We start from the raw sequence: 54,582 nt of genomic DNA on the forward strand, positions 1-54,582 counted from the left end.
CTTCCAGTCCTACTTTTACTTTTGTTGCATCTTCCGTAACAGATTCAATTTTTTGATAAAGTTCATTGAAACCATCTAGGTTGTTAGTAATGGTAAATGGTTTAAACAACACTTCTCCATCAGAGTTGGTGATAAAGCAATCATGCTTATCCTTAGCGACATCAATTCCTACATAAATCATAATAATCTCCTTTGAAATGTATTAATGCTGTTTTAGAACCACAGGGTGCTCCTTGCGATTGTATCCTCGTTCTAAATAAACCGTCATGCGGTATCTAACTGATTAACAAATGAACAAAGAGACTGTGGTTGGAGCCTTCCTAAAACCATCAAGTGGTAGGTGATTGAAACCAATCCACAGCATCTTATATATCATAGTCGAACCTGCAGAAGAGGTAAAGAATAGACTATGACCTTAATAGTTATGAAGACCTTGGAGAGGGTCTATAAAAACTACTACTTTATAATACGAGGTTGTTGTGAATGGTGGAAAAAGAAGTACCAGTATTATATAAAAGAAAGGAAGAATGCTGTGGATGTACTGCCTGTTATGCAATTTGTCCGAAAGAAGCCATTTCTATGGTTGAGGATGAAGAAGGCTTTGAGTACCCACAGGTCGATGAGAGTAAATGTGTGCGTTGCTATCAGTGTATTAAGGTGTGCCCAATAAAAGCAGCAAAAGCGCAATAATAGGAGAAAGAGATGAAAACAACATTACTGATCATGGCAGCCGGAATCGGCAGCCGATTTGGAACAGGAATAAAACAGTTGGAGCCGGTTGATGATGCAAACCATATTATCATGGACTACTCAATTCACGATGCGATTGAGGCTGGTTTCAATCATGTGGTATTTATTATCCGTAAGGATATTGAGAAGGAGTTCAAAGAGGCCATCGGTAATCGCATTGCCGCTATTTGCTCTTCTCACAATGTAACTGTGGACTATGCTTTCCAGGATATCAACGATATTCCGGGAGAACTTCCAGCAGGCCGTACAAAACCTTGGGGAACCGGTCAGGCCGTGCTTGCAGCGAAGGACGTAATTAAAACTCCGTTCATCGTCATTAACGCAGACGATTACTATGGCAAGGAAGGATTCAAGGCTGTCCATGAGTATCTGGTGAATGGCGGAAAATCCTGTATGGCAGGCTTTGTGCTGAAGAATACCCTGTCTGATAATGGCGGTGTGACTCGTGGTATCTGCAAGATGGACGAGGATAACAACTTGACTGAGGTTGTGGAGACCAAGAACATCGTGAAGACTGCAGATGGAGCAGAGGCAGACGGCATAGTTGTGGATGTGAACTCTCTGGTATCCATGAATATGTGGGGATTAACGCCAGAATTTTTGGATGTGCTGGAAAATGGCTTCAAGGAGTTTTTCGAGAAAGAGGTATCGAGCAATCCTCAGAAAGCCGAGTATCTGATCCCAATCTTCATCGGTGAGCTGCTGGAGCAGGGAAAGATGTCCGTAAAGGTCCTGAAGACCAACGACACCTGGTATGGCATGACCTACCATGAAGATGTCGCAGCAGTAAAGGGCAGTTTCAAGGAGATGCTGGAGAATGGCGTGTATAAGGCTGACCTGTTCAGTGATCTGTAAAACGTGATGAATGGAATAGTTAGTTTACTCGGAAAGATCCTCACAAACATCCTGACTGCTCTGTATGAGCCGTTTGGATTTTCACTTCTGCTTTCATTCTTTACCATGTTCTTCTATCTATATGCTTATGAACCTTCCGCAGCAGGCAAAGGCTGGAAGAATGCCATAGTGACATGGTATCAGAAGTTCAAAGAGAGCGTGTTCTTTCGGAAGTTGTTCTTACTGGCCTTTGTGACATCAATGATTTTGTTTCGAACATTACTGAATCGGAATCTGTGGCTGAATCCTTTATCTGATGTCATGGGTGGCTGGGGCATCTGGGATACCGTGAACGGCGAACAGAAGTTGACCACCGAATGCATCGAGAACGTGATCATGATGGTGCCGTTTAGTAGTGTGGTTATGTGGACATTCCAAGAGAAGATGGAGAAAGGCTGGAAGAAGATACTGTGGTATAGCGGAAAGATAGCATTTATCTTTTCGATAAGCATAGAAATGCTGCAATTATTGCTTCGCTTAGGAACGTTCCAGCTATCAGACATCTTCTATAACACAGTCGGTGGAATGATCGGTGGATTGATGTATTGTGCGGCGATGAAGGCAAGAAAGCATCTGTAAAACTGGATGAAATTGTGATATACTGGGAGCGGATGCTCCCTACGCTGCTCTAATAATATCACACACCTCTCCGTGGTGAGCAGCAGGCAACGATCTTATGATCGGCTGAGATGTGAGAAAAGAAATCTGTTAGATTGGAGGGATTTCGTAATGACAAGTCTTGAAATGAGAAATTTGATATTTGAAGCTCTTGCAGAAAAAAATCCAGAAAAGACTCCTTGGAAAAAGACATTTGAAATGTACGGTTATAGGGGAACTGTTTCAGCTCTGCGAGCGTTAGTCGAGTATATCGGCATTGAACATGGCGTGATAGAAAAAGTGGTAGAAATCCCGACAATGGCATGGGGAGTTCCGGGTGAATATCCATATTATCTGAGCAATACAAATTTAGATAATGATAATCTGGATTTGTTTAATGAAGAAGTTCATTTGATGACATATCATAATATTTTATCTCCTGGTGCAATTGGTGGTTACGGAGATAGCCTTCCATATTTTCATGTTACGAAATATGGATTGAAATGTATAGAAGAACGCGATATTTTTCCATACGACCCAGATGCCTATATGCAGAAGATTTCTTCGATTTCATCTATTGATGAATGGGAAAAATTCTATATTGAACAAAGTTTAAAATGCTATAATGCAGATGCGTTTGAATCAGCACTTATTATGCTTGGATTGGCTGGTGAGTATTTGGCAACGCAACTTATAGAAAAAATGGAAAGCTTTCTTGCTAATAAAGAACCGACATTACAAGCAACTTATGTAAATGCTTTACAGGGGAAGAATGTGGTTTCGCAGCGGTATGCGGAATATGAAAACATATTGTTAGAAGTTCTTAAGTTGAAAGATGCGACTACAAATCAGATTAAATATCCGACAGTGAAGGGTTTGTCGCCTTCGCTTGATAATGCGGCAAAGGCAATATATGCTACATATTTAAGATTAACTCGCAATGAACTGGCACACCCGTCTGGATTAAAAGTAGACAGAGTGCAATGCCTTTCTTTGATGACAAGCTATATCAAATACTGTGAGACACAGCATAAATATTTGGATTTTTATACTGCGAATTCATGATATTGCCCGTCCCCCAACACAGTGCTATACTTAAACAACTAATAAAGGAAAGAGGTTATCACCTATGCCCAGAACAAAAGGCAGCAAAAACCGTCCCAAAACTACCCGTACCGACTACGCATCTCAGATCGCGGAGAAGCAGGAATCTATCACTTCCCTGACTGCTGAGATTTCATCCATCACCGCAAACATTGACACTTTGAAGGCTGATCTGAAAGAGAAGAAGACTGCTTTGAAGAAGGCCGAAAAAGAAGTGGCTTCCCTGGAAGCGAAGAAGGCAAAGGCAGATGCTAAGGCCGCTGAAGAAGCTAAGAAGGCTGAAGCCGAGAGTGTGGTTAAGAGATTATTAGCCAGCGGCATGAGCGCGGACGAGATCCTTGAAAAACTGAAATAATATTTGCCGTGTGGACAAACTGAACTCCAGGAGTTCACACGGTATTATTTGAAGGTTGATATATAGTTTATAACGAAAATAAAAGAAATGGAGTGTGACACAAAATGAACTTATCAAAAATACATCATATTGCAATCATCGTATCTGACTACGAAGCTGCAAAGAATTTTTATGTGAATAAGCTGGGATTCTCTGTCATCAGAGAAAACTATCGCCCGGAACGCGAGGATTGGAAGCTGGATCTGCGTGTCAATGAGCACACAGAATTGGAGATTTTCGCTGAGAAAAAACCGCCGAAGCGTGTGAACCGCCCAGAGGCCTGTGGCCTACGTCACCTTGCGTTCTGCGTTGATAGCGTGGAGCAGACGGTCAGAGAACTGGCGGAAGTTGGCATTGAATGTGAGCCAATCCGCGTGGATGATTACACCGGCAAGAAGATGACTTTCTTCCACGACCCGGATGGACTGCCGCTGGAGCTGCATGAGTAAAATGAAGAAAACAAGAAAACCCGGCGGTGGCCGGAAGAAGTTGAAGCCGGAGCATGATGCCGGGAAGAATCTGAAAGAGCAGATGGAAAGTGCGGTGGAGCTTTATGAGGAGGAATGCTCCCTCCAATCCATCGCAGATGCTCTAGCTCTAAATCCCATCAAAGTAAGAAAGCTGCTCATCACGGCCGGTGTCTATGAATCAGAAGTGGCGGAGAAAGTAAAAAACACTTTTGAAGAATACCGTGAAACACAAGACTACAAAAACTCCCTACTCTCAACCGCAAATGATCTTCAACTCTCCAAAGCTTCCGTTACCTCGTACCTACCATATCAGAAAGGCGTGTACTTCCCAAGTACAGAGAAAGAGAAGATCAGTGTTGGAGCAGAGCGGCAGCGGAGATACAGAGCGATGAAGCGATGGAGAGCTGATCCGACAGAAGAAAACTTCTGGGGTGTGGTTCTGGTCTATGCTGGGGTAAAATTTAAAACCTACTCCGGATTGCCATTCTCTTACGAAATTAAAAAAGGCAGAAATGGCGAGTACACCAAGGAGCTGTGGATCGACAGACGGGAGAAGAGCAAGAGTTTGGCATGGAGCTCTATAGTTTTGGCACTGGGAAATATAAAAGGTGAAGTAGTAGAGAGACCCAAAGCTCTGGGTGATATCCGGGGAGTGACTTACATCTACGGAATGTTCTATCGGTTCGGACTGATTAATGTGCCGGATGAAGTGAAGGAGAAGATGGGGCATCCGAAAGACCGCAAAAAATAGGTTGCTATGTACAGAAGTGTGCGGTAATGTGTGCCGTAACTGAGGAGGTGAATCTCAGTTGGGAAGGACGGTAGCATTATAGAAAAATTGAAGGAAATGCTAGAGGAGTATTTGAAGAAAACAGAGCCGGAGTATTATCCACCGGTGGAGAACCTGCTTGATCTGATCTACGAGCATTACACGGAGAACAACCCAGTAGAGAAAAACACAGTTGCCGGGAAAGCAGCAAAGGCCAAAGAAAAGGAACTGGAAGAGTGGCTGCGCGGCTTGGAAGGAATGGATAGGCTCGTAGATGACTATGTCGGAGATAAGATTCCGCTCTGGGAAAAGATCATGGACCGGCAGGGGACGGTGTGCTGCGCATGGGAGAAGACCGCTTTTGAGGAAGGTCTGAAAGTCGGGATAAGGCTTATGAGTGAAGTATATAGTTTGTGACGGAAAACCGTCTCACTACGAGATGTTGCACACAGTGGAGGTGTACTCATAATTATTGCTTGACATCATACATCTTTGGATGTACCATCAAAGCAATAGGAGGTATGAGTATGAAGCAGGTCAAAGGTTTTACAAAAGAGTACTATATCGAAAAATGCAAGGACGATGGCGGTGTGCCGATCCTGTATTCTAATATGCAGGAAGCAGTGAAAGCATTATGCGAGTATTCAAGAACCAGGGAATATGATGACTTTAAGTTATCAGAGGAAAAAGCAGAAGCAGGAATCAAGAGGAGCTCTAACGGTGATTGGATTTTGATGGATGATGGTTCTGTTCTATGGCGTAGCTATCCGAAGATTGAGGAAGAACACGCCAAGAGTGGAAATGTGAAGCTGAGGGTTTGTAGAAAGAAAGCGGGATTGTCTCAGTCGCAGCTTGCAGAAAAAGCCGGAATCAGTGTCCGGGTTTACCAGAATTACGAACAGGGTGTGCGCGATATTGAAAAAGCGCAGCTTTCAGTTCTTCTCAAAATCTGTATTGCACTGGACTGTAGAATGTCAGATATCTTTATGGACGAAGAAATGGTAAAACTGGTCAAGAAATACCACAAATAAAAAAATGCCTCGCTGTGAGATATTGCACACAGTGGGGCAGTCAATCAGTCGTTATCCTCTGCTCGTATTCTGAGCAGTTCCTCTATTTCATATTTTGTTGCCAGCCGTACAGCTGGCTTTTCATCGTGTTCCACTGCACCACAGTCCGGGCAGCGGTCAGGAAGTGACTCGCTTTCAAAGCAGTAATGGCAGGCATCACAATAATAAAAGTTCAATCCATTGTCACCTCGCCTTCGTTGCAGTTCTTCATGGAATTCTTCAAAAAATCATTGTGGAGTTCAGGAAGAAACGGAAGCTGGTATCCCTTGTCTGCGAGGATGTTCAGCTTGAAATCCACGAAATGTTTCTCAATAGAGTTCATCCGGGCAATTTCATCCAGCGTGACCAACCCAGAGTGTGCGTACTGGAACTCCTGCAAAAGCTCCTGATATTTCATGGCGCGGTAAGCAGAGGAGCAACGGGAAGGCAGATTTGCCTCCAGCTGTTTCTGGTCGGCAGCATATTCGTAGTAGCCAATCGGTTCCAGAACAGCATCGTCTGCCAGCAGCAGTTCGGCAGCAAAAGTATTGGCGCGCCGTTCTGCCTTTGAATTATCCAGACTATAAAAATAGGTGTCTTGAAATGCCTGACCGGAGCTGGCGTGTTTCCGGTCAAAGAGGGCGTGTCCCAGTTCATGAGCCATTGCGGATACACGCTGGGCATTCGTACAATTTGAATTGATGCCGATGTACTCACAGTTCAGCAGAACTGTGTAGTAACCGAGCAGGTCGTGGCAATAGCGTATCTCTTTGAGGTTTATGGCTCTCCGGGAAATGATCTCTTCCGGGTCGCGGGTCTTGTAGCGGCGAACTACGGCATCGGCCATATCAATAGCGCATGTGTTCAAGGTAGACTCCTTTCCTCTGGAGTAATATCAGTTCTTACCGCAGATATTTTTTCGGAGTAAATTTCTTCGCATCAGCTTTGGCATCGAGGAAAAGTTCTTCCATTTCTTTAATAAAAGCAGCCTGATCTTCTTCGGACAGTTCACCGCCGGCAAACAGGGCAGTGGTCTGTTCTTTTATTTTCTTTGCCTGTGCAACACCGCGGGAACCATACTTCTTGCGGACATCTGCATAGAAGAGGTCATCGTTCAGCTCTTGCTGGAAGGTTGCCTCATCCATAAAATAATCCGTAGTGACTCCAAGAGCAGCGGCGATCTTCTGAATCGCATCAACGCTCGGTTCACGTTGGTTGGATTCAATATAGCGGATTGCACGATCCGACATCGAAGCCCGCCGTGCCAGTTCAGCCATACTCATGTGCTGAGCGGTGCGGAGGGCTTTTATTTTATCTCCGTTGGTTGCGTCAGGAGTCAGGGTGGCAGCGGCATCCGCTTTGGTCTCCTGCGTGTTGAGTAGACTTGTTTCAAGGTTCGTTTCGTTTTTCATGTCATGCCTCCATGTGGGATTCTGCTGTGTGCTGGAGGGAAAGTACCAGCAATTACAACATAATTTTGTAAAGCTACTTGACAAGGAACAACTGTTCCATTATACTAAGAACAAAAGTTCGGGAACTCTTGTTCCTATAATACAATAGAAGGTTGTAGAAGTCAAGAGGGAAACTGGCCGAAAACAAACATAAAATTATTAAGCAAAAAAAGCAATAAATATTGCGTATATGTTGACAATGGAATTATGAAGTGATACAATATACGCAATACAAGCAATATAAACAACGCGCCTGATTTACGGGAGGCAAAGCATGAGCGATAGAAAAATTGATATGACGGAGCTTGCGAATTATATTCGCATTCGCCCGCCGGAGAAAGAGAAATTAGCAGAGTTGCTCATTAGAGCAAAAGGAGCAAGCCGCAGTATGCGGCAGTTTGCTCTTGATTGCGGAGTGAATCCATCAACGCTTTCAAGAATAGTTAACATGAAAACTTCTGGGGCCTGCACGGATGAGCTGATTCAGAAAGTGGCACAGAACTCGGACCCGGAAAGTGGAATAACTTTTGAAATGCTGATGGATGCAAACGGCAAAGTACCACGCCGGATGACAGGAAAGTATACGAGCAAAGAATTTGAAGCTGCAGAAAAAAACATTACGGATATAATATTTAAGGAGTTGGAAGATAGGGGTTACAGGACTTCAATATTAGAGGGTGAAAATAAACACAATGCTCTTAATTACCGTTATCGGACAGATTGGGTTATATCAACGGATGCTAATTCCGATAGTGGCGAGATGGAGATTTGGGAATTCGAAATCTGGCACACAATGTTGGAAAAAAACAGTGTGGCGCATACCGTGATGAAGCTACGCCAGAAGTTTCTGATGGTCTTAGGTCTTTACTATGCTGGGACTATGAATCCGAAAAAGATGAGCTTCGTTCTCACCAACCGGGAAGTATATAACCGAATGGTTGAAACACTTGAGAATATAAAGTTCAAGGATGTGTTTTCACTTATTTTGGTAAATCTTGATGAAAACAAGGTGGAAGAAGAATATGTTTTCCCATTGGTGGGGCGTCCAAATGTCGGGACTGTTTTTACACCGTTAGAAGATGATGAGTCGAAGGCTGAAGAAGACACTGTGGAAGAAACAGAAAGCGATTGGGAGCAGAAACTCTTTGACATCTGATCCGGAAAGGGGTGCAGTTGGTAATGAAAGAACTTGAACAGAGCAGGTGTGGTTATTCCTCACATAACAGCCGTGTACATGACGTATCTGCTAGCACAATGAATGATGATGTATTCATTATGAAAACCATACGGGAGATTACGAGCCGGGGTAATAATGCCGAGGTAAAACGGCGCAGCGATGGAAGGCTGGCTGTTTATGAAGTGAAAAAGAGTATAACCATCGGGTAATTGGATTCGATGAAGGGCTAATAGGAGCCGAGGATTGTGGTTGAAAAACCATGTTCTTCGGCTCCTTTTGTCGTTTACAGAGGAAAAGTACCAATGATAGTTGCTGTAGCCAGTGTGAGAAGAAAAGATGGCTGTCAGAGATTTTACTGGCAAAATGCACAAAATAACGACTTGTTTCTGAACCATATGACAAAATTTTCCAGAGCCTATTTACGGACGGGATTATATCTGATATAATCAAAGTTACCACAAATTGTGGGAAAATTTGATTGTATAAATATATCGAAATCATAGTCATATAGGAGGTGTACTCAGAAAGATAGTTGATTGATGCCACATCACTCATCAGATAATTGGGTGAGCGAACGGCGTACAAAGATTACATATATTTAGTAAAATTAATTATTTATTTACTGTTGAATTGGCGGCATAGCGCCGCAGGAAAATCTATTAATATTATAGTAGGGATTAATTTTTACTAATTTGTTGGGTCGAAGTGCGCTTGTTTGAGGTTGAAAAGTAACTATCAATCTGGTACATGCCGGTACATATAGATAAAAGAATCTGTAGACCGGAGTAAATAAAGAAACAAGTATTGTAGCATTCGATGCACTTGAATCTTTATTTGCTCCGGTCTTTTTGTCGTTTATGGACAGAAGGCGGATGGGTACCATATTTGGATAAGTACAAACGAAATGGAGGTTGTCTATCCGGAGAAATTAAAAAAGTTATCTACAAAAATGAATGCGAGCGGGAAGAAACTTGAATCGGATATAATCAAGTAAAAGTACGAAAGAGGAAGGAGGTGAGCAGCATGGTCGATATTCACAGCGAAGAATATATATTGGGTCAGAATATAAGAAAGTATCGATTGCGACTGGGATGGTCGCAGGCAGATTTGAGCAATGCGGTGGATATTGACCGAGCTGACATCTCCAAGTACGAAAACGGAGCGAAAGGTATAATGAGCAGCTCACTGCTGCGTAAATTTGCAAAAGCCCTTGGCGTTTCAATGGACGCACTGATGGACGAAGAAGAGTCAGAAAATACAGCGCCCCCAGCGCCCCCAATTCAAGAAAAATATGAGAAGTTGAGTCCCAGGCATCAAGAGATGGTAAAAGAAACCATTGATGCGTTCTTGTTCCAAGAAGGTCATGTGGCTATGGCTGGTTAAGTACCGTACAGATCAAAAGTGTCTGTGCGGTATTTTTTTGCCTTTTTTACTGCCGATATAGGGCTTTCACAGAGTCGATATGAAAATGTGGCGAATTCGCCACAGAAGTGTGGCTTATCTGCCATCTGCAAGCGCCTTTCAAACTGGTAGACTATAAACAGTTCAAGGGACAAGCCCACAGAGCCGAAACGAAAGCACCTGTCGGCAGTACCTCGGACAAATAAAAAAATATCGTAAGCCCGATTCTAGAGCAGGCGAAGGATACCATAAGCGATCTGACAGCACAGCAGAGTTATTTGCTGGAGCTGGAGGACTGAACATGGGATCATTCTAACCTTCTTTAGAACCGGGCTTTTTGCGCCTTTTTGACCGCAGAGTCTGTCCGTTTCATGAGGATGCGGCGAATCTGCCATGCATGTTCTTCAAAGCCAGAGCTTTCAGTATCCTTCCCTCCCAGAAGTCCGGGGGAAAGGACAAAACAATGATGAACATGATGACTGGAGCAGTAGCAATCAACGGTGGAGTAGGTGTGATGGAGATTCATCAGCCGCAGGTGGCAGTCAGCCAGATGGCAGCAAGCGCGGCACAGGCTGCAGAGCAGGTGGCTCTGAATGCACACATCACTCTGCGTGAGCTGAAAGGAATGATCGACACTGTAGTGGAGAAGAAGCTCCCGACTTTCAAGACTCTCATGGAGATGAACCCGGTGGCAGTAGCCCGCACGAGCGTGAATGGTGCAAAGCTGACGGCCTATGAAAACGGCTATGCAGTCTATGAGGTGGACAGTGCCCACACTGTCATGGCCGTGGAACGCTGCGGAGATTACCGCTACGACTTCACCGATGGCACACATCAGATCGTGCCGGCAGAGACTTTCGAGGATGCCGAGTGGAGTCTGCGCCTTCTGATGGAAGGGGAAAAGCGTATGGAACACAACCTCAGTAAAACTGCTGCAAAGTTTGAGCCGGTGCCGCTGGAGTGCGATGGCTCTGACTGGTCCGCTTCTATTATGGTGGACTTTTTGGATGAAGACAATGCCGAGATGCTGGCAGACAAGGAACTGCGCCGTCTGTATGCTGCCATGAGCAAGCTGACCGAGCGTCAGATGGAAGTGGTCCAGCTCTACTTCTATAAAGGTATGACCCAGCAGGAGATTGCAGAGGAAATTGGTATCGGTCGCCGTTCTGTTGGAAACTGCCTGGAAGGTGCTCTGAAAAAAATCAGAAAAAACTTTTAAGAAAAGTACCTCCCAAACAGCTCCAAACGGTGTGCTTTATGTAAGGATACAAAATCCTCAATACATCAAGGAGGTAAGAACCTATGAAAGCAGTAAGCGATAAGGTCATCCAGCAGACCCTCGATCTCATCGAGCGTCCACCCGGCGGGGGAGATACGGTCACCGAACCGGACGCCGCAGCTGTGGATGCGGATACAGTAAACAAAGCGGCTGCAACGGCGCCGAAGAAAATTTTCGTCTGCTCGCCATACCGACCGACCTCAAAAACAGAGGAATGCAGGAAAGATGAGCTGATGGCGAATATCAACCGCGCCAAGACCGCCTGCCGGATTCTCACCACACTGGGGTTTCTACCGCTGGCACCGCACCTGTACTTCACCCAGTTCTTAAAGGATGAGGATGCACAGGAGCGTAACACCGGCACGAAGCTGGGAATGCGCTGGCTGGAGGAGGCGGACGAGCTCTGGGTGTTCGGTAACACGATATCCGAAGGGATGGCGGCAGAGATCGAGAAAGCGCATGAGCTGAACAAGCCGGTACGCAATCTGCCGGAGCCGGGGCGAGTGGTCGAACTGCTCTTAAAGAGCATCTCGGAACAGTACCATGTTCCGCTGGATGGTAGGAAAGCTGAAAACAGCAATGGGCAGCAGGAAGCTGCAGAAAGTGAGGAAAACAATGGCTAACGAAAAGAAGAACGGGACTCTGGAGGAGATCATCATGGAAATGCTCAAGGAAGGAAAGGCTGTCCGCATTCCTATCAGGGATGTAGTGGACAAGCTGCAGGAGAATGTTAAGGCTGCGGAAGATGCGCTGGAGACGGTTCAGCCGGAAACCGAGAAGTTGGAAGCGGTGCCGCAGGGCGGACAGGTCAAGACCGTGCCGATCAACATCCACATCGACAACCTGCATATCCACATGGATGAGCGCATGACTTCCTACAACAACTTCGATGGCGACTCCGATGAAACCGATGAGCCTGATGAGGACGAGCCGGAGGATATTGATGTGGATGCAATGATCGGTCTCATCAAGGCAAAGACCGGTCTGTGCGAGAAGGTCATTCTGGCAGTGCTGGCCGCCCAGGAGGAGTACCTCGATTCCATTTGGGGCGAGAACATGGATGAGGAGGACAAGGCATGATGGATGAGATGAATGTTTTGAATGCTCCAAAGAAGGTCGTGGACGGGCTGACCGAGGTTTTTGAAGGACTTGCCCAGATGTTTGAAGGCGTGTCTGATCAGCTTGAACTTCTGGGCGCAGATGCTGCCCCGGAGGATAAGCGTATCTTCCCGATCGTGGATCAGGAAGCTCCTGCTGTGTTTGAGAAGAAAGGTGCACCAGCATCGCATCCACGCAAGAAGCCGATCAAGAAGACCCGAAAGGTCGAGGAGGCTTCAGACAAGCTGGAGGAACCTGTCACTGACAGCAATAGCGATGCCGATGCAGACACACAGCCGGATGCCGAGAACAGTGCCGAGGAAGCAGAGGAAGAAGAAAACTTCCCGGCGGATGATGCCGATGATCTTCCGTGGAGCGAGGATACCGGTCAGGAGAAAGAGACCGGCCGGAAGGACGAGCCGACCGATAAGACCAGACAGCCTGATAAGGCGCAACAGGCCAAGCAGGAATCACCTGCTGCCACTACGACATCGTCTGCGGTGACAATCACCAAGGATGATATCACAGCGGTCATTGTGGCGAAGATCAAGAAGAAGCGTGATAACAACGAGAAGATTGGTCAGCTTCTGAAGACCTATGGTGTCGGTCAGCTTTCTGACCTTCCTTCGGAAAAGTACGAAGCGTTTCTGGCTGATGTCTCCCAGATTTAAGGGAGGTCATTATGCCAGAAGTACACGCAATCCTGTCTGCTTCCAGCTCGAAACGGTGGCTGAACTGTACGCCATCGGCAAGGCTGGAGCAGAACTTTCCAAATGAATCCTCGGTGTATGCCGAGGAAGGAACAGCCGCCCATGCCTTGGGTGAGTATAAACTCCGCAAGTACCTGCATGAGAGAGTGCAGCGTCCGACCTCCGAGTACGAGAACGAGGAGATGGAAGCGAACACTGACATTTACGCAGAGTTCATCATTTCAACGGTGGAGCGCATCAAGGAAACCTGCCCGCATCCACTGGTCATGGTGGAGGAGCGGCTCGATTACAGCTATCTGGTTCCATCTGGCTTCGGTACCGGCGACTGCGTGATCATCGCAGACGGGACACTGTATGTCATGGATTACAAGAACGGCAAAGGCGTATTCGTCAGCTGTGACCACAATCCGCAGATGATGCTGTACGCCTTGGGCGCTTATCACGCCTACGGATACCTGTACAACATCAAGCGGGTGTCCATGACCATTATCCAGCCGCGACTGGAAAATATCTCAACGTATGAATGCAGTGTGGAGGAACTGCTGGACTGGGCGGAGACCTATGTCAGACCGAGGGCGAAGCTGGCCTTTGAAGGAAAAGGTGAGCAGGTTCCCGGTGACTGGTGCCGGTTCTGCAGGGCGAGGACTTCCTGCAAAGCCTGTGCCGAAGAAGCTCTGGCACTGGTGAAGGAAGAATTTCTGGATCTGGACGAAGGTGTTCTTACCGATGAGGCGGAGGAGACCGATGCCACAGCAGCTTACAATCCGGACACCTCCGCACCGACCTTCAAGTCCCCGGCACTCCTTTCCAAGACGGACATCGAAAAGATGCTTCCGACCCTGAACCGTATCGAGTCTTGGATCGAAGCGATTTTTGCCTATGTCAGTTCCGAAGCCATTAACCACGGCGTTGCGTGGGATGGCTATAAGGTGGTCGAGGGCAGGAGCAAGCGGCAGTTCCTTGACACAAAGTCAGTGGTGGCCGCAGCAGAAAAAGCCGGATACACCGACATCTATAAGACCGAGCTGATCTCCCTTACTGAGTTTGAAAAGCTCATGGGAAAGAAAAAGTTCAAAGAGATTCTGGGAGAGTATGTGGTCAAGCCACCCGGTAAGTTGGCGCTTGTACCAAACTCCGATCCCAGAGAGGCAGTCGATCTGGAGACTGCCGAGGATGAGTTCACGCCCCTTGACTGAGGCTGGACATAGAAAACCGCATTACACAACAGGATGCCGCAGTCAGATAAGAGGCGCGGCATCACAAAAGAATTTGGAGGATTTTTATTATGGCTAAGAAAATTATCAGTGCAACGAAGCTCGTTATCCCGTGCCGTATCTCTTTTGCCAATATCTTCGAGCCGAAGAGCATCAATGGCAGTGAGGCGAAGTATTCCGTTTCCTGTTTGATCCCGAAGGACGATAAGAAGACCCTGCTGGCGATCCACAAGGCGATCGAAGCAGCGAAGGAAGATGGCAAGGTCCGCAAGTGGGGCGGTAAGCTCCCCCCAAACCTGAAACTTCCGCTGCGTGATGGTGACATTGACCGTCCGGATGATGAGAATTATCAGGAGCACTTCTTCCTGAATGCCACCAGCAAGGACGCACCGCAGGTCGTTGACCGTCATGTCCAGCCTGTAGTTGACCCGATGATGGTCTACTCCGGCTGCTTCTGCAATGTCAGCGTCAATTTCTATCCGTTCAATGCCAATGGTAACCGTGGTGTAGCGGTAGGTCTGGGCAACATCCAGTTCGTCAAGGACGGCGACCGTCTGTCCGGACGTGCATCTGCAGACGCTGACTTTGATGCGCTGGAAGATGATGAGGATGTTCTGGGCGGAGACGCCGGTGAGGAACTGCCGGATTACCTGCGTTAAGCACGGACAATTTGTACACAGCTAAGTAAGCAGGCCGGGGGATGTGTCAGAACATCTCCCGGTTTTTACATGAAAAATTGATTCACATGACGGATTGATTCAAACGAAGGGGTGAGATTTTTGAAAGAAATATTGGTCGATATTGAGACTTACAGCGAGGTGGACATCGGAAAATGTGGTCTGTACCGCTATGCTACGGACCCCAGCTTTGAGATCCTGCTGATTGCCTGGGCAACCGATGAGGGAGCCGGCTTTGGTGAAACCAAGTGCGCTGACCTTGCATCAGGAGAAACCATTCCAATGGAACTGCTGGAGGCATTTCAGTCCGGAAGTGTGCGGCTGATCGCACACAATGCTGCCTTTGAACGTGTCTGTTTCTCTGTTCATCTGAACCGGTACTGTCCCGGACAGTATCTGAAACCGGGAGATTTTCTTTCGCCGGATAGCTGGATCTGCACGATGGTCATGGCGGCATCGCTGACTTTGCCGCTGGCACTGAAGGATGTCGGTACGGTACTGAAGACCAGCCAGCAGAAAGACAAAGAAGGTGAGAGGCTCATCAAGCTGTTTTCTGTACCGTGCAAGCCGACCAAGTCAAATGGGATGCGCACCCGGAATCTCCCGGAGCATTACCCGGCGGACTGGGCGAAGTTTAAGTATTACTGCATTCAGGATGTCAACACCGAGGTGGACATCTACAAACGGCTGAAGAAGTTTCCGATGCCGGAACTGGAATGGCAGCACTACCGCACCAATGAGCGCATCAATGACCGTGGCGTGCGGATCGACACGGAACTGGTACAGGAAGCAATCACCTGTGACCTGATGCTCTCGGACGCCATGAGTAAGAAAGCCTACGAACTGACCGGGCTGGAAAATCCGAATTCCGTATCCCAGCTGAAGACATGGCTGGAGGAGCGTGGCATCCCGATGGATACACTCGGTAAGAAGGATGTGGCGCAGATGATCACCGAGCTCGATAAGAACGGTGTGGATGCGGAAGCACTGGATATGCTGAAGCTCCGACTTCAGATGGCGAAAAGCTCTGTGAAGAAATACCAGGCAGCGGAACGTTGTGTCTGCGCGGATGGCAGGGCAAGGGGACTGTTCCAGTTCTACGGAGCAAGCCGTACCGGTCGATATTCCGGCCGGAATATCCAGTTACAAAACCTCCCACAGAACCACATTTCCACACTGGACGAAGCGAGAACACTCGTGAAGATGGGGTGCTTCGATATGGTGGAGAGCATCTACGGCAATACACCAGATGTCCTCTCGCAGCTGATCCGCACCATGCTGATTCCAAAAGACGGCTGCGAGTTCATCGTGGCAGACTTTTCAGCCATTGAAGCCCGTGTGCTTGCGTGGGAGGCAGAGGAGCAGTGGGTGCTGGATGCATTTCAGAACGGCGAAGATCTCTACTGTGCTACCGCTTCCCAGATGTTCCATGTGCCTGTCGTCAAGCACGGTGTCAACGGCGACTTGCGTCAGAAAGGAAAGATCGCAACGCTGGCTTGTGGCTACGGCGGTTCCTCCGGCGCACTTATCAGTATGGGCGCATTGCAGATGGGACTGCACGAAGAAGAACTACCGGAGATCATTGATTCCTGGCGGGAAGCCAACCCGAAGATCGTGCAGTATTGGTGGGACACCGAAAAGGCTGCGATGACTGCCTATAAGACCGGGGAGCGGCAGGAGGTCGGAAAGATTGCCTTTGAGTTCTATTCCGGCACCCTCTGGATGGTGCTTCCATCCGGCAGACGGCTGGCATATCTGAAGCCGAGACAGCAGCCGAACCGCTTCGGTCGTATGAGCCTGACCTATGAGGGTGTGGGGCAGAACCACAAGTGGAGCAGACAGGAAACCTACTCTGGCCGACTAGTCGAGAATGCGACACAGGCGATTGCCCGTGACATTCTGGCTGAGGCAATGGACCGTATCTCGGCTGAGGGGTTGAATATTGTGGCTCATGTTCACGATGAAGTCATCATCGAGGCACCAAAGGATCAGTACACAGTGGATGAAGTCTGCAAGCTGATGTCGGAGAATCCGGCATGGTGTAAAGGTCTGCCACTGGCTGCTGCCGGGTACAAGGGCGACTACTATTTCAAGGACTAAGGGGGGGAGCCTTATGCCTCATGTATTGAAAATGAAGGACGGAAAACTTCTGACACCCTTTGGCATTCGCGACCTGCTGGATGCAGTTGAGGACTATGCTGGCGAGGAGCTTTGCCGGGAGATCGAGGAGTACATCGATACCAATGTACAGGATATCGATGATTACGAAAAGGAGTATGACCGCATGGAGCAGGACAATGAACGCCTTGCTGACCATCAGCGGTCGGTACTTTGTAACATCCGGGATGAGGTCGATGCCCTAGACACCTTGCTGCACGATACCCGGCTGAACCGGAGCCGGATGCAGGGAGCCGTCAAGGTCATCCAGCAGATGATCAACCGGGAACTGTAATGGAACACGGCGTTTGTGCAGGAAAGACATGGACGCATAAACCGGCGTATAAATATGCGCCGCAGGATAGAAAGGGAAAAACTTATGAAAACAGGCAGAAATTTGCAGGAAGTCCTTGTGGAACTGGATCGCCAGAACAAGGCAAAGCAGGACTTTATCAGTCCGGCACAGGGGATGCGCCTCCGGGAAGATGGCCGCACCTTTGAAATCAACCATCTGACTACGAACCAGCAGGAGGTGTTCGGAACGACTTCGCTGTTCCACCGTCAGGTGGCATCAGCACTGGGCATCCCGGCGAAATACTATGATCTCATGCAGGCACAGAAGCCGGAGCTCCTGGCTGAGAACGTGAACAGCTGGTTTGCGGACAAGCCCAGTTCTTACATGGTCCGTTCAATGGATTACGGTGCCGGACAGGTGGCCCGTGCGCTGCTGTCGGAACGGTATCGTCGCATCGATAACATGGAAATTGCCACATCTGTCCTGCCTCTGTTCGCCGGAAACGATCAGTACGAGGTGATGTCCTGCGAGGTGACGGAAAACCGTCTGTACCTCAAGGTGGTCAATCACCGTCTGGAGATGGAAGTCCGCAAGGGCGATATCGTCCAGGCTGGTGTGATGATCTCCAACTCCGAGGTTGGTCTGGGTGCTGTGTCCATTCAGCCTCTGGTATATCGTCTTGTTTGCACCAATGGCATGGTGGTCAATGACATGGGCGAACGCCGCCATCATGTGGGCCGGCAGGCAAAAGCAGTGGAGGACAGTTTTGCACTGTATTCGGATGAAACGATGGAAGCGGAAGACAAGGCATTTCTGCTGAAACTCCGCGATACCACGATGGCGGCTATTGATGAGAGCAGATTCTCGCAGGTGGTCGGCCGCTTGCAGGAATCTATGGCAGTACTGATCACCGGCAAGGTGCAGGACGTGGTGCAGCTGACCGCGCAGAGCTATGGCATCAACGCTGAAGAACAGGAAGGCATCCTCAAGTACCTCATCGAGGGCGGCGACCTTTCTCTGTATGGCCTGTCCAATGCGGTGACCCGCGCATCGCAGGACATTGTTTCTTACGACCGTGCCACCACACTGGAGGGCATTGGCTGGCAGGTCGCCACGATGGAGCCGCAACAGTGGAAGCAGATCAATCAGTGAGGTGGCGGCTATGGAAAATGTCATTCACTGGATTACAGAACACAAAGAGGAGAACCCTCCGAACAGGAAAGTCAGCCACAGCCACCCGGACCCGACTGCCGATGAAGCCATCAGTAATGTGATCCGGGAAGAACGCAAGAAAAAACACAAGAAAAGAAAACGCCCGCGGATCGGTGTTTGGAGAGCAAAGGAGGCAAAGCCGGATGAGAGAAAGTGAAGTAGAAAAGCAGTTTGTAGCTGCGGTGAGGGCCGTCGGAGGACAGGCCCTTAAATTTACCAGTCAGAGCATGAACGGTGTGCCGGATCGCCTGGTCCTACTGATCGGCGGCAAGTGTGCGTTTGTGGAGCTGAAAGCCCCTGGAAAGCAGATGCGCATCCTTCAGCGGAAGCGCAGACTGCAGCTGGAGACACTGGGCTTTCCGGTGTTCTGTGTTGACCGTTTGGAGCAGATCCGGCCTGCGGTGGACGCACTTCTGCACTGGACGCCGGGTGAGCCTATCCCACAGGGGATCGGGGCGAAAATCCCGGAGATGCCGGAAGTTACGCTGCCGCAGGGAGATACACAAAGCGAGGAGCCGGAAACACAGGCACAGGATGCCGGGGAGGAGGTGATGCCGCTATGAAGTTCATTCCACACGATTATCAGAGTTACTGCACCGAGTATATTAAAACGCACCCGATTGCAGCCCTTTTTCTGGATATGGGCTTGGGTTAAGGAAAGACCGTCATAACCCTTTCTGCAATCAAAGACCTCATGCTTGAGACCTTTGAGGTCAATAAGGTCCTCATTATTGCGCCGTTGCGTGTCGCCCGTGACACATGGCCGGCAGAAATCGAAAAGTGGGACCACTTAAAAGGGCTGGACATTTCCGTCATCGTTGGAGATGTCAAGACCCGGATCGCAGCAGTCCACCACCCGGCGATGATCTACATCGTCAACCGGGAGAACATCAAGTGGCTGGTGGAGTATTACGAGAAAAATGGAATGCGCTGGGATTTTGGCATGGTTGTGATCGATGAGCTGTCATCGTTCAAGAACTACCAGTCCCAGCGTTTTAAGTTCCTGCGAAAAGTCCGCCCGTTTGTGAAGCGATGGGTCGGTCTGACCGGTACCCCTTCTTCTAATGGTCTCATGGACCTTTGGGCGGAGATTGGAATTCTGGATGGCGGTGAGAGGCTCGGCAAATTTATCGGCCGGTACCGGGAAGCATATTTCAAGGCTGGGTCGATGAATCCGGCAACAGGCATCGTATTCCAGTATGTTCCCAGACAGGGAGCAGAGGAGATGATCTACCAGCGGATCTCGGATATCACAATTTCCATGAAGGCTCTGGATTATCTCAATATGCCGGATTGTGTACCTACAAGGTATGAAGTTGAGATGAACACGCAGGAAAGGGAACTCTACGATATGCTCCGGCAGGATCTTTTGATTCCGCTGAAAGACGGTGACATAGACGCTGCCAATGCTGCATCACTGACAGGGAAGCTGTTGCAGATGAGCAATGGCGCGGTCTATGACGAGAATGGCAAGGCGAGAGTCATTCACGACCACAAGCTGGAAGCCCTCGAAGACCTGATCGAAGCCGCCAATGGACAGCCGGTGCTGGTAGCTTACTGGTTTAAGCATGACCGGGAGCGTATCATCAACCATCTGTCGAAGCTGAAGATCAAAGTCCGGGATATCAAGAGCAGTACCGACATCAAGGATTGGAATGCTGGAAACATCCCGGTCGCCCTGATCCATCCTGCATCGGCCGGACATGGCCTGAACATCCAGCAGGGCGGACACATCCTGATCTGGTTTGGGCTGACCTGGTCTTTGGAGTTGTATCAGCAGACCAATGCCCGGCTTTGGCGGCAGGGACAGACCCATGTGGTGACCATTCACCACATCATCACGAAAAACACAGTAGACGAGGATGTCATGGCTGCGCTGGAGCAGAAGGACATGACACAGGAAAAGCTGATATCTGCCGTCAGAGCACGGCTGGAGGAGTAGGAGAAGATTATGGAAAAGAATACGAGCAATTACAAATTTCTGAATGCAAAGGACCGTGCCGCAGAGAGAAAGCGCAGCTCCAGTGTTATGGACACGGACCGATATCACTACAAGACTGCACCACATGTGCAGACCGGCAAGCGGAAGCGCGACAGTGATGGATTTTTCACACCGTATGCGATGTTCCGTCCGTACAGTGGCACCGGCCTGCTGTGTGCGATCTTCGGGGAAACACCTGCCCGTAAGACCTCTGACCTGCGAGTTACACAGGATATGCTGGCGAAGGAAGCCTATGAGCATGAGATCGAACTGCTCATGTGTCAGGCAAAAGCCTACGAGCTTCAGTTTCACAAGCGTTTCTGTGCGGAAGACCGTGCGGAGGAATGCTATGCGAAAGCAGTGGCGGCAGGCAAACACCCGGATGCACCGAAGCTGACGGCGGAGGATACCAGACAGACGATTCTGGATGCGGTTACCTGGCGTTTCGATTGGATTCAGCAGAACAAGAGAAAGTGCTATCGCTTTGCTGAGATCCTGATCGACGCGAAGGAGCATCATCTGGTGACAGACAGGGAAGAAAAAGAAAACTTTGTTGACCTGTTTGTGCGGAATGCAGCCCTGATGCCGGAGCCGAACCGCAAGCTGATCGACTGCATGTACGAGGCGGCATGGTATTCCATCTATATGTTCAAGTATGGACTGGATGGACAGAAGGTGCCAGCTCCGTGGTACGACACAAAAGAGAATGATTCAGGAAAGGGCAGGGTGAATGACTGATGGGAATGGCAGCGGACAATCTGGAATGCTACGAGAATCTGGCGAATGCGATCATCCTGCAGGCTGTCAAGGATTACAAAACCGTACTGTTCCGTTTGGAGGATCATCCGAACAACCGGGATGCGCAGTTTGAGAAAAAAAGGCTGGAAGGTTTCTTTCACTCCAACTGGTACAACACGCTGACGGATCTGGATGCCGGCACACTCATTTCAGGTGTGCAGGCAAGAGTGAAGGTTGAAGCCGTGGAGCGTAGAAAGAGGAGGGCAGAAAACCTGCGCCGGAAAGCGGAGCGCGAGATGAAGAAGCTCGTGAAGCTGCTCACGGAAGCCGGTGCGGTTCTGACTCCGGAGAACATCCAGGTGTTAGGTGATATTGCGTGATAAGAATAAACAGACCAGAACAGGAGGTGCAGTATGGAAGACGAGATGGATTATATGGAACAGGCAAAGGAACTGGCTGATTCCTACAGGCTGCTGGTACACAGACGGGATATGCTCCGGCAGCAGTACGAGGATTCCCGGTCCTGGTTTTACACTAAGGACGAGATTATCTACAAGCTGTCGCAGGGCGCACATGAGGAATCCGAGCGTGTTCAGACCAGCGGTACATCAAATCCGGTGGAGCGCACCGTGCTGAACTGTGACAAGGTGCTGGCATCCATGAACCGGGAAGTGCAGACCCAGCGCACCGAGCAGTTTCTGGAACCCTATTACAAGGTCTGTGAAGATATCGAGCTGTTCGAGGTTGGACTGCGCAGTCTTCGTGGGTGTACGCGGATCGTGGCAGAGCAGCTCTTTGTGGACGGCAGAAAGCAGTCGGAGATCACTGGTTTGGATGGGAGAACTTTAAGCCGCCGGGTGGTGGAGCGAGAGAAAGAAACTGCATTGCAGGGGATTGCGGATGTGATCCGTTTGCATGACAGACACAGGAGGGGAGAATGTGGGAAGACCGATTAAGTGGAGTTTTCAGCCGGATAAACGGCATGAAGCCATAGCAAAAGATGCCTGCGGCGGTTATGAAAAACTCAAGGCAGACATTGCAGAAAAGGAGAAAATGCTGGCCGAGATCAAACAGGAACAGGCAGCGGCTATCTCCGATTTGGAGCGCGTCATCAAGGAAGAGATGTATACGGAGTGCAAAAGGGAATACGATAAGCAGAGCACACGGCTTCGTATTATGGAACTGGCTCTGAGCCGGGTGTCTGATTCTGATGCGAGGGCAGCAGTCAGACAGTTCTATTTTGAGCGTATTCCGTTGAAGTCGATGAAGGATTCCAACGGCTGTTCTTTTGGAAAAAGCAGGGCAGATTATTACAAGGGAAAGGGCTTCAAAGAATTTGTAGTAAATTTGGAAAAAGAGGGCTTTTTCAGGAAAAACAGCAGTTAATTAGGAAAACTGCTTCTTATGCGTACATCGGCTTTTTGCTATACTTTATACTAGGAAAATAAGATAAAACCGGGAGCGGATAAGAGTGCTGGGAGCGAAAGCTGCCCGGTATTTTTATCCGCTTTTTACATGTTATGCCGTCACGGATTCGGATTCCGGACGGCTGTTTTTGTATCAGGAGAGAAGAGGTGAAACCCAGAATGGGGAGAAAGAAAAGCAACGCACGGATTCTGCCGCGTGGCAGGAAGATCCATGTGAACAAGTACATCAACAAGCGTGGCTGCACCAAGCATAAAAGTGCCGCCACGCATAACCACAGCACCGAAAAGCAGCAGGAAAGCAGCCACACAACTTATGACAGCCTCCCGGCTTACAACTGGCCGACGACCAGAATCCCGAAGCAGTATGAGATCTGGTTTGCAGAGCTTGGTAACCATTATGGCACCTGTGTGCAGAGTGGTAACCGTCCGGTGCTGATCCTGACAAACGATATTGCGAACCGTTATTCGCAGACCTTCACAGTTATTCCGCTTACGAGCAAGATGAAAAAGCTCGACCTGCCAACACATATCGTGCTGACAGAAGCACATTGTGAGATGCTCAGAGCGGAACGACTGGAGGATTCCATTTTGCTGGTCGAGCAGATCACAACGATCGACCAGTCGGCACTGTTTGGACGCCTTTGCAGGGTAATCTCTGCTGAGAAAAAGCAGGAGATTGAACAGGCTGTGGCAAGGCAGTTTGATATGCACAGTACTAAGAAAAACAAACAAAATACAGACGAAAATGCTGTGCGCGGCAGCAATGCCAATTACGGCAGCAACGCTGTACACAGCAGGAAGGAGGTCTAACCGCTATGGTGGATATCAAAAATATCCCGGCGGAGCTGAAGACCTCCTGCCGGTTTTGTGTCTGGAAATTTGAAAAGCGAAACGGTCAGAAGACCAAGATGCCGTATAACCCGGCGAATGGTGATAGAGCCAGGATCAATGATCTCCGCACCTTTGCAGATTTCAAGACTACGCTTGTCACTTATGCAATGGGCGGTTATGACGGCATCGGCATTGCTGTGGGCAGTGGTATCGGAGCTTTTGACATTGACCACTGTATCCGTGAGGACGGGACGCTGAATGACACAGCGGACACCGTACTTTCAATCTTTCCTACAGCGTATGTAGAGAAGTCACCGTCCGGCAAAGGTCTGCGTGGATTCTTCCATGTGCCAGAAGACTACGTCTACGACAAGACGGTCTACTACATCAACAACCGCAGCAAAGGTCTGGAAGTGTATATGCCCGGTGCGACAAACCGCTTCGTCACCGTAACGGGAGATGTTTACCGCACAGGTGAAATTCCCAACGATGAAACGGCGATGACCGCACTGCTCGATACGCTCATGAAGCGGAACAAACAGGTACAGCAGACTCATTTTCAGCACCATTCGTATCTGGATGATGAGGCTGTCATCACACACGCTAATGAGGCCAGTAACTCTGAAAAGTTCAAAAAGCTCTTTGCCGGTGAGTGGGAAGACCTCTACGGCAGCCAGTCGGATGCAGATATGGCACTCTTGTCTATCCTGGCATTCTGGTGCGGCTGTGATGAGGAGCAGATGGACCGTATCTTCCGCACATCTGGTCTGATGCGCCCCAAGTGGGACCGAAAACAGGCTGGTTCGACCTACGGTGCCATCTCTATCCGCAACACAGTCAATACCTGCGCTTCCGTTTACATTCCTGTCAACGCGCAGGACATTGTGGATGAGGAGTTTGCAAATCTTGACTCTGATGATAAAGAGGCGGAGCGGCCACCGGACATCAGCAAGCTCACGCTGTCGCTGGAAGAAATGGCTCCGCACACGAATCCGCGCTACGGCAGGGATGAGATCGGTTTGGGCAACATGTTCGCCGATTTTTTCAAGCCTATCGCACGGTACAACAGTGAACGCGGCATCTGGTTTGTCTATGATGGAGTTGTCTGGCAGCCGGATATGGAGAACCTTAAGGTGGCAGAGCTTGCGAAATATCTGGCAGATAAGCTGTATCTGTTTGCATTGAAGATTACAGAAGAGGATGTCAGAAAGCGGTTCATCGACCGCGTCCGGAAACTCCAGCAACGCAAGCACCGTGACACGATGCTGAAAGATGCGAAGTCCGTATTCCCACTGTCCATGAAGCAGTACGATCAGGATATCTATCTGTTCAACTGCAAAAATGGAACACTGGATCTGCGGACGATGGAATTCCGGGAACACCGCCCGGAGGATTTTCTCACAAAAGTGTCCCCTGTGATATATGCCCCGGATGCCGACTGCCCTCGCTGGCGGACGTTCATCACGGAGATCATGCAGGGGGATAAGGCCAGAGCAGACTATCTTCAGAAGGCTATCGGATACTCGTTGACTGGTGACACCCGCATGGAGTGCTTGTTTATTCTGTACGGTCCGACATCCAGAAACGGTAAGGGTACCACAATGGAGAGTATTCTGCGTATTATGGGTGAGTACGGTAAAAATGCAGATCCGACCATGCTGCAGGCGAAGTTTAACAGCCAGAGCGGAGGACCGTCTGAGGAAATCGCCCGGCTTGCCGGCTCTCGTTTTGTAAACATCTCCGAGCCGGAGAAAAAGATCACTCTGGATGCAGCTCTTACCAAACGACTGACCGGTAACGATACGATCACAGCCCGGTATCTGCATGAGAACAGTTTTGAGTTCCGACCGAACTTCAAAATTTTCATCAACACGAACCATCGTCCGAATATCACAGACCTTACGCTGTTTGAGTCTGGCCGAATCAAAATCATTCCGTTTGACCGGCATTTTGAAGAAAATGAACAGGATAAGGATCTAAAGTCCACTTTTGCTAAACCGGAAAATATGTCCGGCATTCTGAACTGGATGCTCGAAGGCTATAAGCTGTTCCGCAGTCAGGGACTTGCCATGCCGGATTCTGTCGTTCAGGCAACAACGGACTATCAGATATTCTCAGATAAGATGGGTCAGTTTTTTGATGAATGCATTGAAGAAAAGGAAGGGTGTGAGCTTCGGCGCGGTGCAGTTTACACACGTTACAAAGAGTGGTGTGGAGAGAATGGCTACCGGGCAGAGGCAGCCAAGAATCTAAACCAGGAGATTGAAAAGCGGTACAAGACTGCAAGAAAGCGTCCGAATGACGGTGCCTCCAGCAGTACGACTCCGATGGTCCTGGATGTGGCGTTCACGGCAAGTGAAGAGTCAAAAGAGGACTTTGCACCATTGACATCATGAGCTTGAAATTCAAGGTACGGACGGATTTGTTGCGGCTGTTGCTGGAAGAACACAGTGAAATCTATTGTTTTTGATTTTCATAAGTTCCCATCAAAATACCAGCAACACACGACTTCGGAGTCACGTTACCAGCAACAGCAGCAACGCCCCAGCAACAGAAAAACGTAGGAAAATCAAGGGCTTTCGGTGCTGTTGCGAGTGTTGCGAGTGAAAACCCTATTTTATTTATATTATTTTCTTTTATATACTATTTACTTTTTACTAGCAACAATAGCAACAAAAGAAAAAATATAGATCTTAACACCCCTGAAAAGTGCGTAAAATCAATATTTTTGGGGACTGGACACCTCGCTTTGTGAGGAAAGCGCCAGCAACACACCAGCAACAGATTCAGAGGACACATTGGAACTACACAATGGAACATCGCAGGCCGCTTTTGTGGGAGCCTATTTGTGGGCAAGGGCAAAGGCGGCCTGCTTTGTGATACATGAAAGAGAGGACAGAACATGAGTAAGATCATCACTTGTGAACAGGTCAGCAATGGCCATCCCGATAAGATCTGTGACCAGATCGCAGATGCTATTGTGACCGACATTCTTCAGCATGACAGGCACGCCCGTGTGGCGATCGAGTGTCTGCTGAAAAAGAGCCAGCTCTTTATTGCCGGCGAGGTCACCACCGACTACCGGCCAAACTACAACCAGATCGTTCACGATGTGTTCAATCGCATCGGCGCCGAAAAGCTGGGGTGGAACCTGACCGAGCTTCTTCGCATCGGCATTCTGGTGGACAAGCAGTCCCCGGACATTGCACTGGGTGTGGACAAGGGCGGTGCCGGTGACCAGGGCATCATGTATGGCTACGCCACCAACGAGACAGCAGAGCAGATGCCAATCCCGTACATGGTTGCCACCAAGTTCCTGCAACTGTTGAAGAACCATCCGTCCAAGATGTTCCGTGCAGATGCCAAGGCGCAGGTCAGCTACGATTACGACACCGGTCGTATCACAACCTTCCTCTGCTCCGTACAGCACAGCCCGGATGTGGAGGTCAGCGATTTCCGGCACATCATCGAATCCATGATGGTGCTGGCCGCCTGCGAGTACGGTCTGGATGGTGACTTCACGAAGCTGGTCAATCCGACCGGCCGTTTCGTGCTGGGCGGCAGCTATGCCGACTGTGGTGTGACCGGCAGGAAGCTGGCGTGTGATACCTACGGCGGCATCGGTCGCATGGGAGGCGGTGCTCTGAGTGGGAAAGACCCCACCAAGGTGGACCGTTCCGCAGCATACATGGCGAGGAAGATTGCCAAGGACATCGTGCAGGCGGGCTACGCTGACAAGTGCGAAGTCCAGCTGGCTTACGCCATCGGCGTGGTACAGCCGGTGGGTGTGGCGGTTGAATGCTTCGGTACGGAACACCAGTCCCTTGACTTCATTGAAGCTTATGTCCATGACAGCTACGATCTGACCCCGCAGGGGATCATCAAGCGACTGGGACTGCTGGACGTGGACTACAACAAGGTCAGTGCTTACGGTCACTTCGGCAAGGCTGGTCTTCCGTGGGAGGACTGACCCATGCCGTACAGACCAAAGACACCGTGCCGTCATCCCGGCTGCCCGGAGCTGGTGGAAGTCGGCCGGCTCTACTGTGAGAAGCACCTGCCTCTCCACCCGGAAGTCACCCGTCCGGCAGCGAAGCGTGGATACAACAGACGGTGGCAGAAAGCCAGAAAGTCGTATCTGGAAGCACATCCGCTCTGTGTGCAGTGTGCCAAGCAGGGCAAGTACGTCCGGGCAACGGTGGTGGATCACATCATTCCGCACCGTGGTGACCAGAAACTTTTCTGGGACCAGAACAACTGGCAGTCGCTCTGTAAGAGCTGCCACGATAAGAAAACGCTGACCGAGGACATCAACCCGACCTACACCTACTAACACCCCCTACCGGGGCCGGGGTCACTTCTCTACGATGAAGTCACACGGAGACCGGTGCGCCCTTTTCTGTGAAAAACCGCAAAATTGATAGGCCGGGGGTCAGAGGATTAACGGCGCAAAATGAAACAGGAAAATGTACAGGCATCGGAGCTTCGGTTCCGGTGCCATTCTTTTTCCCCGAAATGAACCAAAGTGTGTGAAACCTCTCGTAAACATGGAGCTTTCGCACATTTTAGCTTGTTCCGGGAGGAGCAGGGGCGAGCGGGAATCGGCCGCCGCAACAACGATCCAACCTGGCGGGGCAGTGCCGATTTCCACTTCGCCGCTTTTCGCATGAATTATGAGATTTTTCTAAGAAACCGCCGAAGAAACGGCGAAAAATGAGAGTGAGGTGAGGGCAGATGGAAGATTACACGGCTGAGATGATCAGGGACATGGCTTTTTCCTTCTGCCCTCAGTGCGGTACGGCAATCGTACCAAACCATAAAGGCAGACCACGGAAGTTCTGCTCACCGGAATGCCGGTCACGGTGGAACAACACCCACCCGAAACCAGAGAACTGGAAGACCGTGCGGTCAAAGATCTGTCCGGTGTGCGGCAGGGAGTTTTCCTACCGGCACCAGTATGGTCTGGAACGGAAATATTGCAGCCGTGCCTGTGCAAACAAAGGACGCTGGAAGGAGGGCGATGCAAATGGAAGAACCGCTGAACATAGAGCGTGATGTGGTAAAGAACGGTGTCCGGCTGGACTGTGTGTTTGAGGGCTATGAGTACCGCCCGGAGAGAGAAGAAGTCCGAAGCCAGCGGCTTGCCGGGTTTGAATGTGTGGAGATCGCAGAAAACACCGGGCTTTCTTTGGAACAGGTCACGGATTACTGCCGGGAACTGGGCCTGCCGGAAACGGGGAGCTGCCAGTTACAGCCACCGGATGGGTCGGGGGAACGGCGCTGTCCAGTGTGCGGACGGATTCTCGTGCAGAGAGGGAACAGTGGTCGGAGACGGTTCTGTTCTCCTGATTGCCGGGAGGAATATTACAGGCAGCATAAGTCTTTTCGGATCGCGGTCTGTAAAAACTGTGGAAGGGAGTTCCATGCCGTAGATGAAGGAAAACGGCAGCGGAAGTTCTGCAGTCTGAATTGTTACTGGGATTATCGATACGGGATGAAGGGAGTGGATGAGGATGAGTAAGATTATCGGTGTGTTTCCGATGTTCAACACCGGGGGTATCTGTGTACATGCGATTGACGATGCGGAAGATAAGGTCCTGGCATCCGTGAACGGGGAAAACCCGGAATGGTGCGAGATGGCTGAACATCCGCAGGAAGATGGAGATGAGATGGAGTCGGGCTTTTTGTTCGGCTCCTTTTTCGTGCCGTTCTCCGGGGTCATGCGCATGTGAATCTGAATTAGGAGGAGCCTACATGAAAGCGACTGCTGAACTGAAGATGCTGCCGGTGTCCATACTTAAGCCGGCCGCATACAATCCCCGGAAAAAGCTGAAGCCGGGGGACAAAGAGTACGAGAAGATCAAGAACTCCATCACGGAGTTCGGGTTCGCAGATCCTTTGGTGGTCAATGCCGACATGACAATCATCGGCGGCCACCAGAGATTGACCGTAGCGATGGAGCTGGGCTATACCGAAGTGCCTTGTGCGGTGGTGGACATCGACAAAACCAGGGAAAAAGCCCTGAACATCGCACTCAACAAGATCACAGGTGCATGGGATGATTCCCTGCTGGCCGACCTTCTGAAAGACATCGAAGATTCCAACTTTGATCTTGGCAAGACCGGCTTTGAGCCGCCGGAGATTGAGACGCTGTTCAACAAAGTCCACAGCAAAGAGGTCAAGGAAGATGACTTCGATGTGGAATCCGAGCTGAAGCAGCCATGCTTCTCCAAAGAGGGTGACCTCTGGCATCTGGGAAAGCACATCGTTCTGTGCGGTGATTCCACCAATGCAGAATGCTACGACACCCTGATGGACGGAACCAAGGCAAATCTGGTCCTTTCCGATCCCCCTTATAACGTGGATGTGGAAGAGACTGCTGGTAAGATCATGAATGACAACATGGGGGATTCGGAATTCTACCAGTTCCTTTTGGCAGCGTTCCAGCAGATGCACGGTCATCTGGCGGATGACGGCTCCATCTACATCTTCCATGCAGATACGGAAGGGCTGAACTTTAGAAAAGCATTCAAGGATGCCGGGTTCTACCTGTCCGGGTGCTGTATCTGGAAGAAGAATGCGCTGGTGCTGGGCCGCAGTCCTTACCAGTGGCAGCACGAACCGTGTCTCTACGGCTGGAAGCAGAAGGGGAAGCACCAGTGGTATTCCGACCGGAAGCAGACGACCATATGGGAGTATGACCGGCCGAAGTCCAACAAGGACCATCCGACCATGAAGCCCATCGGTCTGATGAGCTATCCGATTCGCAATTCCACTATGACCAACGGCATCGTGCTTGATCCGTTCCTCGGCAGTGGCTCGACACTGATCGCCTGCGAAGAGACCAACCGTGTGTGCCGGGGCATCGAGCTAGACCCGAAGTTCGTGGATGTGATCGTGAAGCGGTACATCGAACACAGCGATGGTCACTACGATGATGTGTTTGTTGTCCGTGACGGCCAGAAGCTGAAGTTCGAGGAAGTGGCGACCTTCGAGCCGGAAAGCGAGAATGCCGATGCCTGATGTGAAATGTGTCCTCATCCACGACAACTTCCAGAACTTCAAGTCCTATAACATCCCCAAGGCGCAGCTGGTGATCGCAGATATTCCGTACAACATCGGTACAGATTTTTATGCCAGCCGGCCGGATTGGTATGTGGATGGCGACAACAAAAACGGGGAGAGCAGCAAGGCGAGGAAGGCGGCGTTCAATACCGACTTCACCTTCAACATTGCAGAGTATTTCCACTTCTGCAACCGACTGCTGAAGAAAGAACCCGGCACAGGAGAGAAGGATGCACCGTGCATGATCGTGTTCTGCGCGTTCCAGCAGATCCCGAAGGTGATCACAGAAGCTGAAAAATACGGCTTCAAGAATTATATCCCTCTGGTGTTCTGCAAGAACTACAGTCCGCAGGTGCTCAAAGCCAACATGAAGATCGTGGGTGCAACGGAGTATGCTCTGGTTCTGTACCGGGGAAAGCTCCCGAAGTTCCGTAATCTCGGTGAGGACGGAAAGCCTCATATGATCTTCAACTGGTTTGACTGGAAGCGGGATGGCAGGGAATATCCGAAAATCCATCCTTCCCAGAAACCGATCTCCGTGCTGAAACGACTGATCGAGACTTTTACAGATGAGGGCGATGTGGTCATTGCCCCCTGCGCCGGCAGCGGCTCCACGCTGAGAGCAGCAAGAGAACTGGGGCGCAACAGCTACGGATTTGAAGTATCCAGAGATTTTTACCGGAAAGCAAATGAGCAGATGCTCGGAGAGGAGGTCGCCGGATGAGCACAGAACAGAATAAGACTTTGACCCTCGGCAGCCTCTTTGATGGCTCCGGGGGTTTTCCATTGGGCGGTCTGTTGACCGGGCAGATCACTCCGGTGTGGAGCAGCGAGATCGAGCCGTTTGCCATCCGGGTCACGACGAAGCGTCTGCCGCAGGTGAAACACTACGGAGATGTGTCTGCCATCAGTGGAGCAGACCTGCCGCCCGTGGACATTATCACCTTTGGCAGTCCCTGTCAGGATATGTCCATCGCTGGTAAGCGGGACGGTCTGGATGGTTCACGGTCCAGCCTGTTTTACGAAGCAATCCGAATCGTGAAGGAAATGAGGTGCAAGACCAATGGAGAAAAACCAAGATTTATCGTGTGGGAGAATGTGCCAGGGGCCTTCTCTTCAAACAAGGGACAGGACTTCAAAGCAGTCCTCGAAGCCGTCATCGGTGTTAAAGAACCGGCCGCCTCGGTGCCTGCGCCTGAGAAGAAAGGATGGCCCGACGCTGACTACTACGTGGGAGACGGATGGAGCGTCGCGTATCGAGTTCTTGATGCACAATGGTGGGGCGTTCCCCAAAGAAGAAAACGTATCTACCTTGTCGCAGATTTTGCAGACCAGAGTGCCCCAAAGGTACTATTTGAGTCCGAAGGCGTGTCTCGGTATTCTGCGGAGGGCTTCCGTGCGTGGCAAAGAGCTGCCGCCGGTGCTGAAAGCGGCACTGGAGAGGCAGGCAGCAGCGGAGCAGGAGGACGGATTTGTCTGAACGACCAGGGCGGCAGGCAGATGGATGTTTCCCAGGATGTGACCGGAACCCTCCGGGCAGAGGAGCATGGGCATCAGCCGTGTGTTCTGGAAGCCGCTGGTTTCTGCACCGAGCATTCTGCAGATGCAAGAAGCATCGGATACGAGGAAGAGCGGTCACCGACCCTCCGGGCTGGTGTTGTGCCTGCTGCCATCGCACTGGAAAATCATCCTGCTGACAGCCGGGTGAAGATTTCCGAGGACGGTAAGGTGCAGACACTGACAAGCCGGTGTGGTACGGGCGGCGGTAATGTCCCGATGGTCATGGACGCTGTTGAAAATTCAGTGGAAAGCCCGGTGAAAGAAGTTGAAAACTCCCCGGCAGTCACACTGAAGATCCGTTCCGGGTGTGAAGGCGGCGGCAAGGGAGCCATCTGGCAGGAAGAAAAGTCGGTCACGCTCGGCTGCAATAACGACCAGACACTGTTCGTTCCGAAATGCTATGGTGTCTGCTCCAAAGCCAGCCACTCCATGATGTCCGACAATCCGCATAGCGGTTTCTATGAAGCGGAGACCTCCCGGACACTGGACCGCAGCGGTGGTGACCCGACCTGCAATCAGGGCGGCATCTGTGTGGTAGAGCCGGTCGCCTTTACCCAGAATCAGAGGGATGAAGTCAGGGATCTGGGAGAGAAGTCAGCGGCACTGGCAGCAGAGCCGGGGATGAAGCAGCAGACCTTTGTGGCACAGCCGGAAGAGATGACTGCGTTCCATGTGAACCAGCGCAATGAGCTGATCGATCTGCATGGCAAATCCGGCGCTTTGATGGCGACCCGGAGTGACCAGATGCAGACCTTCGTCCTGCAGGGCAACATGATCGGCCGCAAGGATGAGAACGGTCCGCAGGGGGATGGCGTCAATGAGGATGTCTGCTTTACACTGGATGCCACTGACCGCCATGCAGTCTGCGCACCGGAGGATGTGTATGCCATGACCACCGGCTCCTATATGCAGGTGGCAAAAGAAGTCGCACCGACCCTGATGGCACGGGACTACAAAGACCCAACCACTATCGCACCGGTGCCGCATCTGAACGAGGGTGTCATGGGAACCGTGGCAACCGGGGCACATCCCAGCGGCTTCAACGGGCAGGATGCCTTCAATGACCGTCTGGTCATCGACAATCCGGAAGCACAGCCCGCACCTGTGACCTATACCGTCCGCCGTTTGACACCGACCGAGTGTGCCAGACTGCAGGGATTCCCTGACTGGTGGTGCAGAGATCTCGGAACGGAAAACCCAACCGAGGAAGATCTGGCGTTCTGGGCGGATGTGTTTGAAACACACCGTAAGATCGTGACCCATGCCAAGAAGCCGAAGACGGAGAAACAGATCCGGAAATGGCTGGCTGACCCGTATACGGATTCGGCAGAGTACCGTATCTGGGGCAACGGCATTTGCTTAGCCAACGCATTCTTTGTTCTGGCCGGCATCGCGTGGTGTGCAGGTCTGGAAGAATAAACTGGCCCGCTATATTACTAGGTAGAAAGCGACCTGGTGATATGGTGGGCTTACATATTGGTCCTATTTACACAACAGATTTTGCGGTCCCTTGTGTAAATGGTCGAACATGAAGAATATCGGGAAATGGCCTTGCTATTCATCCGTTTTAGAGTGATATATGTGCTACCGAAAAGAACATCGGGATGCACAAAAACAAATGAACGAAAAGGAGCGATGAATTATGTTGAAATTTAAACTGAACGTAGCCGAGAGAAAGACCCTCGCAAAACGCATGGAGGAGCTGACCGGCATCCACCCTTACTATACCAAAGCACCTCTGTATTCTTACGACATCGGGAGCTACACCATCGACCGGAATGGCAACCTTCTGGTCGAGCCGGAGAATGCAGATGCCGAGCTGCTGACGACCCTGCTGAATGAGGGACTGATCCGCGGCGGCGAGAGTATTGAGAGCACGGATGACCAGCCGGAGGACACAGAGCTGACAGCGGATATGGATGAGGAGCCTGTGACCGAAGCGGAAACTGAGCAGATGCCCGAAGCAGAGCTGGGGGTTCTGGACGAGCAGGAATCCGAAGATGCAGATACCGCAGAAGATGAACCCGCGGAAGCAGGAGCCGAGGATGCATTGGAGCCGGACAATACGGCTGAGGATGATACCATAGAGGATGAGCCGGATGCAGAATCGCAGGAGACAGAAGATCAGCCGGAAGAGGTGCCGCTGGACTTGGAACTTGCATTCCCGGTCAGCCAGCACAACGGTGTGACTCTCCGCAACCTGGTCAACCTTCTTTACAGCCGCGGCAAGCTCATCGGCAAGGCGACTGGAGGACACTTCCATGTGGAAGAGGGGCTGGTCGAGAAGCTGAAGGACGATAGTTGCACCTTTGCCATCATGAACTTCATCAATGCGGTCAGCGACTATGAGACTGAACATGGTGCTGCACTGGAAGGCCTGAAAATCACCACCGAGAAGGTCACCTTTACCGGCTTCCCGACTGCACCGGACCACGAACATCTGACGGCTTTTGCACAGCTGGCGGTGCTGATGAACCAGCAGGCGATCAGCCAGAAGCGCATCCAGGCAAAGGATGTCAACGATGAGAATGAGAAATACGCACTCCGCACATGGCTCCTGCGGCTGGGCATGAACGGTCCGGATTTCAAGGAAACACGCAAGATTCTCATGGAGAACCTTTCCGGCCATGCGGCTTTCCGCACGGATGAGGAAGCACAGAAGTTTCTTGCAAGGGAAAAGGCAAAACGGGATGCTCTGAAAGCCGCGAAACAGGCGGCACAGGAGGGCAGTGCCTCCGCAGGGGAAACAATCGCATCAGCAGATGCCGAGCCGACACAGCCCGACTGTGGGGCAGACACGGCGCAGATGCTGGAGGCGGGAGCGTAAGCTCCCAATCCCCCAATGGGGGCCGGAAAATATGCGAGACCCTCTTCCATTGTACCGATATTAGCTCTGAAAATGTACATTATCAAGCGGATAAACTGCAGAAATGTACACGATCATTCTGCCTTATATTTGTCGAATATATGTTCTTTTATATCCTTGCTATTATCCGCACCTGACGGTAATATGCACATACCGAAAGGGAAAACAAGGAAAAAACAAAGGAGAACATACCATGAACGATAAAACAAGAGAGCAGATTGAAGCCATGAAGAACCAGACCATCGGAGTTGAGATCGAGATGAACAACATCACCAGAGAAAAAGCGGCAAGAAAGGTCGCCGAGTACTTCGGAACCAGAGCATGGAACGCCGCCGGCGAGTACGGATATTACAGCTGGGCTTGCAAGGACCAGCAGGGCAGGGTTTGGAAATTCCAGAGGGATGTGAGCATCTACGGACCGGACGCAGAAAAATGCGAACTGGTCACCCCGATCCTCACCTACGACGACATCGAACCCCTGCAGGAAATTATCCGACTGCTCCGCAAGGCAGGCGCAAAGAGCAGCCCAAGCCGCGGATGCGGAGTCCACATTCACATTGGCAAAGGCGACCACACCGCAAAGACCATCCGCAACCTTGTGAACATCATGGCGGCGCACGAACAGCAGATCGGCAGAGCCATCCGGATCGACGCGGGGCGCACCGGACATTATTGCCAGGTGGTCAACCACCGCTTCCTCGACCGGCTGAACCGCGAGAAGCCGACCACCATGCGCAAGCTGGAAGACATCTGGTACGAAGGCAACGGTTCCAGCTGGGAAAACCGGAATGCCCACTACAATTCAAGCCGGTACCATATGCTGAACCTCCATGCCACCTTTACAAAAGGGACCATTGAATTCCGCCTTTTCCAATTTGCAGACCCAGCGGACGGAAAGCGCAACGGGCTGCATGCCGGTGAGATGAAAGCCTACATCCAGCTTTGCCTCGCAATGAGCCAGCTTGCCAAGATGGTCAGAACGGCAAGCCCGAAACCCCAGCAGACCGACAACGAAAAGTACGCGATGCGGTGCTGGATGCTGAGGCTGGGATTCATCGGGGATGAATTTGCAACGGCAAGGGAGATCCTTCTGCGGAACATGGAGGGCAACGCATCCTGGCGGAACAAATAAGCCGGGATGCACGGGCACCTTTTGGGCGGGCAACCGCCCTTGAGGTGGTAGAAGGAGGTGCAGGTTTATGAAAAGCACGTTAAAAAATGAAAACACACCGGGTGGCAGGCCCTTTAAGGTGACCATCACCGAGACCTACCAGAGGACGGTGACCATTTATGAATCCGAGATGAAAGAGCCGACCGTGGAGGAAGCCCAGCGTGTGGCAGAGGACTGGTGGCGGGACAGCCAGATCGAGCTTGGGAAAGAGGATTTCCAGGGCGTGGAGTTCACTGGCAGGGAGGACGGTGAGGCAGATGTTTGAACTGATCAGCCGAAACCCATCCAGATATTACCTTGCCTACGGAAGCAACCTCGACATGGAACGGATGGGAAAGAGATGCCCTTACGCTGTGGTGGTCGGCACGACCGAGATCATGGGCTACCGGCTCCTGTTCAAAAAGAGTAAGACCGGCTGCTATGCCACCATCGAGCAGGATGCCAATGAAAGCGTACCGGCGGTGGTCTGGAAGCTCTCGGAATACGATGAGCTCTTGCTGGACCGATACGAAGGCTGCCCAAGATATTACTACAAGAAGCAGTTCCAGCTTCCGGTCTGGAACCTGAACGGGAACCGCATGAAAAAGGCAAAGCCATGCATCGCTTATGTGATGCACGAGGATCGGAGGCTTGGCTGCCCGGATGTCGAGTATTTTGAACTGCTGCGTGGCGGATACAGCGACTGGGAATTTCCGCTGGACACACTGAAGCGTGGACTGGCAGCCAGCATCGGAAGGGCGGAAGCCATCCGGTATCTGAAGAAGCGGCAGATGATGTAAGAGTACACGATCACAGGGAAAAAACATTGTGCAGTATATGATGCTCATCGGCCTTGATAAATCAGGGCAAAAGAGTGATATATACCATACCGCCAGACAAGAGCGGAGAAAACCGAAGGGAGAGATTCAAATGAAGAACAAGAAATATTACATCGCCTACGGCAGCAACCTGTCGGTGGAGCAGATGGCAGACCGATGCCCGGATGCAAAAATTGCAGGGCAGGCGGTGCTGGCCGGCTGGGAGCTTTTGTTCCGCGGCTGCGCCACCATCGCACCGAACCCGAAGAAGAACACGCCGGTTCTGGTGTGGGAGATCTCGGAAAGGGACGAAGGAAACCTCGACCTCTATGAGGGCTACCCGAACTACTACCGCAAGGAAGATCTGAACATCGAACTGCTTCGGGAAGGGGCAGAGCCGGAGATGGTGACCGCAATGGTCTACATCATGGAGAACGACTTCGGGCACCGCGCACCGAGCCGGTATTACTACAAAGTTCTGCATGACGGCTATAAGGCATTCCACTTCCCGATGCACATCCTCGAAGGTGCGCTGAAGGAATGCATGGATAAGGATGCCGCCCAGCGGATGATCGAGGAGGTGCAGGCATGAATTTCGCAGATAAGAAAACGGTCGAGAAGCTGAGAAAAGAGTTTCCGGTCGGATGCCGGATCGTCCTCGATGAGATGGATGACAGGCAGGCACCGACCATCGGAACGCAGGGAACCTGCAACGGGGTCGATGATGCCGGAAACATCTTAGTGAGCTGGGACACCGGAAGCCATCTGAACGTTGCCTACGGTGCGGACAGTTGCCACCGTGTGGCTTCGGAAGTTGAGGTCAAGGTGTCGCTCGACCGCCTTGGTAAAACGCGACAGACCGGTCCACGTTGCCCCAGGTGCGGAGCAAAGCCAGACTGCTACGACCATCAGCAGCAGGCACTCAGCCGAAGGGCGGACATCCAGATCTGTAACCGATGCGGAACGGAGGAAGCGTTAGAGGACATTGCATGGGGCGGACACCAAAACCTGCCTTTGGCAGACTGGGCAATCGTGAAAGGGGGCTGGGTCGAATGAAGGTCCTTCTGATCAAACCGATGGAGCATCCGCAGGTGGTGGACATCGAAAACTCCCTGCAAGAGTTCTACCGCATCCTCGACTGCGACTGCATCACAGCCACATACCCGTGGGAAGAATGCGCTGCCCTGGTTACTGATGACAACGGGCTGTTCACCGAGAAGCCATTCAGCAGATACATCTCGGAGCTGGAGCAGCCCATCAAGGGAAACTTCTTCATTTGCGGATTGGGCGAGGAAGATTTCGCAGAGCTGCCCCAAGATCTGATTCAGAGATTCAGGGAACGCTTCTGGGTGCCGGAGGCATTCGTCAGCATGTTCGGGCAGATGGCAGTCATCCAGATGGATGACGGAACGAAGCCGGAATAAGATACCGCAATCAGAAAAATACCCTCTCGGCCAGAAAAGACCGGGAGGGCTTGGTTTAACAGGAGGAGCCTATGGGACACAGAAAGATGCCTGCTTATGGCGAGAGGGAACACGGCGGCAGATACATTCTGGATGAATACGAATGGTCGAGAAATCACTGCAAGGCGGTGACCATCCGCAGATGGAAAAGAGACCTGAAAAAGAAAGCCAGGGCGCATAACCGCAGGGTGATGCATCAGGCAATGCAGGGCGAAGCCGATTAGACGGAAAATGGGGGCCTCAAAAGAATGAGAATCCCCTTCCAGTTTACTGTATATTACCTCTGGAAAGCAACGATAGCAAGGAGAAACGCCGCCATAATGTACACAAACATCTGGCAGCGGTTTTGTGTATCACACCAAACCAAAACGGGGGATACGAGGCAGAGTCCCAGCTTCTGCTGGGGGAGCCTTTTGGGATTCCTTAGAAGAAATCCCTCATGCTCATGCCGACCTCGTTCAGTCGTTCTTCCATGCTGTGGTAGTGCCAATCTTCTTCCTCTTCTTCGTCCTCTTCCTCAAGCTCCTCTGGGAAAGGGTCGTGCCGCCATCCGGCTTTCTGGTATTCTTCTTCCCGGATGTCGTTGCGGTCGTAAATGTCCAGCTCGTATTCTTCTTCAAGCTCTGCGATGCGGTTTTCGATTGCGGTTTCAACTTCTGTAATGGTCTTTTTCATGGTTTTTGTCCTCCGTTTTTGGTTTGGTTTTTCTTTGCTTTCGTTGTGTGTATAATGCCGCAGAAACACATATATAGCAAGTCAATCAGGGGTCATATATGTACCAAACATGAGGGACGAAGATCGTTGATAATATGACGTTTTATGGCCTTGCTATCACAGGGCGGTGACGGTAATATACAGCTACAAAAAGCAAAGGAGGACAGGAGAATGGCTGATTGGAGAACATGGAAAAAGGGAAGAAAGACAACATGGCACTGGAACGAATTTGATGGAAGAGGAAGCCGGGAAGGAATCATCACCGAGGTTCATGAAGACCACGCGATCATGGAAGCAGATGGCATGCACCTCTGGATCGACGATGACACGGCAGAGATGTTCAGCTAAGAAAACGGGGAGGGAAACCTCCCCGGATAAACACATAAATCCACCAGATCAGGGCGCAGATGATCGTGTACTTTAGCCGCTTGATAGTATCCGGCAGTGACGGTAATATACAGCTACCAAAACGAAAGGGGCAAAGAACATGGAACGCTACACTTACGAGATTACCTTTACACGGCTGGATGGACAGCCGGATGAAATCCAGCAGCACACCAGCGAGGAGCTGGCAAGAGAATGCTTCCGGCTTTTCGATGAGCCGGACAGCGCAGAGATGTACAGCAAAATTGAATTTAGCCGCCATGACTGGGAGACAGGCATGGATGAGATTCTGGAAACGATGACATTTTGAGAGGAGAACAAAAACATGACCTACACAAAAATCAACCTTTATCTTGCAAACGGAATTCCAGAGGCACTCAGCAACCTCTGGTACGGAAGCGACAGTGCGGTGGTCGAGATCAGGGATGCCGTTGAGGATGCGAAGAACGGCAAGGACCTTCTGAACCGCATCCAGAAGATGAAGCTCCTTCGGAAATTCACCCTCGACAGGGAGAACGACAAGTGCATCCGCTTCAAGGGAACGGACTGCTGGGGCAACGTAAGCTACCTCGAAATCATCCGCTAAAGGCAAGACCGACAGGCGCAAGGGGCTGGAAATGACCAGCCTTTTGCTCGTGTCTGTCTTCCGAAAGCTGGCATGAAAAGCACATAAATATGACAATTACAGGATTGAATGATCGTGTAGTTTAGCCGCTTGATAGTGTTTCGAGGTGACGGTAATATACAGTCACCGAAAGGGGAAAACAACAAAAACGGAGGATACGACAATGACGAAGAACGAAGACCGCATCAATAAACTTTTCAAGGAACTGGTACCGGATACGGGCAAGGCAGACAGCCTCGCAGGGGAGCTGGTAAGGGCAATGAGCCGCATCGGATACCGCTTTTACAACGACGGCGACCAGCTGGGCATCGGCTACGGCAAGGAAACCTGCAACCCTGCAGGGCGGTTCCTTGGAGCCAAGGGCAACGACAAAATCGCAAAGCTGACTGCAGATGCCTGGGCAGTCTACAGTGAGGAAGCCTACGAAAAGGTTCTGGACATCCTTTGCGGAGCGGTTGCCGACTATGTTGAGCAGAACCCAGACCTTAGAAACCAGCCGACCGAAGATATGTGGGACTTCAAGGATGAGGAAGAAGACCAGGATGACAGCTGGGATGAAGAGGAAGATGACTGGGGCGAAGAGGAAGATTACGAGGACGAAGAAGACTACTAAGCCAGAGAAACACATAGGGCTTGCCGGTAACGGCAGCCCTTTTCTTCTGCTGTAATACGCACAGTTCCGGGCGGCTATCTTTGTGTAGTATAGCCGCTTGATAGTGTGTGACATAGACGGTAATATGCACATACCGAAACGGAAAACCAAGAAAAACGGAGGAAACCACCATGAAGAAGAACATTACCAAGGAAGAAGAAAAAGCCCTGCTGGAAATCGCCAAGCGCCTGATGGCAGCGGTAGACAGTCGGGGCGACCTCGAAGCCCGCGACAATGACAGCGAGGACTTCATTGAGGTTCCGGTCTGGGGCATCCAGAAAGCAATGGAGGAAGCCTACCTGCTGGGACGGATGAACAGATAAACCGACAGCCCCCGACACAGCCCCACACAGGGGCTTGTGCCACGGGTGGCAAAACGATCCGAATGAAGCGACAACGCCCCACACAGGGGAAGATGTGGCGGCGTGGATGCCCCAGAAAGGAAAAGCACATGGAAGAACGGATGATGGATGTCATCGTGGAAATCTACAATCACATGGATGACAGCGATAAGGATGCCTTCACGCTGGAGGATGCCGAGGACATGGTAGCAGACCAGATCAGGATGGATAAGGAAGCCGGCCGGGAGCCGCTGGCCTACGACCCGCAATTCTTCTACGATACCATCGTAGACCTCATGGAGCAGGATGCCGAAAATGCAGAGTAATGTACATTCTGCCCGGTATTCTGGGAAGATGATCGTGCAGTATAGCCGCTTGCTACCCTTTGCACCTGACGGTAATATGCACATACCGAAAGGGGAAAGCCCCAAGGGAAAAACGAAAACACGGAGGATTTTACCATGAAAAAGCATTTGATTAATTTCCCAGAAAACAACATCAGCATCGAGAGCTTCTACGACCGACTCAGACCTTGCTACGACAGCATCATGCAGTTCGGTGACAGGGTTCTGGTTGCCCAGATGAACTGGAACGGCATGCTGGAGGGAGCGGTATACGGCTTTGTGGAAGACCCGGAGGAAGGCTGGTCACCGATTGAGTGCCGATTGGAGCTTCTGAAGATTTCCGATGAGACCTACACGGATGCCGGTCACGCGATCGAGTGGTGCATCAGGAACGCACACTGAAAAAAGGCAGAGCTCCTTCGGGGGCTTTTGCTCGTAGTGGCGGATTTCTCCGGCGTGTAAATACACATAAATCCGACAAAAAGGGGTGTGTATGATCGTGCAGCATAGACGCTTGCTATGTCCGGGCAGTGACGGTAATATACAGTCACAACGAAGGGGAAAGCCCTACGGAAAACAAAACACACGGAGGATACAGACCATGACGAACAAAGCAAAAACCTACCTTAAGAACATTCAGGGAGCCGACACCGAGAAGAAGCTAATTGGCATCGAGATCGCCTTCAAGCAGGACATGACCCTCAGCTGCAGCGACCTCGGAAGCCTTTGCAGGGCGGCAGAAGACAGGCGGTACAGCCTGCGTAACAATGAGGAAACGCTGAAGCTGAAGCAGATCCTTTTCTTCCGGACGAAAGCGGAGATGGACGCCTACCACGACATGAGCCGCAAGCCGGAAGACTGGACGGAAGCGGAGATCGAGCAGCAGAGAAGCCGCTTCTGCAGCGTCTGGCAGGTCATCGAGGAAGCGGAGCTGGTCGATGAATACGAGGCTTGGAAGGAAGCCAACCCCAACGCCTAACAGCACCCAAAAGGTACACGCCCCGAAAAGGGGCTGTGCCTCGTATCCGATGTGTTTTATATAAAGTTGCCGAAATGGGAAACTATTTGTTAGTTATACAGAAAAGTTTCTTGTTTAGGAAAATGATATTTCGAGGACTTCTTTGGAGGTCTTTTTTCTTTACCCATTTTTGCAGAAAGGAGGAGATGCCAATGGCTACCAGAGGCAGAAAACCAAAGCCGACCGCCATGAAGGAACTGGAAGGTAATCCGGGCAAGCATCCGCTGAACACCAGCGAACCGAAGCCCAATAAGAAAGCACCGGCCTGTCCGAAGTGGCTGGAGCCGGAAGCAAAGAAAGAGTGGCGTAGACTTGCCAAACAGATGGAAGCCATCGGCATCCTGACCGAAGTGGACATGGCGGCCTTTGCCGGTTACTGTCAGGCGTATGCCCGATGGAAGGAGGCAGAGGAGTTCATCACCCAGCACGGCACTATCGTCAAGACCCCGTCCGGGTACTGGCAGCAGGTGCCGCAGGTGTCCATCGCCCAGACCTATCTGAAGATCATGAACAAGTTTGCAGAGCAGTTCGGTCTGACCCCGTCCTCCCGAAGCCGGATCATTGCTTCGGACGGCGGTCCTGCGGATGCAGCTGATGAGATGGAGAATCTGCTGGGAGGAGGTGGAAGCTGATGGCAGAGTGCAGACCCCAAAACTATCCGAAACTGAAGGACTACAAACCCAGCCGGTTCATGCTTCCGACCTGCCATTACGATGCCGCAAAAGCAGACCGGGCAGTGACTTTTATCGAAAACCTGCGTCATACCAAAGGTAAGTGGGCAGGCAAGCGGTTCTGGCTTCTCCCTTGGCAGGAGCAGATCATCCGGGATGTGTTTGGCATCGTGGATGAAAAGGGAAACCGTCAGTTTCGCACGGCTTATGTCGAAATCGGCAAGAAGAACGGCAAATCTGAGCTTGCCGCTGCGGTGGCCTTGTATCTGCTTTTTGCCGATAATGAGCCATCTGCCGAAGTCTATGGTGCGGCGGCTGACCGCCAGCAGGCATCCATTGTTTTTGATGTTGCCCACCAGATGGTGCAGATGACCCCGGCACTTTTGAAACGGTGCAAGATCATGGCAGCCACCAAGCGCATCGTGAACTACGGGAACGCAGGATTTTATCAGGTTCTGTCTGCCGAAGTTGGTACGAAGCACGGTCTGAACGTGTCAGGTCTGGTGCTGGATGAGGTTCATGCCCAGCCAAACCGAAAACTCTACGATGTCCTTACCAAAGGTTCCGGTGATGCCCGTGAACAGCCGCTGTTCTTCCTGATCACCACGGCCGGCACGGACAAGGAGAGCATCTGCTACGAGCTCCACATGAAAGCCCTTGACCTGTTGGCCGGACATAAGATCGACCACACTTTCTACCCCGTGGTCTACGGTTTGACCGATGAGGATGACTGGCACGATGAAGCCAACTGGTATAAGGCAAACCCCTCATTGGGCCAGACCATCCAGATACAGCGTGTCCGGGATGCGTACCAGGAAGCACTGGACAACCCGGCAGAGGAGAATGTGTTCAAGCAGCTTCGTCTGAATATGTGGGTTGCATCGCTGACCCGGTTTATCCCGGAACACATCTACAATCTGGGCAACCAGCCCATTGATATGGAAGCCCTGAAAGGCCGTGACTGTTATGGAGGTCTGGACTTGTCCAGCACCGGAGACATCACGGCTTTTGTGCTGATGTTCCCACCGAGAATCCCAGAAGAAAAGTACATCATGCTTCCTTTCTTCTGGATACCGGAGGACACGATCCCCCAGCGTGTGCGCAGGGCATCCGTTCCGTATGATGTCTGGTATCAGCAGGGGTATCTGATGGCGACAGAAGGCAATGTCATTCACTACGGATTTATCGAGAAAGTCATCGAGGAGCTGGGTAAGACCTATCACATCTTGGAGATTGCCTTTGACCGATGGGGAGCCGTGCAGATGACCCAGAATCTTGAGGGGATGGGATTCACAGTCGTACCTTTCGGACAGGGCTTCAAAGATATGAGCCCGCCCACCAAGGAGTTCTACAAGCTCCTGATGGAAGGCAGGATCATCCACGGCGGCAACCCGGTCATGGCATGGATGGCGGGGAATGTGGTCGTGGATACCGACCCGGCAGGCAATATCAAGCCGACAAAGGCAAAATCGCCGGAGAAAATCGATGGTATCGTCGCTGCGATCATGGCACTGGACCGCTGCATCCGAAACGAAGGACAGCAGCAGGGAAGCGTCTACGACGAACGTGACATGATCGTTTTTTGATATGAAAAAGATGGAGGAAAACACAATGAAGTATCTGATGAGTGCAGAATGGTGGAAGGCAGCCGGCATCCGTGCTGCAAAGACGATGTTCCAGACCGGCGCGGCCCTGGTCGTGACACAGATGCCCGGCGGCACGGTGGACTGGATGGCAGTCGGCAGTGCAGTGATCGTGGCAGGTGTTGCGTCCCTCGGTACCAGCCTTGCCGGTCTGCCGGAACTGGAGAAGGAGGATAAGGCTTAATGGGATTCTGGGAATGGATGGGGTTTGAGAACCCAAGGGATTCTCCCAAAACAGAACAGCCAAAAGAAGGTCTGCCGCAGGTCACGGATAATGTCCGCGATTCCGGGCAGACCTTTGTGTTTGGCCGTTCCAATGCCGGGGAGCAGGTGGATGAGAAAGCCGCCATGCAGATCCCGACCGTGTATGCCTGTGTTCGTCTGCTGGCAGAGTCCATTGCGGCACTGCCACTGCATCTCTACCGGGTAACAGACGATAACGGCAATAAGGAAAAGGCACGGGATCATCCGCTGTATAAGATTCTGTATCGCCAGCCCAACCCGGAGATGACATCCTTTGTCTTCTGGGAAACGCTGATGACCCATCTGCTCCTCTGGGGCAACGCCTACGCACAGATCGTCCGGGATGGCAAGAATACGGTGCTGGGTCTGTATCCGCTTTTGCCGGAGAATGTCGAAGTTGACCGAGATGAGAGTGGCGAGCTCTACTATATCTACCACGCCTACACGGATGAAGTTCCGGGAGAGCAGAATAAAGACCTCTACTTCCGCCGGGACGAGATCTTCCATGTGCCGGGGCTTGGGTTTAATGGTCTAATCGGTTTCTCACCGATCGCCATGATGAAGAACAGCCTCGGCACTTCCATTGCCGTGGATAAATACGGTTCCTCTTTCTTCAAGAACGGCGCACAGCCAAGCGGTGTGCTGGAACACCCCGGCGTTGTGAAAGACCCGAACCGTATCCGGGATAGCTGGGAAGCGGCATATGGCGGTGCAGCCAATGCCCATCGTGTGGCTGTGCTGGAAGAGGGCATGGCCTACAAACCAATCTCCCTGCCACCGGAGGACAGCCAGTTTTTGGAAACGAAGCAGTTTTCCGTGACGGAGATCTGCCGTATCTTTCGTGTGCCTCCGCATCTGGTAGCCGATTTGTCCAGGGCGACCTTCTCCAACATTGAATACCAGTCGCTGAACTTCGTGATGCATTCCCTGACCCCGTGGCTTGTCCGCATCGAGCAGGGCATCATCAAGGATCTGCTGCTGGAGGAGGAGCAGGATACCTACTTCCCGAAATTCAATGTGGATGGTCTGCTCCGTGGCGACTACCAGAGCCGGATGAACGGCTATGCGACAGGAATCAGTAACGGCTTCCTCTCTCCGAATGATGTGCATCGTCTGGAGAACATGGACCTCATCCCGGCAGAGGAGGGCGGTGACGACTACTACCTGAACGGCGGCTATGTGAAGCTGAAAGATGCAGGGGTGGCACAGCAGAATAAAGCTGCCGCAGCCCAGCAGAATCAGCCGAAACAGACACAGCCCGACCCGGAAGAAGAACCTGACAGCGATAACCGGCTGAGTGAGAGTAAGCCACGGAAAAATGGAAGGAGAACCCGATGAAGAAATTCTGGAACTGGATCAAAAACAGTGACGACACCAGAATCCTCCGGCTGGAAGGCCCCATTGATGAGGAATCATTCTGGGGCGATGAAATAACGCCGCAGATGTTTCGGGATGAGCTGGAATCCGGCGAGGGGGATGTGACCGTCTGGATCAACAGTCCGGGCGGTAATGTGTTCGCCGCTGCCGAGATCTATACCATGCTTAAGGATTACAAGGGCAGCATCACGGTCAAGATCGATGCGATTGCAGCTTCGGCGGCATCCGTTGTCGCAATGGCCGGTGATACTGTCCAGATGAGTCCTGTCGCCATGCTGATGATCCATGACCCCAGCACCGTTGCAATGGGCAACACCAAGGACATGGAAAAAGCCATCGAGGTGCTGACCGAAGTCAAGGAGAGCATCATCAATGCGTATGCCGCAAAGTCTGGTCTGACTCATGCCCGCATTGCCAACCTCATGAGCAATGAGACCTGGATGAATGCGAAGAAGGCGGTGGAGCTGGGTTTTGCAGACGAGATCCTCTTTGCAAAGAAAGAGGAGGAGCCGGACAGTGACCCGGCAGACCCGGAGAATCCGGAAGAAGACCCTGACAGTGAACCGGGCGAGGGCGAAGAAAAGAAGCCGTTCCAGAAGGATACGGCAGGGCACCTTTTCTCCAGCCGTCAGATGGATCTAATCGTCCTGAACCGTCTGGGTGTGAAGCCGGAAGATGTGGGCCAGAAACACACTGAGCCGAAGGAACCGCCGGCTGACCCGAAACCGTCCGCAGAGCCGACCCCTCCGGCAGAACCGCCTGCCAATCCGGGGCCTGTTCTTGACATGGACGGCAAGACCGAGGATGGCAGCATCCCTTACAATATCCTGATGAAACAGCTTGAGTGCATGAAGTGATGTGCATTCGGGCTGTTTTTCATATCACCACAAATCAATCTATGGAGGACAAACACTATGAGTAAGATTCTGGAACTGCGCACCAAGCGCAACACTCTCTGGGAGCAGACCAAGGACTTTCTGGAGAAGAACCGCGGCGAGAACGGTCTGGTAAAGGCTGAGGCCGTGGAGCAGTACAACAAGATGGCACAGGAGGTCAAGGACCTGGGTGCAGAGATCGAGCGCCTGGAGCAGCAGGCACAGATCGAGGCACAGCTGTCCGCACCGACTTCCAGTCCTGTCCATGCTGACCCGAAGAACGGTGCCAAGAAGGATGTCAAGCCGACTGCCACTGCCGAGTATGCCGAGAACTTCTGGAACATGATCCGCAACCGTGGCCATTACGGCGAGGTCCGCAATGCCCTGTCTGTGGGTGAGGACACCGAGGGCGGCTTTACCGTTCCCGATGAGTTCGAGAAGAAGCTGGTGGAGGCACTGGAGGAGAACAACATCTTCCGTGGCATGGCAACGGTCATCCGCACCAGCTCCGGCACCCGCAAGATCCCTATCGCAGAGGATACCGGTGAGGCAAGCTGGATCGATGAGGGCGAGGAGATCCCGGAGAGCGATACCACTTTCGGTCAGACCATGCTGTCAGCGTACAAGCTGGGCACTATGATCAAGATCTCCAACGAGCTGCTGAATGACTCCGCTTTTGACCTCGCCACCTATATTGCCCGCCGTTTCGGTGTGCGTATGGGCAACGCAGAGGAGCGCGCCTTTATCACCGGTGACGGTGTGGGCAAGCCTCTGGGTCTGCTGGCTGAGACCGGCGGTGCCAAGGTCGGTGTGACCGCTGCCCAGAAGGATGCCGTTACCTTCGATGAGATCTTCAAGCTCTACTATGCACTGAAGGCTCCGTACCGCAAGAAGGCACAGTTCCTCTGCAACGAAGCCCTGGTGCTGCAGCTGATGACCATCAAGGACAACAACGGCAACTATATCTGGAAGCCGGGTCTGGAGATCGGCAAGCCGGATACCCTGCTGAACCGTCCGCTGAAGACTTCCGCCTTCATGCCGGAGATCAAGGGTGGCAGCAAGGTCATGGCCTTTGGCGATTACAGCTACTACTGGGTGGCTGACCGCCAGAACCGCACCTTCCGCCGTCTGAACGAGCTGTATGCCCGTACTGATCAGGTCGGTTTCCTGACCACCCAGCGTGTGGATGGCAAGCTGATCCTGCCCGAAGCCGTACAGCTTCTGCAGATGGCACCGCAGGGCTAAGAAAGTCTGGAAAGGAGGAGCCGGTTATGGCACTGATTCCGCTTTACGAAGCGAAGACCTATCTCCGCGTGGACAGCAGCGATGAGGATGCCCTGATCGGCATCCTTTTATCTTCTGCGGAGCAGATGTGCAAGGACGTTGGCCGTCTTTCGGAAGACCAGTGGGAGGCAGTCAATGCCGCTGACCGGGATGCCGAGAACGGAGTACAGCCCACAAGGGAACTGGAAGCCCTGCGCAGCACCTGTCGTGTGGCGATTCTGTATGCACTGGGGTATCTCTATGAGCACCGGGACGAAGCTGACCATAAGCAGCTGATGCTGACGCTTCGTTCCATTCTGTTTGCTGTGAGGGAGGGGGTGTTCTGATGATCGAGAAACTGAATGAGCGGATCACAATCGAGAAAAGCACGGTCGTGACCGATAAGGTCGGAAACCATCGGAACACATGGAAGGAATATTTCACCTGCTTTGCCTACGCTTCGACCTATCAGGCACAGGAAGAAGAAGGTGAGGTCACAGCCGAACAGAAGAGCGTGGTGTTTACGGTTCGCTGGTGCAGCGAGACCAGAGGATTAACTTCCACTGGTTACCGCATCCGCTTCCGGGAGCAGCTCTACAATATCGAATCCGTTGACCCGATGAACTATCAGAAGAAGATCCTGAAGATTCATTGCAGACTGGAGAGGAGGCAGCCGGATGAGCAGAACCGTCAGCATTGATGAGATGGCTGACGCCATCAACGAAGGCTTAAAAGAATATGCGACGCTTGCTTCCACGCAGGTGAAGAGTGCTGTCCGTAAGTCTGCCAAAACGGTCAAAGATCAGATTTCGGCCAATGCACCGTCCAGAACGGGCGCATACAAAGGAAGCTGGGTGGCGACCAAACAGTCCGAATCCAGCCAGAGCCTTCATATGGTGGTGCATTCCAAGAACCGCTACCAGCTGGCACATCTGCTGGAAAAAGGTCATGCCAAGCGCGGCGGCGGACGGGTGGCAGGAAGACCCCATATCGCTCCGGCAGAGCAGGCCGGTATCGAGCAGCTCCAGTCTCTCATCGAAAAGGCACTAAAGTAAGGAGGAACCAATGACCCACGAAGAAGTAAAAGCTCTGGTGGAGGAGATGGGGCTTCCTTATGCGTATGACCATTTCGCAGAAGGGGAGAGCCCTGATCCACCGTTTATCTGTTTCCTGTATCCGAAAGCCGAGAATTTCGGTGCAGATAACCTTGTGTACCACCACTTTAACCGGCTGGACATTGAGGTGTACACCGATTACAAAGACCCGGATATGGAAGCAAGCATTGAAGAAGTCCTGACCGCACACGAACTCTACTATGAGAAAAGCGAGGTCTGGATCGAAACCGAAAAGATGTATGAAGTCCTGTATGAGCTGACTGTGTGATGCTCATGCAGGATATTTTTATGGGAGGAACACTATGTCGAAGAAAAGCAATAAGGTCAAATTTGGCCTGAAAAACTGCCATTATGCCAAGGCGACCTTTGACGAAGATGGCAGTGTCACCTATGCAAAGCCGGTCCGTATCCCCGGTGCCGTCAGTCTTTCTATGGATGCCAATGGCGAGATCGAGCCGTTCTATGCGGACAATATCGCCTACTATGTCGTGAATAACAACTCCGGCTATGAGGGGGATCTTGAGATCGCGCTGATCCCGGAGAGCTTCCTCACGGACATCATGCACGAGGAACTGGATGGCAACGGCGTGCTTGCGGAGAACGCTAATGTGGAACTGGAACATTTCGCCTTCCTGTTCGAGTTTGATGGCGACCAGCGCCACATCCGTCATGTGCTGTACAACTGTGTGGCAAGCCGTCCATCCATCGAGGGTGAGACCAACGAGGACAGCAAAGAAGTCAAGACGGACACCCTGAACCTGCAGGCAACCCCTCTGGCAAACGGTTATGTCAAGGCAAAGACCGGTACCAACACTACCGATGATGTCTACAACAAGTGGTACGATGCGGTCTATGAGCCGCAGGCAGAAGCTGTGGACACCGAAGACACCAGTCACACTGAGGAGCCGCAGGGCTAAGTGATCGACACACACCGCAGGGCTTCGGCTCTGCTTACATTATTATAAAGAGGTATATGACTATGAAGAAGATTTTTCCTTTGTTCGCAGTGATCATCGTTCTGGTACTGGCTGTCTGCTCGTTCCACATCATCCCCACCGGTTACACGGGCGTGAAGACCAGCTTCGGCCAGATCCAGGAGACCACCATCCAGAGCGGCAAGCTCAACTTCTGCATCCCCTTTGTGCAGAGCATCCACAAGGTCAACAACAAGCAGCAGGATAAGCACATCGAAGCACAGGTCTGGGGCGAAGCCTCTGACAAGACCCCTGTGTATGCCGCTGATGTCATCGTGACCTATCAGGTGCTTCCAGAGAAGAGTGCATGGCTGTATGCGAATGTGTCCGACATCAAGAATCTGGTCGGTGACGAACTTGTGGCATCTGCCATCAAGTCTGCGATGGCAGAACTTGGTCCCAATGAGGTAACCAACCGAACCAAGATCGAACCGCTGGCACAGCAGAAGCTGGCAGAGTCTCTTGTGCAGAAATACGGCGACGATGTTGTGTTTGTGAACAAGGTCGTCATCAACGACATGAATTTCGAGGATGCTTATAACGAAGCCATCCAGCAGAAGTCCATTGCCCAGCAGACTGCTGACAAGCAGAAGATCGAGAATGAAGCCGCCATTGCCAAGGCAGAAGCGGATAAGCAGGTGGCAATCACCAATGCAGAGGCGGAAGCCCAGAAGACTTCCATTGCCGCAGAAGCACAGGCAGAGGCAAACCGCAAACTGGCAGAAAGCCTGTCCGATACACTGATCGATTACCAGAAGATCCAGAAGTGGGATGGCAAGCTGCCCACTGTGAGTGGCGGTAATGCACTGGTCAGCATTGACCCGGCAGAGTAAGAAACACGATATACGGCAGGGCTTCGGCTCTGCCAATTTTACATGAAATTTTGGAGGATTACGATTATGGCAGTTACAAAGAAAATCGAGATCGATGGCAAGGAAGTCACCTTTAAGGCAAGTGCGGCTGTGCCTCGCCTGTACCGCATCAAGTTCGGCCGTGACATTTACAAGGACCTGCGCCAGCTGGAAAAGAGCGTAGGGGAGAATGAAGAGGATAATTCCAACCTCGACCTGTTCAGTCTGGAGATGTTTGAGGACCTGGCATGGCTGATGGCCCGTCATGCGGACCCAGCAAAGGTGCCGGACAGCCCGGAGGAGTTCCTCGACCAGTTCAATACCTTTTCCATTTATCAGATCCTGCCCCAGCTGATCGAACTGTGGGGCCTGAATGTGCAGACCGAGGTGGAATCCAGAAAAAACCTCGAAAAAGTGAGCGGGAAATGACCACCCCGCTCTTTCTGCTGCGCTGTGTACAGCTCGGTATCAGCATCGCCGATCTCGACCTGCTGACCATCGGGTTGGTCAATGATATGTTCACGGAGCGGCAGAACGACGACTATCCGTACAAAGAGCTGGCTTCGCAAAGTGATTTTGACAAATTTTGACAGAATAAAACTCGACGAGCGTGCATATATTAAATATGAAATAAGCACGCTCGTTTGATTTTGCTTGACTATCGTGCTTATTTCGATTACAATATAAGCACGGAAGGATGGTGATTCTATGAATGAGATGACAAGATTAGTTCAAAATCATGATTACCTTACGCCGAGAATTGCGGGAAAATCTGGAATTTCAAAATTTAAGTTTTACAAATATGTTCGAGAAAACGGATTGGAGCCGGTCAGCCGTGGTGTTTATTCTACGGGAGCGGATTGGGTCGATGAGTTGTATGTGCTTCATAAGAGATGCCCGAATGCTGTTTTTTCACATGACGAGGCTTTTTATTATCATGGTCTGACAGACAGAGAACCGTTTGTCCACACACTTACCATATACAGCGGTTACAATGCGCATCGGCTTACAGCGGATGGAAGTTGTAAAGTATATACGGTAAAACGGGAATTACTGGATGTCGGAAAGATTATTGTGAAAGACAATGACGGGAATATGATTCCAATATATGACCTGGAACGAACGATTTGTGATCTGATGAGAAGTCGGAGCAGTATTGAAGCACAGGATTTCAATTCCGTTCTGAAGACATATGTTTCCAGAAGAGACAAGGACCTGAATCGACTTATGGAATATGCAAAGCTGTTTCGGGTTGATAATGTGATCCGCAGATATATGGGGGTATTATTGTAAAATGCAGCTGACACCTGAACAGGTTAAGGGAAGAATTAAGAATGTGGCAAAGGAAAACAAGGCAGATGCCAGAACGCTCATGCGAATTTATATGATGGAGCGTTTCCTTGAGAGAGTTGCCAATTCGCAGTATAAAGATAATTTTATCATCAAAGGCGGAATGCTGGTGACAGCAATGGTTGGCGTAGCATTGCGGTCCACGATGGATATCGATACGAGTATTAAAAATCAGAATCTGTCGGCAGAAGATGCCAGACGGATTGTGGATGAAATCAAGGACATCGACCTTGGCGATGGAGTGACCTTTGAGGTTAAGGAAGTTTCCAATATCATGGATGAAATGGAATATCCGGGTATTCGGTTTACTATGAATGCCGTGATGGGAAAACTCGTTACACCGATGAAGATTGATATTTCTACAGGAGATGTTATCACGCCAAGAGCAATCGAGTACAACTATAAATTGCTCTTGGATGACCGTTCCATCAGCCTTTGGTCGTATAATTTGGAAACAATTCTGGCAGAAAAACTTCAGACGGTCCTTGCAAGAGGTCTTTTGAATACCCGAATGAGAGACTTCTATGATATCAAGACCCTGCTTTCTATTTACGAGCAGGACATCGATGCTGATGTGCTGAAAAAGGCATTTGAGGCAACCTGTAAGAAAAGAAGCACCGAAAATCTGAAAGAGGAAGCACCCAAAATTATGGCTGCCGTCAGTGATGACGCACAGTTACATACACTTTGGAAGTCCTACCAGAAGAAATATCCGTATGCTACTGATATCAGCTATGAGGATATTATGGAGAGCACAATGCTCTTATGGAGTATAATTCAATAATCGGTAGCAACCCCGTTGGAGAAATCTGACGGGGTATTTTTATACCCATTTTTAGCCTGTCTGTCCCGTGCAGATGGGCTTTTTTCATGCCTGCAAGGAGGTGGTTACGCAAATGGCATCTAGAATCCAGGGCATCACCGTTGAGATCGGCGGCGATACCACAAAGCTCTCCAAAGCACTGGAAAATGTAAACAAGTCAATCAAGGGGACGCAGTCCGGACTGAAGGATGTCAACAAACTCCTGAAACTGGACCCCTCCAATACAGAACTGGTTGTCCAGAAGCAGAAGATGCTGAAGGATGCCATTGAAGCCACTAAGGAAAAGCTGGCAACTTTGAAAACTGCCGCACAGCAGGCTAATGAGCAGCTTGCCAACGGTGAGATCACCCAGCAGCAGTACGATGCCCTCCAGCGTGAGATTGTGGAGACCGAACAGAATCTACGATCCTTACAGGATCAGGCAGCGACCACGAATGCGACTCTTGCCAAGATTGATGAAGCCGGAGAAAAGCTCCAGAACATTGGATCTTCTGTAGAGAATGTCGGCAAGAAGTTCCTGCCGGTGACTGCCGCTGTAACGGGTCTTGGCACTGCTGCAGTGAAGACCGCAGCCGATTTCGATTCCGAAATGAGTAAGGTCTCTGCCATTTCCGGTGCGACCGGGGATGATTTTGACCAGCTTCGTGCGAAAGCCCGTGAGATGGGTGCGAAGACCAAGTTCTCCGCATCCGAGGCAGCTTCGGCGATGGAATACATGGCCA

Annotated in this window: 71 protein-coding genes and 3 pseudogenes (1 of these 74 only partly in view); 70 read left to right on the top strand and 4 right to left on the bottom strand. The window is 51.1% G+C overall.

What is annotated here, in order from left to right; translation table 11 throughout:
• Positions 1-181 (bottom strand): transposase (locus DWY89_RS00005; RefSeq protein WP_147353316.1); only part of this gene is annotated, 181 nt, incomplete at its 3' end.
• A gap of 302 nt (positions 182-483) precedes the next feature.
• Here DWY89_RS00005 and DWY89_RS00010 point away from each other — a divergent pair.
• The 9 genes from DWY89_RS00010 (at position 484) to DWY89_RS14460 (ending at position 6,009) form a co-directional block, all read left to right on the top strand.
• Positions 484-690, top strand: coding sequence for a 4Fe-4S binding protein (locus DWY89_RS00010; RefSeq protein WP_179976203.1), 207 nt, complete (start codon positions 484-486; stop codon positions 688-690).
• A gap of 12 nt (positions 691-702) precedes the next feature.
• Complete coding sequence (locus tag DWY89_RS00015) at positions 703-1,605, top strand: sugar phosphate nucleotidyltransferase (RefSeq protein ID WP_118524213.1); 903 nt, start codon at positions 703-705, stop codon at positions 1,603-1,605.
• A 6-nt stretch (positions 1,606-1,611) separates the two neighbouring features.
• Positions 1,612-2,223: a VanZ family protein gene (locus DWY89_RS00020; protein WP_118524214.1), complete on the top strand. Its 612-nt coding sequence runs from the start codon at positions 1,612-1,614 to the stop codon at positions 2,221-2,223.
• 150 nt (positions 2,224-2,373) lie between these two features.
• Positions 2,374-3,306, top strand: a complete 933-nt coding sequence (locus DWY89_RS00025) for a hypothetical protein (protein ID WP_055058494.1) — start codon at positions 2,374-2,376, stop codon at positions 3,304-3,306.
• 64 nt (positions 3,307-3,370) lie between these two features.
• Positions 3,371-3,700 carry a hypothetical protein gene (locus tag DWY89_RS00030; RefSeq protein ID WP_118524215.1) on the top strand — a complete coding sequence of 110 codons (330 nt, stop codon included), beginning with the start codon at positions 3,371-3,373 and terminating at the stop codon, positions 3,698-3,700.
• Positions 3,701-3,804: 104 nt separating this feature from the next.
• Positions 3,805-4,188, top strand: a complete 384-nt coding sequence (locus DWY89_RS00035; protein WP_118524216.1) for a VOC family protein — start codon at positions 3,805-3,807, stop codon at positions 4,186-4,188.
• A gap of 1 nt (position 4,189) precedes the next feature.
• Entirely contained in the window at positions 4,190-4,960 is a 771-nt protein-coding gene (locus DWY89_RS14455; RefSeq protein ID WP_243022630.1) for a hypothetical protein, read from the top strand.
• Positions 4,961-5,071: 111 nt separating this feature from the next.
• Positions 5,072-5,395: a hypothetical protein gene (locus tag DWY89_RS00045; RefSeq protein ID WP_147353317.1), complete on the top strand. Its 324-nt coding sequence runs from the start codon at positions 5,072-5,074 to the stop codon at positions 5,393-5,395.
• A 110-nt stretch (positions 5,396-5,505) separates the two neighbouring features.
• The gene (locus DWY89_RS14460; protein WP_243022632.1) at positions 5,506-6,009 is read left to right on the top strand and encodes a helix-turn-helix transcriptional regulator; all 504 of its coding nucleotides are present in this window, start codon (positions 5,506-5,508) and stop codon (positions 6,007-6,009) included.
• 211 nt (positions 6,010-6,220) lie between these two features.
• Here the strand turns inward: DWY89_RS14460 and DWY89_RS00055 are convergent, their stop codons facing one another.
• Positions 6,221-6,895, bottom strand: coding sequence for an ImmA/IrrE family metallo-endopeptidase (locus tag DWY89_RS00055; protein ID WP_147353318.1), 675 nt, complete (start codon positions 6,893-6,895; stop codon positions 6,221-6,223).
• Between the two features lie 34 nt (positions 6,896-6,929).
• The gene (locus DWY89_RS00060) at positions 6,930-7,439 is read right to left on the bottom strand and encodes a helix-turn-helix transcriptional regulator (RefSeq protein ID WP_118524219.1); all 510 of its coding nucleotides are present in this window, start codon (positions 7,437-7,439) and stop codon (positions 6,930-6,932) included.
• Positions 7,440-7,752: 313 nt separating this feature from the next.
• Here DWY89_RS00060 and DWY89_RS00065 point away from each other — a divergent pair, with 313 nt between their 5' ends.
• The 36 genes and pseudogenes from DWY89_RS00065 to DWY89_RS00245 all read left to right on the top strand — a co-directional run bounded on the left by DWY89_RS00065 (position 7,753) and on the right by DWY89_RS00245 (position 38,821).
• A complete protein-coding gene (locus tag DWY89_RS00065) occupies positions 7,753-8,634 on the top strand; it encodes a hypothetical protein (protein WP_118524220.1) in 882 nt (293 codons plus the stop codon).
• A 1,044-nt stretch (positions 8,635-9,678) separates the two neighbouring features.
• Entirely contained in the window at positions 9,679-10,038 is a 360-nt protein-coding gene (locus DWY89_RS00075; protein WP_118524222.1) for a helix-turn-helix transcriptional regulator, read from the top strand.
• A 481-nt stretch (positions 10,039-10,519) separates the two neighbouring features.
• A complete protein-coding gene (locus DWY89_RS00080) occupies positions 10,520-11,275 on the top strand; it encodes a sigma-70 family RNA polymerase sigma factor (protein ID WP_182434454.1) in 756 nt (251 codons plus the stop codon).
• A gap of 83 nt (positions 11,276-11,358) precedes the next feature.
• Positions 11,359-11,958 carry a DUF4406 domain-containing protein gene (locus tag DWY89_RS00085; protein WP_118524224.1) on the top strand — a complete coding sequence of 200 codons (600 nt, stop codon included), beginning with the start codon at positions 11,359-11,361 and terminating at the stop codon, positions 11,956-11,958.
• Complete coding sequence (locus tag DWY89_RS00090; protein ID WP_118524225.1) at positions 11,951-12,415, top strand: hypothetical protein; 465 nt, start codon at positions 11,951-11,953, stop codon at positions 12,413-12,415. The genes DWY89_RS00085 and DWY89_RS00090 overlap by 8 nt, the downstream gene beginning before the upstream one ends.
• Entirely contained in the window at positions 12,412-13,104 is a 693-nt protein-coding gene (locus DWY89_RS00095) for a hypothetical protein (RefSeq protein ID WP_118524226.1), read from the top strand. Before DWY89_RS00090 ends, DWY89_RS00095 begins: the two co-directional genes overlap by 4 nt.
• Positions 13,105-13,115: 11 nt before the next feature.
• Positions 13,116-14,339, top strand: coding sequence for a DUF2800 domain-containing protein (locus DWY89_RS00100; RefSeq protein ID WP_118524227.1), 1,224 nt, complete (start codon positions 13,116-13,118; stop codon positions 14,337-14,339).
• Positions 14,340-14,428: 89 nt separating this feature from the next.
• Positions 14,429-15,016, top strand: coding sequence for a DUF2815 family protein (locus DWY89_RS00105; protein ID WP_118524228.1), 588 nt, complete (start codon positions 14,429-14,431; stop codon positions 15,014-15,016).
• Positions 15,017-15,127: 111 nt separating this feature from the next.
• Positions 15,128-17,134 (top strand): DNA polymerase, encoded by a 2,007-nt coding sequence (locus DWY89_RS00110; RefSeq protein WP_347474705.1) that lies wholly within the window; start codon positions 15,128-15,130, stop codon positions 17,132-17,134.
• A gap of 13 nt (positions 17,135-17,147) precedes the next feature.
• Positions 17,148-17,486 carry a hypothetical protein gene (locus DWY89_RS00115; protein WP_118524230.1) on the top strand — a complete coding sequence of 113 codons (339 nt, stop codon included), beginning with the start codon at positions 17,148-17,150 and terminating at the stop codon, positions 17,484-17,486.
• A gap of 84 nt (positions 17,487-17,570) precedes the next feature.
• A complete protein-coding gene (locus tag DWY89_RS00120) occupies positions 17,571-18,638 on the top strand; it encodes a DUF932 domain-containing protein (RefSeq protein WP_118524231.1) in 1,068 nt (355 codons plus the stop codon).
• Between the two features lie 10 nt (positions 18,639-18,648).
• On the top strand, positions 18,649-18,855 hold the full coding sequence (locus tag DWY89_RS00125) for a hypothetical protein (protein ID WP_118524232.1): 207 nt from the start codon (positions 18,649-18,651) through the stop codon (positions 18,853-18,855).
• Positions 18,842-19,090 (top strand): annotated as a pseudogene (locus tag DWY89_RS00130) (VRR-NUC domain-containing protein); the annotation flags it as partial. The gene DWY89_RS00125 and the pseudogene DWY89_RS00130, both read left to right, overlap by 14 nt.
• Before the next feature lie 167 nt (positions 19,091-19,257).
• Positions 19,258-20,640, top strand: a pseudogene (locus tag DWY89_RS00135) (DEAD/DEAH box helicase).
• Positions 20,641-20,649: 9 nt separating this feature from the next.
• Complete coding sequence (locus DWY89_RS00140) at positions 20,650-21,417, top strand: hypothetical protein (RefSeq protein ID WP_118524233.1); 768 nt, start codon at positions 20,650-20,652, stop codon at positions 21,415-21,417.
• Positions 21,417-21,797 (top strand): hypothetical protein, encoded by a 381-nt coding sequence (locus DWY89_RS14760; RefSeq protein ID WP_118524234.1) that lies wholly within the window; start codon positions 21,417-21,419, stop codon positions 21,795-21,797. Before DWY89_RS00140 ends, DWY89_RS14760 begins: the two co-directional genes overlap by 1 nt.
• 33 nt (positions 21,798-21,830) lie before the next feature.
• Entirely contained in the window at positions 21,831-22,373 is a 543-nt protein-coding gene (locus DWY89_RS00150; RefSeq protein WP_118524235.1) for a hypothetical protein, read from the top strand.
• Positions 22,357-22,803, top strand: coding sequence for a hypothetical protein (locus DWY89_RS00155; protein WP_118524236.1), 447 nt, complete (start codon positions 22,357-22,359; stop codon positions 22,801-22,803). The genes DWY89_RS00150 and DWY89_RS00155 overlap by 17 nt, the downstream gene beginning before the upstream one ends.
• Before the next feature lie 200 nt (positions 22,804-23,003).
• Positions 23,004-23,654 carry a type II toxin-antitoxin system PemK/MazF family toxin gene (locus tag DWY89_RS00160; RefSeq protein WP_182434455.1) on the top strand — a complete coding sequence of 217 codons (651 nt, stop codon included), beginning with the start codon at positions 23,004-23,006 and terminating at the stop codon, positions 23,652-23,654.
• Positions 23,655-23,659: 5 nt separating this feature from the next.
• Positions 23,660-26,071, top strand: coding sequence for a phage/plasmid primase, P4 family (locus DWY89_RS00165; protein ID WP_118524238.1), 2,412 nt, complete (start codon positions 23,660-23,662; stop codon positions 26,069-26,071).
• Between the two features lie 506 nt (positions 26,072-26,577).
• Positions 26,578-27,645 (top strand): methionine adenosyltransferase, encoded by a 1,068-nt coding sequence (metK, locus tag DWY89_RS00170; RefSeq protein WP_118524239.1) that lies wholly within the window; start codon positions 26,578-26,580, stop codon positions 27,643-27,645.
• A gap of 3 nt (positions 27,646-27,648) precedes the next feature.
• Positions 27,649-28,008: an HNH endonuclease signature motif containing protein gene (locus DWY89_RS00175; protein WP_118524240.1), complete on the top strand. Its 360-nt coding sequence runs from the start codon at positions 27,649-27,651 to the stop codon at positions 28,006-28,008.
• Positions 28,009-28,409: 401 nt separating this feature from the next.
• A complete protein-coding gene (locus DWY89_RS00180) occupies positions 28,410-28,730 on the top strand; it encodes a DUF2256 domain-containing protein (RefSeq protein ID WP_118496644.1) in 321 nt (106 codons plus the stop codon).
• Complete coding sequence (locus DWY89_RS00185; RefSeq protein WP_147353319.1) at positions 28,702-29,196, top strand: hypothetical protein; 495 nt, start codon at positions 28,702-28,704, stop codon at positions 29,194-29,196. Before DWY89_RS00180 ends, DWY89_RS00185 begins: the two co-directional genes overlap by 29 nt.
• On the top strand, positions 29,189-29,407 hold the full coding sequence (locus DWY89_RS00190; protein WP_118524241.1) for a hypothetical protein: 219 nt from the start codon (positions 29,189-29,191) through the stop codon (positions 29,405-29,407). Before DWY89_RS00185 ends, DWY89_RS00190 begins: the two co-directional genes overlap by 8 nt.
• Positions 29,408-29,429: 22 nt before the next feature.
• Positions 29,430-30,698: a site-specific DNA-methyltransferase gene (locus tag DWY89_RS00195; protein WP_118524242.1), complete on the top strand. Its 1,269-nt coding sequence runs from the start codon at positions 29,430-29,432 to the stop codon at positions 30,696-30,698.
• Entirely contained in the window at positions 30,691-31,464 is a 774-nt protein-coding gene (locus DWY89_RS00200) for a site-specific DNA-methyltransferase (RefSeq protein WP_118524350.1), read from the top strand. Before DWY89_RS00195 ends, DWY89_RS00200 begins: the two co-directional genes overlap by 8 nt.
• Positions 31,461-33,719, top strand: coding sequence for a DNA cytosine methyltransferase (locus DWY89_RS00205; RefSeq protein ID WP_118524243.1), 2,259 nt, complete (start codon positions 31,461-31,463; stop codon positions 33,717-33,719). The genes DWY89_RS00200 and DWY89_RS00205 overlap by 4 nt, the downstream gene beginning before the upstream one ends.
• 223 nt (positions 33,720-33,942) lie before the next feature.
• Complete coding sequence (locus DWY89_RS00210; protein ID WP_118524244.1) at positions 33,943-35,127, top strand: hypothetical protein; 1,185 nt, start codon at positions 33,943-33,945, stop codon at positions 35,125-35,127.
• A 232-nt stretch (positions 35,128-35,359) separates the two neighbouring features.
• A complete protein-coding gene (locus tag DWY89_RS00215) occupies positions 35,360-36,298 on the top strand; it encodes an amidoligase family protein (protein WP_118524245.1) in 939 nt (312 codons plus the stop codon).
• A gap of 67 nt (positions 36,299-36,365) precedes the next feature.
• Positions 36,366-36,602, top strand: coding sequence for a DpnD/PcfM family protein (locus DWY89_RS00220; protein WP_118524246.1), 237 nt, complete (start codon positions 36,366-36,368; stop codon positions 36,600-36,602).
• Positions 36,595-37,116: a gamma-glutamylcyclotransferase family protein gene (locus DWY89_RS00225; protein ID WP_118524247.1), complete on the top strand. Its 522-nt coding sequence runs from the start codon at positions 36,595-36,597 to the stop codon at positions 37,114-37,116. The genes DWY89_RS00220 and DWY89_RS00225 overlap by 8 nt, the downstream gene beginning before the upstream one ends.
• Positions 37,117-37,246: 130 nt before the next feature.
• Positions 37,247-37,726 carry a gamma-glutamylcyclotransferase family protein gene (locus DWY89_RS00230; protein WP_160116386.1) on the top strand — a complete coding sequence of 160 codons (480 nt, stop codon included), beginning with the start codon at positions 37,247-37,249 and terminating at the stop codon, positions 37,724-37,726.
• Positions 37,723-38,190, top strand: coding sequence for a DUF4314 domain-containing protein (locus DWY89_RS14765; RefSeq protein WP_118524248.1), 468 nt, complete (start codon positions 37,723-37,725; stop codon positions 38,188-38,190). Before DWY89_RS00230 ends, DWY89_RS14765 begins: the two co-directional genes overlap by 4 nt.
• Positions 38,187-38,558, top strand: a complete 372-nt coding sequence (locus DWY89_RS00240) for a DUF3846 domain-containing protein (RefSeq protein WP_182434456.1) — start codon at positions 38,187-38,189, stop codon at positions 38,556-38,558. The genes DWY89_RS14765 and DWY89_RS00240 overlap by 4 nt, the downstream gene beginning before the upstream one ends.
• Positions 38,559-38,629: 71 nt before the next feature.
• Positions 38,630-38,821: a hypothetical protein gene (locus DWY89_RS00245; RefSeq protein WP_107000231.1), complete on the top strand. Its 192-nt coding sequence runs from the start codon at positions 38,630-38,632 to the stop codon at positions 38,819-38,821.
• Between the two features lie 199 nt (positions 38,822-39,020).
• On the opposite strand, the gene DWY89_RS00250 is transcribed toward DWY89_RS00245, so the two are convergent.
• A complete protein-coding gene (locus DWY89_RS00250) occupies positions 39,021-39,272 on the bottom strand; it encodes a hypothetical protein (RefSeq protein ID WP_107000230.1) in 252 nt (83 codons plus the stop codon).
• Between the two features lie 210 nt (positions 39,273-39,482).
• Between DWY89_RS00250 and DWY89_RS14265 the strand changes: the two genes are divergently transcribed.
• The 25 genes and pseudogenes from DWY89_RS14265 to DWY89_RS00365 all read left to right on the top strand — a co-directional run.
• Positions 39,483-39,659, top strand: coding sequence for a hypothetical protein (locus DWY89_RS14265; RefSeq protein ID WP_182434457.1), 177 nt, complete (start codon positions 39,483-39,485; stop codon positions 39,657-39,659).
• Between the two features lie 139 nt (positions 39,660-39,798).
• Positions 39,799-40,005: a hypothetical protein gene (locus DWY89_RS00255; protein WP_107000229.1), complete on the top strand. Its 207-nt coding sequence runs from the start codon at positions 39,799-39,801 to the stop codon at positions 40,003-40,005.
• A 15-nt stretch (positions 40,006-40,020) separates the two neighbouring features.
• On the top strand, positions 40,021-40,281 hold the full coding sequence (locus DWY89_RS00260; RefSeq protein ID WP_118524249.1) for a hypothetical protein: 261 nt from the start codon (positions 40,021-40,023) through the stop codon (positions 40,279-40,281).
• Between the two features lie 202 nt (positions 40,282-40,483).
• The gene (locus DWY89_RS00265) at positions 40,484-40,933 is read left to right on the top strand and encodes a hypothetical protein (RefSeq protein ID WP_118496666.1); all 450 of its coding nucleotides are present in this window, start codon (positions 40,484-40,486) and stop codon (positions 40,931-40,933) included.
• A 170-nt stretch (positions 40,934-41,103) separates the two neighbouring features.
• Positions 41,104-41,295, top strand: a complete 192-nt coding sequence (locus DWY89_RS00270) for a hypothetical protein (protein ID WP_182434458.1) — start codon at positions 41,104-41,106, stop codon at positions 41,293-41,295.
• Positions 41,296-41,357: 62 nt separating this feature from the next.
• A complete protein-coding gene (locus DWY89_RS00275) occupies positions 41,358-41,639 on the top strand; it encodes a hypothetical protein (RefSeq protein ID WP_147353320.1) in 282 nt (93 codons plus the stop codon).
• Positions 41,640-41,774: 135 nt separating this feature from the next.
• Entirely contained in the window at positions 41,775-42,059 is a 285-nt protein-coding gene (locus DWY89_RS00280; RefSeq protein ID WP_118496669.1) for a hypothetical protein, read from the top strand.
• A gap of 199 nt (positions 42,060-42,258) precedes the next feature.
• Positions 42,259-42,636, top strand: a complete 378-nt coding sequence (locus DWY89_RS00285) for a hypothetical protein (RefSeq protein ID WP_118524251.1) — start codon at positions 42,259-42,261, stop codon at positions 42,634-42,636.
• 191 nt (positions 42,637-42,827) lie between these two features.
• Entirely contained in the window at positions 42,828-43,307 is a 480-nt protein-coding gene (locus DWY89_RS00290) for a phage terminase small subunit P27 family (RefSeq protein WP_107000223.1), read from the top strand.
• Positions 43,307-44,932 carry a terminase TerL endonuclease subunit gene (locus DWY89_RS00295; protein WP_207663370.1) on the top strand — a complete coding sequence of 542 codons (1,626 nt, stop codon included), beginning with the start codon at positions 43,307-43,309 and terminating at the stop codon, positions 44,930-44,932. The genes DWY89_RS00290 and DWY89_RS00295 overlap by 1 nt, the downstream gene beginning before the upstream one ends.
• A gap of 25 nt (positions 44,933-44,957) precedes the next feature.
• A complete protein-coding gene (locus DWY89_RS00300) occupies positions 44,958-45,173 on the top strand; it encodes a holin (protein ID WP_243022635.1) in 216 nt (71 codons plus the stop codon).
• Positions 45,173-46,570 carry a phage portal protein gene (locus DWY89_RS00305; protein WP_243022636.1) on the top strand — a complete coding sequence of 466 codons (1,398 nt, stop codon included), beginning with the start codon at positions 45,173-45,175 and terminating at the stop codon, positions 46,568-46,570. The genes DWY89_RS00300 and DWY89_RS00305 overlap by 1 nt, the downstream gene beginning before the upstream one ends.
• Positions 46,567-47,112, top strand: a pseudogene (locus DWY89_RS14470) (head maturation protease, ClpP-related); the annotation flags it as partial. The gene DWY89_RS00305 and the pseudogene DWY89_RS14470, both read left to right, overlap by 4 nt.
• Before the next feature lie 411 nt (positions 47,113-47,523).
• Entirely contained in the window at positions 47,524-48,729 is a 1,206-nt protein-coding gene (locus tag DWY89_RS00315; RefSeq protein WP_118524253.1) for a phage major capsid protein, read from the top strand.
• 26 nt (positions 48,730-48,755) lie between these two features.
• Entirely contained in the window at positions 48,756-49,094 is a 339-nt protein-coding gene (locus tag DWY89_RS00320) for a head-tail connector protein (RefSeq protein WP_118524254.1), read from the top strand.
• Positions 49,094-49,447 (top strand): phage head closure protein, encoded by a 354-nt coding sequence (locus DWY89_RS00325; protein WP_118524255.1) that lies wholly within the window; start codon positions 49,094-49,096, stop codon positions 49,445-49,447. Before DWY89_RS00320 ends, DWY89_RS00325 begins: the two co-directional genes overlap by 1 nt.
• Positions 49,425-49,802, top strand: coding sequence for an HK97 gp10 family phage protein (locus tag DWY89_RS00330; protein WP_118524256.1), 378 nt, complete (start codon positions 49,425-49,427; stop codon positions 49,800-49,802). Before DWY89_RS00325 ends, DWY89_RS00330 begins: the two co-directional genes overlap by 23 nt.
• Positions 49,803-49,812: 10 nt before the next feature.
• On the top strand, positions 49,813-50,130 hold the full coding sequence (locus tag DWY89_RS00335; protein WP_118524257.1) for a hypothetical protein: 318 nt from the start codon (positions 49,813-49,815) through the stop codon (positions 50,128-50,130).
• 34 nt (positions 50,131-50,164) lie between these two features.
• Positions 50,165-50,779: a major tail protein gene (locus tag DWY89_RS00340; RefSeq protein ID WP_118524258.1), complete on the top strand. Its 615-nt coding sequence runs from the start codon at positions 50,165-50,167 to the stop codon at positions 50,777-50,779.
• Between the two features lie 62 nt (positions 50,780-50,841).
• A complete protein-coding gene (locus tag DWY89_RS00345) occupies positions 50,842-51,669 on the top strand; it encodes an SPFH domain-containing protein (RefSeq protein ID WP_182434459.1) in 828 nt (275 codons plus the stop codon).
• 66 nt (positions 51,670-51,735) lie between these two features.
• Entirely contained in the window at positions 51,736-52,116 is a 381-nt protein-coding gene (locus DWY89_RS00350; protein ID WP_118524260.1) for a hypothetical protein, read from the top strand.
• On the top strand, positions 52,113-52,277 hold the full coding sequence (locus tag DWY89_RS14270) for a hypothetical protein (RefSeq protein WP_173769484.1): 165 nt from the start codon (positions 52,113-52,115) through the stop codon (positions 52,275-52,277). The genes DWY89_RS00350 and DWY89_RS14270 overlap by 4 nt, the downstream gene beginning before the upstream one ends.
• A 118-nt stretch (positions 52,278-52,395) precedes the next feature.
• Positions 52,396-52,980 (top strand): abortive phage infection protein, encoded by a 585-nt coding sequence (locus tag DWY89_RS00355; protein WP_118524261.1) that lies wholly within the window; start codon positions 52,396-52,398, stop codon positions 52,978-52,980.
• Position 52,981: 1 nt separating this feature from the next.
• Complete coding sequence (locus DWY89_RS00360) at positions 52,982-53,821, top strand: nucleotidyl transferase AbiEii/AbiGii toxin family protein (RefSeq protein WP_118524262.1); 840 nt, start codon at positions 52,982-52,984, stop codon at positions 53,819-53,821.
• A 112-nt stretch (positions 53,822-53,933) separates the two neighbouring features.
• Positions 53,934-54,582: the 5' end (the start) of a phage tail tape measure protein gene (locus DWY89_RS00365; protein WP_118524263.1), read on the top strand. It continues 5,261 nt past the right edge of the window; only the first 649 of its 5,910 coding nucleotides appear in the window; its start codon is at positions 53,934-53,936; the stop codon falls past the right edge of the window.

The sequence above is a fragment of the Clostridium sp. AF27-5AA genome, from assembly GCF_003478415.1.
In the GTDB taxonomy this organism is placed as follows: Bacteria; Bacillota; Clostridia; order Lachnospirales; family Lachnospiraceae; genus Otoolea; species Otoolea fessa.

Bases quoted from the DNA above. Each gene is read 5' to 3' on its own strand.
- DWY89_RS00300 (WP_243022635.1), top strand. From the start codon at position 44,958: ATGAAGTATCTGATGAGTGCAGAATGGTGGAAGGCAGCCGGCATCCGT.
- DWY89_RS00260 (WP_118524249.1), top strand. From the start codon at position 40,021: ATGACCTACACAAAAATCAACCTTTATCTTGCAAACGGAATTCCAGAG.
- DWY89_RS00165 (WP_118524238.1), top strand. From the start codon at position 23,660: ATGGTGGATATCAAAAATATCCCGGCGGAGCTGAAGACCTCCTGCCGG.
- DWY89_RS00325 (WP_118524255.1), top strand. From the start codon at position 49,094: ATGATCGAGAAACTGAATGAGCGGATCACAATCGAGAAAAGCACGGTC.
- DWY89_RS00115 (WP_118524230.1), top strand. From the start codon at position 17,148: ATGCCTCATGTATTGAAAATGAAGGACGGAAAACTTCTGACACCCTTT.
- DWY89_RS00290 (WP_107000223.1), top strand. From the start codon at position 42,828: ATGGCTACCAGAGGCAGAAAACCAAAGCCGACCGCCATGAAGGAACTG.
- DWY89_RS00360 (WP_118524262.1), top strand. From the start codon at position 52,982: ATGCAGCTGACACCTGAACAGGTTAAGGGAAGAATTAAGAATGTGGCA.
- DWY89_RS00090 (WP_118524225.1), top strand. From the start codon at position 11,951: ATGGCTAACGAAAAGAAGAACGGGACTCTGGAGGAGATCATCATGGAA.
- DWY89_RS00320 (WP_118524254.1), top strand. From the start codon at position 48,756: ATGGCACTGATTCCGCTTTACGAAGCGAAGACCTATCTCCGCGTGGAC.
- DWY89_RS14765 (WP_118524248.1), top strand. From the start codon at position 37,723: ATGAATTTCGCAGATAAGAAAACGGTCGAGAAGCTGAGAAAAGAGTTT.
- DWY89_RS14270 (WP_173769484.1), top strand. From the start codon at position 52,113: ATGACCACCCCGCTCTTTCTGCTGCGCTGTGTACAGCTCGGTATCAGC.
- DWY89_RS00245 (WP_107000231.1), top strand. From the start codon at position 38,630: ATGGGACACAGAAAGATGCCTGCTTATGGCGAGAGGGAACACGGCGGC.
- DWY89_RS00030 (WP_118524215.1), top strand. From the start codon at position 3,371: ATGCCCAGAACAAAAGGCAGCAAAAACCGTCCCAAAACTACCCGTACC.
- DWY89_RS00215 (WP_118524245.1), top strand. From the start codon at position 35,360: ATGAACGATAAAACAAGAGAGCAGATTGAAGCCATGAAGAACCAGACC.
- DWY89_RS00095 (WP_118524226.1), top strand. From the start codon at position 12,412: ATGATGGATGAGATGAATGTTTTGAATGCTCCAAAGAAGGTCGTGGAC.
- DWY89_RS00220 (WP_118524246.1), top strand. From the start codon at position 36,366: ATGAAAAGCACGTTAAAAAATGAAAACACACCGGGTGGCAGGCCCTTT.
- DWY89_RS00255 (WP_107000229.1), top strand. From the start codon at position 39,799: ATGGAACGCTACACTTACGAGATTACCTTTACACGGCTGGATGGACAG.
- DWY89_RS00105 (WP_118524228.1), top strand. From the start codon at position 14,429: ATGGCTAAGAAAATTATCAGTGCAACGAAGCTCGTTATCCCGTGCCGT.
- DWY89_RS00335 (WP_118524257.1), top strand. From the start codon at position 49,813: ATGACCCACGAAGAAGTAAAAGCTCTGGTGGAGGAGATGGGGCTTCCT.
- DWY89_RS00100 (WP_118524227.1), top strand. From the start codon at position 13,116: ATGCCAGAAGTACACGCAATCCTGTCTGCTTCCAGCTCGAAACGGTGG.
- DWY89_RS00275 (WP_147353320.1), top strand. From the start codon at position 41,358: ATGAAGCGACAACGCCCCACACAGGGGAAGATGTGGCGGCGTGGATGC.
- DWY89_RS00200 (WP_118524350.1), top strand. From the start codon at position 30,691: ATGCCTGATGTGAAATGTGTCCTCATCCACGACAACTTCCAGAACTTC.
- DWY89_RS00315 (WP_118524253.1), top strand. From the start codon at position 47,524: ATGAGTAAGATTCTGGAACTGCGCACCAAGCGCAACACTCTCTGGGAG.
- DWY89_RS00330 (WP_118524256.1), top strand. From the start codon at position 49,425: ATGAGCAGAACCGTCAGCATTGATGAGATGGCTGACGCCATCAACGAA.
- DWY89_RS00140 (WP_118524233.1), top strand. From the start codon at position 20,650: ATGGAAAAGAATACGAGCAATTACAAATTTCTGAATGCAAAGGACCGT.
- DWY89_RS00010 (WP_179976203.1), top strand. From the start codon at position 484: ATGGTGGAAAAAGAAGTACCAGTATTATATAAAAGAAAGGAAGAATGC.
- DWY89_RS00185 (WP_147353319.1), top strand. From the start codon at position 28,702: ATGGAAGAACCGCTGAACATAGAGCGTGATGTGGTAAAGAACGGTGTC.
- DWY89_RS00075 (WP_118524222.1), top strand. From the start codon at position 9,679: ATGGTCGATATTCACAGCGAAGAATATATATTGGGTCAGAATATAAGA.
- DWY89_RS00085 (WP_118524224.1), top strand. From the start codon at position 11,359: ATGAAAGCAGTAAGCGATAAGGTCATCCAGCAGACCCTCGATCTCATC.
- DWY89_RS00295 (WP_207663370.1), top strand. From the start codon at position 43,307: ATGGCAGAGTGCAGACCCCAAAACTATCCGAAACTGAAGGACTACAAA.
- DWY89_RS00080 (WP_182434454.1), top strand. From the start codon at position 10,520: ATGATGAACATGATGACTGGAGCAGTAGCAATCAACGGTGGAGTAGGT.
- DWY89_RS00190 (WP_118524241.1), top strand. From the start codon at position 29,189: ATGAGTAAGATTATCGGTGTGTTTCCGATGTTCAACACCGGGGGTATC.
- DWY89_RS00160 (WP_182434455.1), top strand. From the start codon at position 23,004: ATGGGGAGAAAGAAAAGCAACGCACGGATTCTGCCGCGTGGCAGGAAG.
- DWY89_RS00060 (WP_118524219.1), bottom strand. From the start codon at position 7,439: ATGAAAAACGAAACGAACCTTGAAACAAGTCTACTCAACACGCAGGAG.
- DWY89_RS14760 (WP_118524234.1), top strand. From the start codon at position 21,417: ATGGGAATGGCAGCGGACAATCTGGAATGCTACGAGAATCTGGCGAAT.
- DWY89_RS00345 (WP_182434459.1), top strand. From the start codon at position 50,842: ATGAAGAAGATTTTTCCTTTGTTCGCAGTGATCATCGTTCTGGTACTG.
- DWY89_RS00180 (WP_118496644.1), top strand. From the start codon at position 28,410: ATGGAAGATTACACGGCTGAGATGATCAGGGACATGGCTTTTTCCTTC.
- DWY89_RS00355 (WP_118524261.1), top strand. From the start codon at position 52,396: ATGAATGAGATGACAAGATTAGTTCAAAATCATGATTACCTTACGCCG.
- DWY89_RS00280 (WP_118496669.1), top strand. From the start codon at position 41,775: ATGAAAAAGCATTTGATTAATTTCCCAGAAAACAACATCAGCATCGAG.
- DWY89_RS00015 (WP_118524213.1), top strand. From the start codon at position 703: ATGAAAACAACATTACTGATCATGGCAGCCGGAATCGGCAGCCGATTT.
- DWY89_RS00305 (WP_243022636.1), top strand. From the start codon at position 45,173: ATGGGATTCTGGGAATGGATGGGGTTTGAGAACCCAAGGGATTCTCCC.
- DWY89_RS00035 (WP_118524216.1), top strand. From the start codon at position 3,805: ATGAACTTATCAAAAATACATCATATTGCAATCATCGTATCTGACTAC.
- DWY89_RS00120 (WP_118524231.1), top strand. From the start codon at position 17,571: ATGAAAACAGGCAGAAATTTGCAGGAAGTCCTTGTGGAACTGGATCGC.
- DWY89_RS00340 (WP_118524258.1), top strand. From the start codon at position 50,165: ATGTCGAAGAAAAGCAATAAGGTCAAATTTGGCCTGAAAAACTGCCAT.
- DWY89_RS00205 (WP_118524243.1), top strand. From the start codon at position 31,461: ATGAGCACAGAACAGAATAAGACTTTGACCCTCGGCAGCCTCTTTGAT.
- DWY89_RS00150 (WP_118524235.1), top strand. From the start codon at position 21,831: ATGGAAGACGAGATGGATTATATGGAACAGGCAAAGGAACTGGCTGAT.
- DWY89_RS00265 (WP_118496666.1), top strand. From the start codon at position 40,484: ATGACGAAGAACGAAGACCGCATCAATAAACTTTTCAAGGAACTGGTA.
- DWY89_RS00350 (WP_118524260.1), top strand. From the start codon at position 51,736: ATGGCAGTTACAAAGAAAATCGAGATCGATGGCAAGGAAGTCACCTTT.
- DWY89_RS00250 (WP_107000230.1), bottom strand. From the start codon at position 39,272: ATGAAAAAGACCATTACAGAAGTTGAAACCGCAATCGAAAACCGCATC.
- DWY89_RS00020 (WP_118524214.1), top strand. From the start codon at position 1,612: ATGAATGGAATAGTTAGTTTACTCGGAAAGATCCTCACAAACATCCTG.
- DWY89_RS00270 (WP_182434458.1), top strand. From the start codon at position 41,104: ATGAAGAAGAACATTACCAAGGAAGAAGAAAAAGCCCTGCTGGAAATC.
- DWY89_RS00210 (WP_118524244.1), top strand. From the start codon at position 33,943: ATGTTGAAATTTAAACTGAACGTAGCCGAGAGAAAGACCCTCGCAAAA.
- DWY89_RS00195 (WP_118524242.1), top strand. From the start codon at position 29,430: ATGAAAGCGACTGCTGAACTGAAGATGCTGCCGGTGTCCATACTTAAG.
- DWY89_RS00225 (WP_118524247.1), top strand. From the start codon at position 36,595: ATGTTTGAACTGATCAGCCGAAACCCATCCAGATATTACCTTGCCTAC.
- DWY89_RS14460 (WP_243022632.1), top strand. From the start codon at position 5,506: ATGAAGCAGGTCAAAGGTTTTACAAAAGAGTACTATATCGAAAAATGC.
- DWY89_RS00125 (WP_118524232.1), top strand. From the start codon at position 18,649: ATGGAAAATGTCATTCACTGGATTACAGAACACAAAGAGGAGAACCCT.
- DWY89_RS00230 (WP_160116386.1), top strand. From the start codon at position 37,247: ATGAAGAACAAGAAATATTACATCGCCTACGGCAGCAACCTGTCGGTG.
- DWY89_RS14455 (WP_243022630.1), top strand. From the start codon at position 4,190: ATGAAGAAAACAAGAAAACCCGGCGGTGGCCGGAAGAAGTTGAAGCCG.
- metK (WP_118524239.1), top strand. From the start codon at position 26,578: ATGAGTAAGATCATCACTTGTGAACAGGTCAGCAATGGCCATCCCGAT.
- DWY89_RS14265 (WP_182434457.1), top strand. From the start codon at position 39,483: ATGGCTGATTGGAGAACATGGAAAAAGGGAAGAAAGACAACATGGCAC.
- DWY89_RS00240 (WP_182434456.1), top strand. From the start codon at position 38,187: ATGAAGGTCCTTCTGATCAAACCGATGGAGCATCCGCAGGTGGTGGAC.
- DWY89_RS00065 (WP_118524220.1), top strand. From the start codon at position 7,753: ATGAGCGATAGAAAAATTGATATGACGGAGCTTGCGAATTATATTCGC.
- DWY89_RS00025 (WP_055058494.1), top strand. From the start codon at position 2,374: ATGACAAGTCTTGAAATGAGAAATTTGATATTTGAAGCTCTTGCAGAA.
- DWY89_RS00175 (WP_118524240.1), top strand. From the start codon at position 27,649: ATGCCGTACAGACCAAAGACACCGTGCCGTCATCCCGGCTGCCCGGAG.
- DWY89_RS00285 (WP_118524251.1), top strand. From the start codon at position 42,259: ATGACGAACAAAGCAAAAACCTACCTTAAGAACATTCAGGGAGCCGAC.